This window comes from Microbacterium sp. CFBP 8801 (assembly GCF_014839455.1).
Taxonomy (GTDB): Bacteria; Actinomycetota; Actinomycetes; order Actinomycetales; family Microbacteriaceae; genus Microbacterium.
The window spans coordinates 1-57,068 of record NZ_JACYNU010000009.1; the positions used below are offsets into that span (position 1 = coordinate 1).

50 protein-coding genes and 1 pseudogene (1 of these 51 running past the window's edge) are annotated in these 57,068 nt (G+C 71.6%); 31 read left to right on the top strand and 20 right to left on the bottom strand.

The annotated features are described in order from the left end of the window. Nucleotides 1–60 precede the first annotated feature (60 nt). A complete protein-coding gene (locus IFR11_RS11405; protein ID WP_191916239.1) occupies nucleotides 61–1,359 on the bottom strand; it encodes an ABC transporter permease in 1,299 nt (432 codons plus the stop codon). Continuing rightward, nucleotides 1,356–2,063 carry an ABC transporter ATP-binding protein gene (locus IFR11_RS11410; protein ID WP_055835356.1) on the bottom strand — a complete coding sequence of 236 codons (708 nt, stop codon included), beginning with the start codon at nucleotides 2,061–2,063 and terminating at the stop codon, nucleotides 1,356–1,358. Before IFR11_RS11410 ends, IFR11_RS11405 begins: the two co-directional genes overlap by 4 nt. A gap of 131 nt (nucleotides 2,064–2,194) precedes the next feature. On the opposite strand from IFR11_RS11410, the gene IFR11_RS11415 reads away from it, so the two are divergent. Continuing rightward, nucleotides 2,195–3,403 (top strand): histidine kinase, encoded by a 1,209-nt coding sequence (locus IFR11_RS11415; protein ID WP_191916240.1) that lies wholly within the window; start codon nucleotides 2,195–2,197, stop codon nucleotides 3,401–3,403. Beyond that, nucleotides 3,400–4,065, top strand: a complete 666-nt coding sequence (locus tag IFR11_RS11420) for a response regulator (RefSeq protein ID WP_191916241.1) — start codon at nucleotides 3,400–3,402, stop codon at nucleotides 4,063–4,065. The genes IFR11_RS11415 and IFR11_RS11420 overlap by 4 nt, the downstream gene beginning before the upstream one ends. Before the next feature lie 17 nt (nucleotides 4,066–4,082). On the opposite strand, the gene IFR11_RS11425 is transcribed toward IFR11_RS11420, so the two are convergent. Continuing rightward, nucleotides 4,083–4,295: a hypothetical protein gene (locus tag IFR11_RS11425; RefSeq protein ID WP_083285677.1), complete on the bottom strand. Its 213-nt coding sequence runs from the start codon at nucleotides 4,293–4,295 to the stop codon at nucleotides 4,083–4,085. Between the two features lie 142 nt (nucleotides 4,296–4,437). On the opposite strand from IFR11_RS11425, the gene IFR11_RS11430 reads away from it, so the two are divergent. Both IFR11_RS11430 and IFR11_RS11435 read left to right on the top strand, forming a co-directional pair. Next, nucleotides 4,438–4,782 (top strand): YnfA family protein, encoded by a 345-nt coding sequence (locus IFR11_RS11430; RefSeq protein ID WP_055937258.1) that lies wholly within the window; start codon nucleotides 4,438–4,440, stop codon nucleotides 4,780–4,782. 298 nt (nucleotides 4,783–5,080) lie between these two features. Further along, a complete protein-coding gene (locus tag IFR11_RS11435; RefSeq protein ID WP_191916242.1) occupies nucleotides 5,081–5,476 on the top strand; it encodes a ribonuclease inhibitor in 396 nt (131 codons plus the stop codon). A gap of 128 nt (nucleotides 5,477–5,604) precedes the next feature. On the opposite strand, the gene IFR11_RS11440 is transcribed toward IFR11_RS11435, so the two are convergent. The 4 genes from IFR11_RS11440 to IFR11_RS11455 all read right to left on the bottom strand — a co-directional run bounded on the left by IFR11_RS11440 (nucleotide 5,605) and on the right by IFR11_RS11455 (nucleotide 10,952). After that, nucleotides 5,605–7,440, bottom strand: a complete 1,836-nt coding sequence (locus IFR11_RS11440) for a Na+/H+ antiporter (RefSeq protein ID WP_191916243.1) — start codon at nucleotides 7,438–7,440, stop codon at nucleotides 5,605–5,607. Between the two features lie 63 nt (nucleotides 7,441–7,503). Further along, nucleotides 7,504–8,766, bottom strand: a complete 1,263-nt coding sequence (locus IFR11_RS11445; protein ID WP_191916244.1) for an MFS transporter — start codon at nucleotides 8,764–8,766, stop codon at nucleotides 7,504–7,506. Further along, on the bottom strand, nucleotides 8,763–9,485 hold the full coding sequence (locus IFR11_RS11450; RefSeq protein ID WP_191916245.1) for a helix-turn-helix domain-containing protein: 723 nt from the start codon (nucleotides 9,483–9,485) through the stop codon (nucleotides 8,763–8,765). Before IFR11_RS11450 ends, IFR11_RS11445 begins: the two co-directional genes overlap by 4 nt. A gap of 93 nt (nucleotides 9,486–9,578) precedes the next feature. Continuing rightward, nucleotides 9,579–10,952, bottom strand: a complete 1,374-nt coding sequence (locus IFR11_RS11455; RefSeq protein WP_443987643.1) for an aminotransferase-like domain-containing protein — start codon at nucleotides 10,950–10,952, stop codon at nucleotides 9,579–9,581. Between the two features lie 94 nt (nucleotides 10,953–11,046). Between IFR11_RS11455 and IFR11_RS11460 the strand changes: the two genes are divergently transcribed. The 3 genes from IFR11_RS11460 (at nucleotide 11,047) to IFR11_RS11470 (ending at nucleotide 14,015) form a co-directional block, all read left to right on the top strand. Then, nucleotides 11,047–11,397: a hypothetical protein gene (locus tag IFR11_RS11460; RefSeq protein WP_191916247.1), complete on the top strand. Its 351-nt coding sequence runs from the start codon at nucleotides 11,047–11,049 to the stop codon at nucleotides 11,395–11,397. Nucleotides 11,398–11,607: 210 nt separating this feature from the next. Continuing rightward, on the top strand, nucleotides 11,608–13,458 hold the full coding sequence (locus IFR11_RS11465; RefSeq protein ID WP_342030293.1) for an HNH endonuclease signature motif containing protein: 1,851 nt from the start codon (nucleotides 11,608–11,610) through the stop codon (nucleotides 13,456–13,458). Between the two features lie 116 nt (nucleotides 13,459–13,574). Beyond that, entirely contained in the window at nucleotides 13,575–14,015 is a 441-nt protein-coding gene (locus IFR11_RS11470) for an SMI1/KNR4 family protein (RefSeq protein WP_244630746.1), read from the top strand. Between the two features lie 266 nt (nucleotides 14,016–14,281). Here the strand turns inward: IFR11_RS11470 and IFR11_RS11475 are convergent, their stop codons facing one another. From IFR11_RS11475 to IFR11_RS11485, 3 genes are read right to left on the bottom strand one after another with little or no spacing between them, the layout of a single operon-like run. Then, complete coding sequence (locus IFR11_RS11475) at nucleotides 14,282–17,635, bottom strand: ATP-binding protein (RefSeq protein ID WP_191916250.1); 3,354 nt, start codon at nucleotides 17,633–17,635, stop codon at nucleotides 14,282–14,284. Further along, nucleotides 17,632–18,480, bottom strand: a complete 849-nt coding sequence (locus IFR11_RS11480) for a DUF4194 domain-containing protein (RefSeq protein WP_441005412.1) — start codon at nucleotides 18,478–18,480, stop codon at nucleotides 17,632–17,634. The genes IFR11_RS11475 and IFR11_RS11480 overlap by 4 nt, the downstream gene beginning before the upstream one ends. After that, nucleotides 18,473–19,948 (bottom strand): DUF3375 family protein, encoded by a 1,476-nt coding sequence (locus IFR11_RS11485; protein ID WP_191916251.1) that lies wholly within the window; start codon nucleotides 19,946–19,948, stop codon nucleotides 18,473–18,475. The genes IFR11_RS11480 and IFR11_RS11485 overlap by 8 nt, the downstream gene beginning before the upstream one ends. 267 nt (nucleotides 19,949–20,215) lie before the next feature. Between IFR11_RS11485 and IFR11_RS11490 the strand changes: the two genes are divergently transcribed. After that, nucleotides 20,216–21,580, top strand: coding sequence for a hypothetical protein (locus tag IFR11_RS11490; RefSeq protein ID WP_191916252.1), 1,365 nt, complete (start codon nucleotides 20,216–20,218; stop codon nucleotides 21,578–21,580). Between the two features lie 23 nt (nucleotides 21,581–21,603). Further along, complete coding sequence (locus IFR11_RS11495; protein ID WP_191916253.1) at nucleotides 21,604–23,166, top strand: S8 family serine peptidase; 1,563 nt, start codon at nucleotides 21,604–21,606, stop codon at nucleotides 23,164–23,166. A gap of 7 nt (nucleotides 23,167–23,173) precedes the next feature. On the opposite strand, the gene IFR11_RS11500 is transcribed toward IFR11_RS11495, so the two are convergent. Beyond that, the gene (locus tag IFR11_RS11500; RefSeq protein ID WP_191916254.1) at nucleotides 23,174–23,803 is read right to left on the bottom strand and encodes a DUF1028 domain-containing protein; all 630 of its coding nucleotides are present in this window, start codon (nucleotides 23,801–23,803) and stop codon (nucleotides 23,174–23,176) included. A gap of 160 nt (nucleotides 23,804–23,963) precedes the next feature. On the opposite strand from IFR11_RS11500, the gene IFR11_RS11505 reads away from it, so the two are divergent. From IFR11_RS11505 to IFR11_RS11525, 5 genes are read left to right on the top strand one after another with little or no spacing between them, the layout of a single operon-like run. Beyond that, nucleotides 23,964–25,493 carry an ABC transporter substrate-binding protein gene (locus IFR11_RS11505; RefSeq protein ID WP_191916255.1) on the top strand — a complete coding sequence of 510 codons (1,530 nt, stop codon included), beginning with the start codon at nucleotides 23,964–23,966 and terminating at the stop codon, nucleotides 25,491–25,493. A 57-nt stretch (nucleotides 25,494–25,550) separates the two neighbouring features. Next, entirely contained in the window at nucleotides 25,551–26,516 is a 966-nt protein-coding gene (locus tag IFR11_RS11510) for an ABC transporter permease (RefSeq protein ID WP_191916256.1), read from the top strand. Continuing rightward, nucleotides 26,513–27,499: an ABC transporter permease gene (locus IFR11_RS11515; protein WP_082509347.1), complete on the top strand. Its 987-nt coding sequence runs from the start codon at nucleotides 26,513–26,515 to the stop codon at nucleotides 27,497–27,499. Before IFR11_RS11510 ends, IFR11_RS11515 begins: the two co-directional genes overlap by 4 nt. Then, entirely contained in the window at nucleotides 27,496–29,121 is a 1,626-nt protein-coding gene (locus tag IFR11_RS11520) for a dipeptide ABC transporter ATP-binding protein (RefSeq protein WP_191916257.1), read from the top strand. The genes IFR11_RS11515 and IFR11_RS11520 overlap by 4 nt, the downstream gene beginning before the upstream one ends. A gap of 21 nt (nucleotides 29,122–29,142) precedes the next feature. Then, nucleotides 29,143–29,736 carry a helix-turn-helix domain-containing protein gene (locus tag IFR11_RS11525; RefSeq protein WP_055835421.1) on the top strand — a complete coding sequence of 198 codons (594 nt, stop codon included), beginning with the start codon at nucleotides 29,143–29,145 and terminating at the stop codon, nucleotides 29,734–29,736. Between the two features lie 178 nt (nucleotides 29,737–29,914). Here the strand turns inward: IFR11_RS11525 and IFR11_RS11530 are convergent, their stop codons facing one another. From IFR11_RS11530 to IFR11_RS11540, 3 genes are all read right to left on the bottom strand, one after another. After that, a complete protein-coding gene (locus IFR11_RS11530; protein WP_274604469.1) occupies nucleotides 29,915–31,408 on the bottom strand; it encodes an APC family permease in 1,494 nt (497 codons plus the stop codon). Nucleotides 31,409–31,476: 68 nt separating this feature from the next. Then, nucleotides 31,477–32,871, bottom strand: a complete 1,395-nt coding sequence (locus IFR11_RS11535) for an aspartate aminotransferase family protein (protein ID WP_055835424.1) — start codon at nucleotides 32,869–32,871, stop codon at nucleotides 31,477–31,479. Further along, a complete protein-coding gene (locus IFR11_RS11540) occupies nucleotides 32,868–33,338 on the bottom strand; it encodes an Lrp/AsnC family transcriptional regulator (protein ID WP_055835427.1) in 471 nt (156 codons plus the stop codon). Before IFR11_RS11540 ends, IFR11_RS11535 begins: the two co-directional genes overlap by 4 nt. Nucleotides 33,339–33,518: 180 nt before the next feature. Between IFR11_RS11540 and IFR11_RS11545 the strand changes: the two genes are divergently transcribed. After that, entirely contained in the window at nucleotides 33,519–35,162 is a 1,644-nt protein-coding gene (locus IFR11_RS11545) for a cellulase family glycosylhydrolase (RefSeq protein ID WP_191916322.1), read from the top strand. Nucleotides 35,163–35,217: 55 nt separating this feature from the next. On the opposite strand, the gene IFR11_RS11550 is transcribed toward IFR11_RS11545, so the two are convergent. Beyond that, on the bottom strand, nucleotides 35,218–36,015 hold the full coding sequence (locus IFR11_RS11550) for an alpha/beta fold hydrolase (protein WP_191916258.1): 798 nt from the start codon (nucleotides 36,013–36,015) through the stop codon (nucleotides 35,218–35,220). Nucleotides 36,016–36,071: 56 nt separating this feature from the next. Here IFR11_RS11550 and IFR11_RS11555 point away from each other — a divergent pair, with 56 nt between their 5' ends. The 6 genes from IFR11_RS11555 to IFR11_RS11580 all read left to right on the top strand — a co-directional run bounded on the left by IFR11_RS11555 (nucleotide 36,072) and on the right by IFR11_RS11580 (nucleotide 39,800). Next, entirely contained in the window at nucleotides 36,072–36,638 is a 567-nt protein-coding gene (locus IFR11_RS11555; RefSeq protein WP_191916259.1) for a mismatch-specific DNA-glycosylase, read from the top strand. After that, a complete protein-coding gene (locus IFR11_RS11560; RefSeq protein ID WP_191916260.1) occupies nucleotides 36,635–37,057 on the top strand; it encodes a DUF2809 domain-containing protein in 423 nt (140 codons plus the stop codon). Before IFR11_RS11555 ends, IFR11_RS11560 begins: the two co-directional genes overlap by 4 nt. A gap of 25 nt (nucleotides 37,058–37,082) precedes the next feature. After that, a complete protein-coding gene (locus tag IFR11_RS11565; protein ID WP_055835442.1) occupies nucleotides 37,083–37,379 on the top strand; it encodes a DUF1905 domain-containing protein in 297 nt (98 codons plus the stop codon). Between the two features lie 8 nt (nucleotides 37,380–37,387). Next, a complete protein-coding gene (locus tag IFR11_RS11570) occupies nucleotides 37,388–37,849 on the top strand; it encodes a prepilin peptidase (protein ID WP_191916261.1) in 462 nt (153 codons plus the stop codon). 138 nt (nucleotides 37,850–37,987) lie between these two features. Beyond that, the gene (locus tag IFR11_RS11575) at nucleotides 37,988–39,073 is read left to right on the top strand and encodes a YhjD/YihY/BrkB family envelope integrity protein (protein ID WP_191916262.1); all 1,086 of its coding nucleotides are present in this window, start codon (nucleotides 37,988–37,990) and stop codon (nucleotides 39,071–39,073) included. Then, complete coding sequence (locus IFR11_RS11580) at nucleotides 39,066–39,800, top strand: NAD(P)H-hydrate epimerase (protein WP_191916263.1); 735 nt, start codon at nucleotides 39,066–39,068, stop codon at nucleotides 39,798–39,800. Before IFR11_RS11575 ends, IFR11_RS11580 begins: the two co-directional genes overlap by 8 nt. Before the next feature lie 144 nt (nucleotides 39,801–39,944). On the opposite strand, the gene IFR11_RS11585 is transcribed toward IFR11_RS11580, so the two are convergent. Further along, nucleotides 39,945–40,700 (bottom strand): glutamine amidotransferase, encoded by a 756-nt coding sequence (locus tag IFR11_RS11585; RefSeq protein ID WP_191916264.1) that lies wholly within the window; start codon nucleotides 40,698–40,700, stop codon nucleotides 39,945–39,947. 68 nt (nucleotides 40,701–40,768) lie between these two features. On the opposite strand from IFR11_RS11585, the gene IFR11_RS11590 reads away from it, so the two are divergent. Both IFR11_RS11590 and IFR11_RS11595 read left to right on the top strand, forming a co-directional pair. Continuing rightward, on the top strand, nucleotides 40,769–40,996 hold the full coding sequence (locus IFR11_RS11590; RefSeq protein WP_055835457.1) for a hypothetical protein: 228 nt from the start codon (nucleotides 40,769–40,771) through the stop codon (nucleotides 40,994–40,996). Further along, nucleotides 40,993–41,643 (top strand): CYTH domain-containing protein, encoded by a 651-nt coding sequence (locus IFR11_RS11595; protein ID WP_191916323.1) that lies wholly within the window; start codon nucleotides 40,993–40,995, stop codon nucleotides 41,641–41,643. The genes IFR11_RS11590 and IFR11_RS11595 overlap by 4 nt, the downstream gene beginning before the upstream one ends. Before the next feature lie 8 nt (nucleotides 41,644–41,651). On the opposite strand, the pseudogene lpdA reads toward IFR11_RS11595, so the two are convergent. Together lpdA and IFR11_RS11605 are read right to left on the bottom strand one after the other, a co-directional pair. Beyond that, a pseudogene (gene lpdA, locus IFR11_RS11600) lies at nucleotides 41,652–43,035 on the bottom strand (dihydrolipoyl dehydrogenase); the annotation flags it as partial. A 9-nt stretch (nucleotides 43,036–43,044) separates the two neighbouring features. Beyond that, nucleotides 43,045–43,707, bottom strand: coding sequence for a copper resistance protein CopC (locus tag IFR11_RS11605; RefSeq protein ID WP_191916265.1), 663 nt, complete (start codon nucleotides 43,705–43,707; stop codon nucleotides 43,045–43,047). Nucleotides 43,708–44,059: 352 nt separating this feature from the next. On the opposite strand from IFR11_RS11605, the gene IFR11_RS11610 reads away from it, so the two are divergent. The 3 genes from IFR11_RS11610 (at nucleotide 44,060) to IFR11_RS11620 (ending at nucleotide 45,882) form a co-directional block, all read left to right on the top strand. Next, complete coding sequence (locus IFR11_RS11610) at nucleotides 44,060–44,554, top strand: FHA domain-containing protein (RefSeq protein ID WP_055835469.1); 495 nt, start codon at nucleotides 44,060–44,062, stop codon at nucleotides 44,552–44,554. Next, entirely contained in the window at nucleotides 44,554–45,240 is a 687-nt protein-coding gene (ftsR, locus tag IFR11_RS11615) for a transcriptional regulator FtsR (RefSeq protein WP_055835472.1), read from the top strand. Before IFR11_RS11610 ends, ftsR begins: the two co-directional genes overlap by 1 nt. Nucleotides 45,241–45,336: 96 nt before the next feature. Then, nucleotides 45,337–45,882 (top strand): MerR family transcriptional regulator, encoded by a 546-nt coding sequence (locus tag IFR11_RS11620; protein ID WP_055835475.1) that lies wholly within the window; start codon nucleotides 45,337–45,339, stop codon nucleotides 45,880–45,882. Nucleotides 45,883–46,091: 209 nt separating this feature from the next. Here IFR11_RS11620 and IFR11_RS11625 read toward each other — a convergent pair whose 3' ends face one another. Then, entirely contained in the window at nucleotides 46,092–46,904 is an 813-nt protein-coding gene (locus tag IFR11_RS11625; protein WP_055835478.1) for a ParA family protein, read from the bottom strand. Nucleotides 46,905–46,972: 68 nt separating this feature from the next. On the opposite strand from IFR11_RS11625, the gene IFR11_RS11630 reads away from it, so the two are divergent. From IFR11_RS11630 to def, 3 genes are read left to right on the top strand one after another with little or no spacing between them, the layout of a single operon-like run. After that, the gene (locus tag IFR11_RS11630) at nucleotides 46,973–50,380 is read left to right on the top strand and encodes a pyruvate carboxylase (RefSeq protein WP_191916266.1); all 3,408 of its coding nucleotides are present in this window, start codon (nucleotides 46,973–46,975) and stop codon (nucleotides 50,378–50,380) included. A gap of 46 nt (nucleotides 50,381–50,426) precedes the next feature. Beyond that, nucleotides 50,427–53,201 carry a MinD/ParA family protein gene (locus IFR11_RS16800; protein ID WP_342030294.1) on the top strand — a complete coding sequence of 925 codons (2,775 nt, stop codon included), beginning with the start codon at nucleotides 50,427–50,429 and terminating at the stop codon, nucleotides 53,199–53,201. Then, on the top strand, nucleotides 53,198–53,689 hold the full coding sequence (gene def / locus IFR11_RS11640; RefSeq protein WP_055835481.1) for a peptide deformylase: 492 nt from the start codon (nucleotides 53,198–53,200) through the stop codon (nucleotides 53,687–53,689). The genes IFR11_RS16800 and def overlap by 4 nt, the downstream gene beginning before the upstream one ends. A 166-nt stretch (nucleotides 53,690–53,855) precedes the next feature. Here def and IFR11_RS11645 read toward each other — a convergent pair whose 3' ends face one another. Then, nucleotides 53,856–55,682, bottom strand: coding sequence for an AMP-binding protein (locus tag IFR11_RS11645; RefSeq protein WP_191916267.1), 1,827 nt, complete (start codon nucleotides 55,680–55,682; stop codon nucleotides 53,856–53,858). Between the two features lie 154 nt (nucleotides 55,683–55,836). Between IFR11_RS11645 and IFR11_RS11650 the strand changes: the two genes are divergently transcribed. Both IFR11_RS11650 and IFR11_RS11655 read left to right on the top strand, forming a co-directional pair. Next, nucleotides 55,837–56,772, top strand: coding sequence for an ROK family glucokinase (locus IFR11_RS11650; protein ID WP_055835486.1), 936 nt, complete (start codon nucleotides 55,837–55,839; stop codon nucleotides 56,770–56,772). 2 nt (nucleotides 56,773–56,774) lie between these two features. Then, nucleotides 56,775–57,068: the beginning of a lysophospholipid acyltransferase family protein gene (locus IFR11_RS11655; protein ID WP_070408134.1), read on the top strand. 420 nt of this gene lie beyond the right edge of the window; 294 of the gene's 714 nt are visible here — the first part of the coding sequence; it begins with the start codon at nucleotides 56,775–56,777; its stop codon lies off the right edge, out of view.

Below are 57,068 nucleotides of genomic sequence, written 5' to 3' on the forward strand. Positions count from 1 at the left end.
GCGGGCCGGGGCATCGGCATGATCCGCCGCCGCCCCGGCCCGCCGCTCGGCGCACCGCCGTCACTCGTATCGCAGCGACTCCACGGGGTCGGCCCGCGCGGCGCGCGCGGCCGGGAGCGTCCCCGCGAGGAACGCGATCCCCATCACCGCGAGCACGGTCAGCAGAATCGACACCGGGTCGAAGGCGATCAGCTGCAGCCCGGGCAGATCGCTGAACAGGCTCGCCGCGAGCTGCGCGCTGACGGCGGTGCCGACACCGATGGCGATGACGGCGCCGAGAGCGCTGCCCAGCAGACCGATGAAGATCGCCTCGAGGCTGAACAGGGTGAAGACGCGCCCGCTGCCCATTCCCATGGCCTTCATCAGACCGATCTCGCGGGTGCGCTCCTGCACTGACATGAGCAGGGTGTTGACGATTCCGAAGCTCGCCGCCAGGAGGGCGATGACCGCGAACGCGTTGAGCACCAGCACGATGCCGTCGATCACCGACTCGAACGTGCCGAGCTGATCGGCGACGGTGGTTCCGGTGTACCCCGCGTCGGTCAGCGCGGCCTTGACCTCGTCGATCTGCGCCGTCGTCGCCGACGATGACACGGTCGCGCTCGCCGAGGCGTAGCGGTCGAGCTGGTCGGCGGGCACGCCGGTGTTCTGCAGGCTGAACAAGGTCTTCTCGAGCGCGGAGTTGGTCGTCAGCGAGGTCGTCCCGCCGAAGGCCGCTTCCGTCACTCCGCTCACGGTCGCCTCGACGAGGTGCTGCGTGCGCACCGGGTCGGTGACGGCGATCGTCACGGTCGAGCCCACCGCGTCGTTCGCGTCGGCGAACCCCAGGGGTGCGACCAGCGCGTCGGGGAGCGCGACCTGCAGCGCGTCGGAGGCATCGTCGGGCGCCGCCCCGTCGGCGATCTGCGGCGTCTGCCCGGCGACGAGACTGCCCACCTGCGCCGTGTAGGGATCCCCGCCCGGGGCCTCGACGTAGTCGATCGACACCGAGGTCACCGGAACGACCTTCTCCACGCCGGGGAGCTGCGAGACGGTCGCGATGTCCTGATCGGTGAGCGCCGTCACTTCACCCGTGGCGCCGGGGCGGCCCCCCGCCTGCTGCGCCGAGGCGACGGCATCCGGATCGTACTTCTGCGGCCCGGTCGAGGTCGCCGACGTCGTCTTGGTCACCGTGAGCACGTCGGAGGTCCCCATCGAGGCGACCGTCTTGTCGATGAACGCATTGATGCCCGTACCGAGGCCGTTCGTGATGGTCAGGGTGAAGGCACCCACGAAGATCGCCAGCACGGTGAGGATCGTGCGCGTCTTGGAGCGGAAGGTGTTCGCGACGGCGGTCGAGACGAGATCGACGGTTCTCATGCGGCGTTCCGTTCGTCGGCGACGATGAGACCGTCGCGGATCTGCACGCGCCGGTCGCAGCGCGCGGCGAGGTCTTCGTCGTGGGTGACGACGATCAGGGTGATCCCGTGCTCACGATTGAGCCGGAACAGGATGTCTTCGACGACGGCCCCGGTGGCCGTGTCGAGGTTGCCGGTGGGCTCGTCGGCGAAGATCACCTGCGGGTCGTTCACCAGGGCCCGCGCGATCACCGCGCGCTGCTTCTGTCCCCCCGAGAGCGCGGTGGCCTTGTTGCGCGCCTTGTCGTCCATGTCGAGCTCCGCGAGCGCCGCCCGCCCCCGTCGGCTCCGCTCGGCGCGGCCGACGCCCGCGATCTTCAGCGGCAGCACGACGTTGTCGAACACCGAGGCGCTGGGCGTAAGGAAGAACTGCTGGAACACGAAGCCGAACGTCTGATTGCGGGTGCGGTTGAGCTGACGTCCGCGGAGGGTCGTGGCATCCACCCCGTCGAGGCGCACCGTGCCCCGGGTCGGGGCGTCCATCAGGGCGAGCAGGTGCATGAGCGTCGACTTGCCCGAGCCGCTCTTGCCGATGATCGCGATGCTCTCACCGCGATGGATGTCGAGGTTCACCCCGCGCAGGGCGTCGAAGCGGGCGGAACCGCGACCGTACGACTTGTGCAGATCGGTGATCGAGAAGAGCGGGGGAGGAGGGTCGGATGCCATGACCTCAGCCTCGTTCGCAGCGGAGCCACGCGCGTCCCACCGCCGGGTCGGTCGTCTACCCCCGGTGGGGGATTCGCGAATGCCCCCGCCAGGCGATGGCCGGGGGCCGCAGGACGCGGGAGACTGGAGCCGTGAGGCCCGACGAGACGAACGAGCCGGCGCCGCGCTCGCCGTGGGCCGGTCGGCCCTGGATGATCGACGTCGTGCTGATCGTGCTCGTCGCGGTCCCGGCCCTCGCGCCCGTGCCCTTCGCCGAGATGCGGCCGTCGCACCCGTTCGTGCTCGTGCTCGTGCTGCTGCCCGCCCTGGCGCTGCCGTTCCGTCGCCGGGCGCCGCGGGTCGTGCTGGCCGTGAGCGTCGCCGTCTGGATCGCCGCCCTCGCCCTCGGCACGCTCTCGCCGGGCGGGGCGATCGCGATGGTCGTCGCCACCTACGGCGTCGCGCACCGCACGCAGAGGCGCACGTCGGTACCGGCGACCCTGGCCGCCGTGGGGGCCGTGGTGACGTCGGGGGTCATCGTCGCTCTCGTCACCGGCATGGACACCCGTGTGCTGCAGGTGGCCCTCTCGCTCGCGCTCGCGGGAGCCGTCGGCGACGCCGCCCGCTCGCGTCGCGCCTACCTCGAGGCGGTGGTCGAGCGCGCCCGTCGCGCCGAGCAGACGCGCGAGGCCGAGGCGAGCCGCCGCGTCACCGAGGAACGCCTGCGCATCGCGCGCGACCTGCACGATGCCGTCGCCCACCGCATCTCGGTCATCAGCCTGAACGCCGGGGTCGCCTCGTCGACGCTCGAGAACCGCCCCGACCGCGCGCGCGAGGCCCTCGCCACCATCCGCACCGCCTCGCGCGACGTGCTCGGCGAGATCGGCACCATGATGAGCCTGCTCCGCGCGCCCGACGACGCCGCCGTGCGCGTGCAGCCCGGACTCGCGCGCGTGCCCGAGGTGGTCGAGTCGGTGCGGGTCGCCGGGTGGGACGTCGTGGTGCGCGACGAGATCGGAACGGATGCCGAGGCCGCCGGCATCCCGTGGGGGATCGACATCGTGGCCTACCGCGTCGTGCAGGAGGGGCTGACGAACGCCCTCAAGCACGGCAGCACCCGCCGCGCCCACGTGCTGCTGCGCCGCGACGGCGATGACCTGGAGGTGGTCGTGACCAATCCGATCGAGCGCGTGCCCGAGGCCGCCGAGGCGGCATTGCCGTCGTCGGGCTTCGGTCTGGTGGGGCTGCGGGAGCGCGTCGACGCGGTGCGCGGCGACCTCGCGGCGGGTCTCGCCCCCGGCGGTTACCGCCTGGCCGCTCGCCTGCCCCTGCCCGCGCGTGCGGGGGAGTCGGGCTCGTGACCACCGCGATCGTCGTCGACGACCAGTCGCTGATCCGCTCGGCCGTACGCGACCTCCTCGACGCCGCCGACGGGATCTCGGTGGTGGGCGAGGCCGCCGACGGTGAGGCGGGTGTCGCGCTCGCGCGCAGACTCCGCCCCGACGTCGTGGTGTCGGACATCCGCATGCCGCGCATGGACGGCATCGAGGCGACCGCGGCGATCTGCGCCGACCCCGCGTTGGCCGACACGCGCGTGCTGATCCTGACGACCTTCGAGGAAGACGACTACGTCGTCGCGGCCCTGCGCGCCGGGGCGAGCGGCTTCATCGGAAAGGGCGCCGAACCCGACGACATCGTGCGGGCCGTGCTGTCGGTGCACGAGGGCGGCGCGCTGCTCTCTCCCGCCGCGACCCGCGCGCTCATCGAGCGGTACGTGCGGGCCACGGGCGCCGCCGACGTGCCGGCGCCCGCCGCGCTCGACGCGCTCACCGATCGCGAGCGCGAGGTGCTGCTGCACGTGGCCCGTGGTCGCTCGAACGACGAGATCGCGGTGCTGTTGTACATCTCGCCGCACACGGCCAAGACGCACGTGAAGAACACGATGATCAAGCTCGGCGCGCACGATCGGGCGCAGCTGGTGATCGCGGCGTACGAGAGCGGCTTGCTGGCACCCGGGCGGTGAGGCGCGCCGTCGTCCGGTCAGGCCGGCGTGGGCGGCCGGGTCGATGCGCGGGGCGGATACTCGCGGAGCGAGAGCTCGCGGCTGTCGAACATCCCGCGTCGCGCTCGCACCATCGTCACCCCCTGGTGGCGCAGGTCGTCGGCGTGGTCGACGGTCAGCGGTTCGTGGTGGGCTCTGCGCCATCCGCCGTCGAGCGTGTAGGTGTGGGTCACGGTGCGTGGTCGAGTCATGCTCACCCCCTTGCGGGGAACGGTAGTCCTCTTTCTCCGGTACTACCGAGATGTTCCCTCTCCGTAACCTAAGGGTTCGCAATGAGGTCTTTTCGGGCGCTGTTCGTTCGGAAAACGAGCCTCGGAGGAGAAACTGGGACGCATGACCACCGCGCGTATCGTCGTTCTCTTCGCCCTCGCCGCGGTCGCCGAGATCGGCGGGGCCTGGCTCATCTGGCAGGCGGTGCGCGAGAATCGCGGGTGGTGGCTCGCGCTTCTCGGCATCCTGGCCCTCGGCGCCTACGGCTTCGTCGCGGCTCTGCAGCCCGACGCGCACTTCGGACGGGTGCTGGCCGCCTATGGCGGGGTGTTCGTGGCCGGCTCGCTCGCGTGGGGGATCGTCGTCGACGGGTTCCGCCCCACCTCGTGGGACTACATCGGTTCGGCGGTGGCGCTCGTGGGGGCGGGCATCATCATGCTCGGGCCGACGGCGACGGCGGCGGACTGAGGCTGAATACTTGGTAGGCGAGTAGTTAGCTAGATGAAGTAAAGCCGAATGTCAACCGACGTCGATCTCGGGGTCCGGTCGGTCACACTCGGGGAATGCATAACGAGAACACGCCCCACGAGGGCCTTGCCGACGACTTCGCCACCACCGACGCCTCGCGCCCCTTCGGCGCCTACCTGTCGGTCATCAACGGCGGCAACTGAGGTCGTCCACGTGCGGGCCTCGGGCTCGTCGCGAGAGGGTCGGATGCCGTCAGGCTCCGGCCCTTCGTCGTGAGAGTCGAGAAGAGGAAGACGCCATGAGCCCGCTCACCTTGCGCCTCGAGGGATCGCGCGTCGACGGCATCGCCTCGCTCTACCGCGAACTGGGTCGCGTGCTCATGCCCGACGAGCCGTGGACGCTGGGGGAGAGCCTCGACGCGCTCGACGACCTGCTGTACGGCGGGTTCGGTGTGCTCGACGGGGCGGCCCCGGCCCGCGTGACCTGGGTCGACCACGCCGCGTCACGCACGGCGCTGGGGGTCGAGGCGACTCGGGCGTACTACCGCGCGAAGCTCGAGAGGCCCGAGGTGTACGCCGCGGGACCGGCGCAGAGAGCGCTCGACGCCCTCGAAGCGGGAGCGGGCGAGACGTACTTCGACCTCGTGCTGCGCGTGTTCGCCGACCACGAGAACATCGAGCTCGTGCTGGCCTGACGCGGAGTCGTCCGCCTGGCGCCGGAGGCGTCATCGCGCCGGCGCACGCGTGAGAATCCGTGCCCGACCACAGCCTTCCGCGTCACCGCGTGGCGATGAGCCCGGTCGAGCCGTCGGGTGCCGCCCGCTCAGTCGTTCGACTTGTCGATTCCGCGCGCGCGGATCTCGTCGAGATCGAGCCCGGCGAGGATCTTGCGCGCGACGAGGTCGTCGATCGTCCCCTCGCGGCGCAGCCGCAGCAGCACCTCGCGCTTGCGGTCGAGCACCGCCAGGCGCAGCCGCACGGCCTCTCTGTGGCGCAGCAGCGGGGAACGTTGCGTCACGTCGATGTCGTCGCTGACGGCGATCATCTCGAGCGGGCCGGCGGCGAGCCGTGCGGCGGCGTCGCCGGTGTCCATTCCGGTCGCGTCGGCGCCGCCCAGGCCGCCGTGGGTGCCGTCGGGGGGCGCGGGAAGCCGGCGTCGCGGGCGGCCCTCGTCCTTCGCCTCGGGCGGGACGGGGCCCATCGTCGAGGACTCGCCGGCGTTGTCGTCGAGCGAGGCGTCGAGCTCGGCCAGGTCGCGTTCCTCGATCGCGCGTTGGCGGGCGACGGCGCGTGCGTTGGCGAGTTCGAGGCGCTCGTAGCCCTCGCGTCGGGCACGGTCGCGCACCCGGTCGCTGATGCCGTGTTCGACGGCGAGGTCGTCGAGTGCCGCCAGCGCGGCGCCCGAGATCGCGCGTTCGGCGAGTTCGTACTCCTCGATCGCGGCGTCGTCGTTGGGGAGCTTCGCCCAGCGGATGACGGCCGGCAGCAGCGGCCCCTGCACGAGCAGCGTGAGCACGATGACGCCCGCGGTGACGAAGACCACGGCGTCGCGGCCGGCGACGGGCTCGCCGCTCGCGGTCGTGATCGGCACCGACAGGGCGATGGCGAGCGAGACGGCGCCGCGGAATCCGGCGACCGTGCTCACCACCCGGGAGCGGTGCCGGAGCGACCGCGACGACCCCGCGGGTGGCCGCGAGAACGGCGAGAAGAGCCACTGGAACAGGTAGCGCACGACGAACAGCACCACCCACGCGGCCACCGTGATCAGCAGCAGCATCCCGATCTCGGACGGCGAGATCTCGTGCAGCACGAGCTGCACCTCGAGGCCGATGAGCACGAACAACGCCCCGTTGAGCAGGTACACGCCGAAGGGCCAGGTGGCGTCGGCTGCTCTTCTCGACATCGCCGTGGTGATGCGCGGCGAGACCCAGGCCACGATCAACCCCGCGAACACGACGGCGAGCACGCCCGACGCCTCGATCAGTTCGGCGATGAGGAAGGCGAGGAACGGCACGATCAGCAGGGTGAGGTTGATCGTGAGCGTCGACTGCATGCGACGCAGGGCGACGTACGCCAGCGCGGCCACCGCGATGCCCGCGGCCGCACCTCCTACGTACGACAGCAGCACCATGCCCGTGATCGACCACGGCGTGACCTGCCCGCCGAGCAGCAGCGACACCGCGATGGCGTAGAGCACGAGGGCCGTGCCGTCGTTGGTGAGACTCTCGGCCTTGAGCTTCATGAAGGTCTTGGCGGGCAGCAGTCGACCGAGGGCGGCGACCGCGGTGGCGTCGGGCGGGGCGACGGCGGCTCCGATGACGAGGGCGGCCTCCCACGGCACGCCCATCCAGGTCGCGACGCCGGCGACGGCGAAGGCCGAGGCGACGACGAGAAGCGTGCTCATGGGGATGATGTAGCGCAGCGACCGGCGGACCGAGCGCAGCGACGTGGTCCACGCCTCGCGGAAGAGCATGACCGGAAGGAACAGCAGCAGCACCGTCTCGGGCGGCAGCTCGATCGCGCGGAGCTCGGGGATGAAGCCCAGCGCCAGGCCGATCACCAGCAGCACGAGCGGCGTCGCCACCCGTAGCCGCGGCGCGAGCACCGTGCCCACCAGCATCGCGAGTCCGAGCAGAACCGTGACTTCGAGTCCCTGCATGCCAACCGCCTTCCCTGCGCCCTCACCACACAGCGTAGAGAGGGGCCCGGACATTCCCGAGGGTCACGCGGATCCGCGTCGCCCCAACGTCAGCGCGACGAGACCGGCCACGAGATACAGCGCCCCCTGCACCTGCAGCGAGACGGTGAACGCCGGTCCCGTGCCGATGAACCCGCCGACCAGGGTGCCCACCGCCTGCAGCGCCGTCAGTGCGGCGAACAGCAGGCTGGTGACCCGCCCGCGGTGACCGGCGGGCGTCTCGCGGTCGACGATCGTCAGCATCGCGGTCATGGCGAGCAGGCCCGGAGCCCCGACCAGCGCGAACAGGGCGACGTACAGCGGGAACCACGTCGTCAGCGCCGGCAGGTTCCAGATCAGGAGCGACAGCACGCCGAATCCGAGGATCGAGGCGGCGGCCAGGCGCGCGGGTGCGACGCGTCCGACGACGCCGAGCAGTCCGACGCCCGCCACGAGAGCCCCGATCGCCTGGATGCCGCGCAGCACGCCGATCTCGACGTCACCGCCGCCCAGTACCTGGGGTACGAAGAGCACGAAGAGGATCGAGAACAGGCCCTGCGCGAGCGACATGAGCACCGCCACGAGCATGAGACGTCGGAGCACGCGGTCGCCGGCCACGATCGCGAGTCCCGACCCGAGCTCGCCGAAGAACGTGGCGCGCGCGGGGGCACCGGCGGCATCGACCTCGAGGGTGCGCAGCGCCGCGGTGTCGTCGTTCGCCGGGGTGGCGGCATCCGGTCGCCGTTTCGCCCGCGGGAAGAGCACGACGGATGCCACGGCATAGGCACCCGCGGTGGCGACGACGAGGGCGTCGACTCCGCCGAGCCCCAGCGCCAGACCGCCGAGCGGTGCCCCGACCAGGCGCGCGAGACCCGAGCCGATGCCGAGCAGCTGGTTCACGGGTGCGACGTGGTCCGAGGGCACGAGAGCGGCGGCCACGCTCGGCCGCGCGGGTTCGATGATCGCCCCCAGTACCGATTGCACGACCGCGACGAGGGACACGATCCACAGGTCGGCGGCCGAGTCGACGAACAGCAGGGGGAGCACGGCGATCACCTGCAGCGCCGCGGTGCCGCCCATCAGGTGCCAGGGGTCGGCCCGGTCGATGAGCAGGCCCGCGAGCGGGGCGGCCGCCACCGTGAGCACGGCCTGCAGGACGAAGACGATCGAGGTGATCAGCGGCGACCCGGTGACCCCGAGCACGAAGAGGGGCAGGGCGACCAGCAGCATCCAGTCGGCGGTCTCGGCGATCGCGCCCCCCGACATCAGGCGTACGACGCCGGGGAACCGCCAGGTGCCGCCGCTCACGTCGCGCTGTCGGGGGAGGGGAGGTCGGGTGTGCGCGGGGGTCCTGTCTGTGGGTCGGTGTTGGTGTCCCGGGCGCGCGGGCCCATCGCGTCCGCGTTCCGGGCGCGCCGGCCGCTCGAGCCCGCGTCGACCGAGCCCGGGTCGACGAAGCGCGGGTCGACGACACCGCGCACCGAGATCGAGGCGACGGCGCTGCCCGCGGGGGCGTCGGCCCGGGTCGCACGCACGTAGGGGCGCACGATCGCGTCGATGCGCGCACCGAGGTCGGCGAGTTCGTCGGCGGTGAGCAGCACGGCGTAGTCGCTGATCACCGCCGCTTCGCGCCAGGGTTCGGGGAGGTCGCTCTCGTGCCGCAGGTAGTCGTCGAAGCGCGCGTCGGTGTCGGCGAACCAGGCCGAGCGCACCGCGGCGCGCGTGAGTTCGTCGGCGGGTCCGCCGCCGGCATCCAGGTCGATGCCCGTGATCGTCGCGCGCCAGGGTCGCTTGCGCGCGTCGCCGGAGTCGTCGTCGGATCGCTCGACGAGGCCGAGCCGGGCGAGCTCGCGCAGGTGCCACGAGCAGTTGGATGCCGTCGCCCCCACCACCTCGGCGCACTCGGTCGCCGTCCGGGGCCCGACCGACAGCAGCAGCGACAGGATCGCGAGGCGCGACGGCACCGCGAGGGCGGCGAGCATGGCCGAGGTGGGGACGACCCGGCGCTCCTGGAGATGTGAAGGCACGACTTCATACTATGGGCCGCTACGCCAGCACGGTGCCACCGCGCAGGACCGCGCCGCGTCGCGCCGCGCGGAGCGGACCCGATCGGTGCCCGTTCAGCCCCTCCCGGCGTATCCCCGCCACGCCTCGCCGAGACGCTGAATTCCGGCCTCGAGCACCGCGGGCGTCGAGGTGACGGGGATGCGGATGTGGTCGTCGGCATCCACGTCCGACATGAACTGCGCCGACCCGGCCACCGACACGCCCAGCCCCGCGGCGTAGCGCGCGAAGCCGGCCGCCGAGCCCGACGGCAGCTGCGCCCAGAGCCACAGCCCCCCGCGCGGCGGCCGGAACCGCCAGTCGGGCAGGTGGACGGCGAGCAGCTTCGCCGCGGCGACGGCCGCTTCGCGGTGCACGGTGGCCACGGTGCGGCGCAGGACCGGAGCCTGCGCGATCAGGTCGATCGCCAGCAGCTGCGAGGGGACGCTGGTCGACAGGTCGGTGGTCTGACGCAGTCCGCGCAGTCGCCGCACGAGCACCGGGTCCGCCCGCAACCACCCGACCCGCAGGCCTTCCCATGCCCATTTCGACAGCGACTCGACCACGACGATGGGCGCGTCGGGGCGCAGGCTCGCCAGTGAGGGAGGGGTCACGCCGTCGAACGACACGTGCGCGAGCACGCGATCCTCGATCACCGTCACGCCGTGCTCGGCGGCGAGATCCGCGATGCGCCGGCGCACGGCGAGACTCGTCTGGACGCCGGTGGGGTTGTGATTGTGCGGGTTCAGCGCGATCAGAACGGGTCGGCGCACCACGATCGCCATCTCGAGCGCGTCGATGTCGACGCCGTCGGGCGTGAGCCGGATGCCGTGCACCTGGCCTCCGCGACGACGCACGGCATCGGTGAAGCCGGGCCAGGCCACCTCTTCGGTGAGCACGGTGTCGCCGGGGGAGACCAGTTCGTCGACGAGCAGGCTGAGCGCCTGCTGCGCCCCGTGCGTGACCAGGATCTGCGCCGACGTCGTGGCGGTGCCGTCGTCGGTCATCAGCTGCGCGATGAGGGAGCGCAGGGCGGGGAGGCCCGCGGGGTCGCCCTCGACGGTGCTCGCGTCGAGCACGGGCCGGTGGCGCTGCACGATGTCGACGGCGAGCGGCAAGATCGGGGGGACCGCGCGCAGCAGATCGATGCTCGAGGGCAGGGTGGCGTACAGCGCCTCCGCGCGACCGGCGCTCTGACGCGCGGCCGTCGGGGGCGTCCCCGCGACGCGCGTGCCGCTGCCCTGGCGGCGATCGAGGATGCCGTCGTCGTACAGCCGCGCGTAGGCGCTGACGACCGTGCCCCGCGACACCGAGACGGTCGCGGCGAGCGTGCGTTCCGAGGGCAGCCGGTCGCCGCCGCGCAGTTCCCCCTCGCGCACGAGCCGGGCGATGCCGTCGGCGAGGCTCGCCGAGAGGGTGGCGTCGGTCGTCGCCCAACGGCCGAGGCGCAACGCCAGCTGTTCCGCCGAGACGACAGCCGTGCGCTGGTCCACCAGGGCGGAAGTGGCTCTGTCGAGAAGGGTCATACCGGACGATTCTGGTCCAATGACCCTCTCGACCGCCTCCTCAGATCGCATCCCCAGTCCATTCACGCCCCAGTGGACCATTGCCGCGGTGCTCGAGTGGATCGGTGCCGATGACGAGCGCTGCCACGACGAACGGCTGTTCGAGATCCTGGATGCCGTAGACCAGGCGCTCGCGCGCGGTTCGGTCGCCGGAGCCCGCACCGCGCCCGGGAGCCACGCGGTCGTCCCCTCGGCGCGGGTCGTCATGCTCGTGCGCTCGGTCGCGTCGCGGGTCGTCGCCGACCCGGCGCAGGGTGTTCGGCGCCTGGGCGAGGTGTTGGGTGTGGTGGAGCACACAGAGGTGCCGCGGGGGGTGCTCGTGACGGTGTGACGGGTTCGTGGGGAGTGGCGCGGCGGGGAGGTGTGGGCGACTGGCGACTGGTGACTGGCGACTGGCGACTGGCGGCTGGCGGGTGTGGGTCGGTTCGCGGGCTCCCTAGGCGCCGCTCGCGGCGATGTCGTACCCCCTCGCTAGATTGGGGGTATGGACACCATGGCACCTTCGAAAGGCCGGTCACAGCCGGTTTCTTCGGGGTGGGGCGTGCCGTGGCCCAGCGATGAAGACCTGTCCGCCGACGCCGCCACGGCGTGGGCGATCGACGTGGGTTTGGTCGACCCCCACCCGTTCGGTGACGGTGCCACCGGCGCCGCCGACGAGGATGGCGCGTGGCTCCTCACCTCCACTCCCGCGCACCTTCTCGGCGAGCTCGAGCACCACGTGCGCGAACGCCACCGGGCCACGGCCGCGGAGTACCGCCTCCTGAGACTGCTGCTCGACGAGGCGGTGGCCGATCCCGAGCCGTGGGTGGGTCCCGACCCGACCCTCGACATCGCGTGGACCGACCCGCGGCGGCGCACCGTGGCGGCGGTGCGCCGCGATAGGCGTGACATGGCCGCACGGGCGGTGATCGCCGAGATCGCGACGCGCCTGCGGCTGTCGGAGCAGACGGTGCGCACGCGAGCCGCCCATGCCGAGACCTTGCAGAGCCGTTGTCCCGAGATCTGGAACGCCTTCGTCGAGGGCACGATCTCGGAGCGTCACGCCGTCGAGTCGGCGCGGCTGGCGACGTCTCTTCCCGACGAGCCCGAGTCGTCGCCGGCCGACGAGCCCGAGTCGCCGCCGACCGGACCGACCGGGGCAGATGGCCCGGCGCCTGGTCCCGACGGCTCGACGCTGCTCCCCGACGTGCTTCTGGACGACACGGCAACGCTCGCCGACGAACCGGCTCTGGCTTCGGGCGAGCAGGCACCGGCCTCTGGCGGGCCGGCTCCGGCCTCCGGCGAGCATGAATCCTGGCGGGCGTTCGACGAGGGTGCCCTCGACCGCGCTCTCCGGCTTCCGCCCGCGCGGTTCTCCGTCTCGGCGCGCGCTCTCCGCGAGCGCGTGCACCGCGAGTCCCTTCAGACGCGGCACCGTCGGGCGGCTCGCGACCGAGGCGTGTGGCTCGCGGCCGAACTCGATGGCATGGCCACACTGACCGCTCTGCTTCCCGCGGATCGTGCGCACGATGCCCTCGCGCATGTCGATCGCGCAGCCCGTCACCTGCGGGTGGCCCCCGATGAGGAACGAACGCTCGCGCAGCTGCGGGCCGATGCTTTCGCGGATTTGCTCACGCGGTCCACGGGCGGGGCCGGGTCCCGCGCGGCGACCGGTTCGATCCATCGCGCCGAGGAACGCCCGGCGAGTGCGGGTGGTCGTACCGGCGACGGCGCTTCCTTCGCTGTGCCGAATACCGCCGTGCCGGCTGCCGCCGTGCCGGCTGCCGCCGTGCCGGCTGCCGTGGTACCGGCTGCCGTGGTACCGGCCGCCGCCCCGCCAGCCGCTGCCCCGCCGACTGCCGCCGTGTCTACTGCAGCCGCGCCGACTGCCGCCCCGCCGCCCGACGCCTCACCGCCGACGCCCTCCGCGCCCCCGGATCGTCGCGCGTCGGTCGTCATCACGGTCCCCGCACTCACGCTTCTCGGAGCAGGCGACGAGCCCGCTCGTCTTGACGGGTACGGCCCGATCGACCTCGACACGGCTCGGCGTCTCGCCGGCGAGGCCACCTCGTGGGTGCGGATTCTCACGCATCCGCTGACGGGCGTGCCCCTCGCCCTCGATCGGTCGACCTACCGCGTGCCGACCGCGTTGCGTCGATGGTTGGGCGTGACCTCGCCGACCTGTGTCTTTCCGGGATGCGGACGACCCGCACGCGAGTGCGACCTCGATCACCTGGCCGCGTGGAGCGCCGGCGGTGTCACCGATGACGACAACCTCGCACCCGAGTGCCGACATCATCACCGCATCCGTCACGAGACTCGGTGGAATCCCTCGCGCGACCCCGACACCGGCGACCTGCGCTGGACGTCGCCGCTCGGCGCCCAGATCGCCGAGGATCCACCGCCGTTCTAGCCGAGTCGAAGCGGGCACGCCGTCGCCGAGGTCGACGAGGCAACGCCGGGGCAGGATCGAAGCCGCCGGCCCTCCCGTCGTGGTTGGCCTGTGACATGATTCTCCGCGTGAGCGGCATGGACGATCTGCCCACCTGGGCCGACCTCCCGTGGTTCTCGGAAGACTGGGAGGGCTCCGCCTTGCCGGTGGGGGCGGAGGATCTCGACGAGCTGGAGCAACTCGTCGGATGCGCGTTGCCACGGGCATTCCGCGCGTTCTATCTGCGGCACAACGGCGGGTGGCCCCTCGCTGAGTCCGGTATGTTGCACGGCTTCACGGCGGTCAAGCACGGAGCGCTTCCGATCGAACGGCTGTGGGCGGACCTTCGCCAAGGCGGCGGCGACGCGTTCGACGAGTGGATGCCGTTCGCACACGATCCCGGGGGCAACCTGTTCTTGCTTCACGTCGGCCGCGAATCCACGGGAGCCGTGCGGGTCTACCTCGGCGGCGAAGACCGGTGGATGCCAGCTGCGGACTCTTTCGAACAGCTGCTGCGTGTGGTGCCTCGGGACGGCTGACGAACACCCGAGAACGCCCTTGCCCACGCGCCCGGGCCGTTCACGACCCGGTGTCTCGGCCCCGCAGTCTCGCTCCTGAGTCTCGGCCCCGCAGTCTCGGCCCCGGAATCTCGGCCCCGGAATCTCGGCCCCCGCGTCTCCGCAGCGACGGCTCACCCCGCCCGCCGAGCCCGCAGCGTGGAAGCACCCCTCCGCAGCGACGGCTCACCTCGCCCGCCGAGCCCGCCGCGCCGGCCCACCCGGCCCACCCGGCCCGCAGCGCCGCCTCACCCCTCCGCCGCGACCCCCACCTTCGCCTTCGCCCACGACCGTCCGCGCGTGTCCTTCAAGATGTCGTACTCGACGTCGACGTGCGGTTCGATCGCGCTGTACTTGTCGTTCGGGGCGCCGATGACGAGCTGGAATCCGAGGCCGCGCCACGCGCCGATCGCGCGCTTGGTGAAGTGCGCGTCGGCCTTGATCAGCGCCTCGTCGAGGAACACCGGGGCGTAGCGGGGGCGCTCGGCTCCGGCATCCCCGAGCTGGTACCGCAGCGCCGCTCCGACGATGAACGCGATGAGTTCCTGCGACTCCCCGCCGGATTTCTCACCGATGTGGTCGTAGAGGGCGACGTGCTCGCCGGTGTCGGCGCGGAAGCGCTCGGCGCTCACCCGCACGTGGTTGCGCACGTCGACGAGGTCGGCGAAGTCGGGCGCTGTCGAGCGGATGCGGTTGATGAGGCGCGCCATGCGGGTGTACACCGCTTCGCGTTCCTCGTCGGACGAGGCCGCGTCGATGGCCGCACGCACGTCGCGCAGCTCCCGACGGAAACGGCGACGCACCTCGGACTGCCCCTCGCGCGGCACGATCTGCAGGCGGTGCTCGTCGTCGTAGAACGGCAGGTCCTGCATGATGTCGTTGATCGGCGCGATCCGCTCCCGGATCTCACGCAGCGCCCGCGTCAGCGCCGAGTCGAGGCTCGTCAGGTCGTTGCCCGACAGGCGCAGCAGACTGTCGCGCCACTCCGCTTCGAGCTCGTGCAGGCCGCTCGCTTCGAGGTCGGCGAGGATCCGCTCGAAGTCGCCGAGCGACTCGTCGGGGTCGGCGAGCAGGTTCGGACTCGGCCACCGGTCGGTGAACGCGATGAGCGTGCGCCGCAGGCTCTCCCGCTGGTCGCCCCACGTCTCCTGCGCCGACCGCTGTTCCTCGAGCAACCGTCGGGAGGCGGATTCGAGGGCGGCGTCGAAGCTCGCCAGGAGCTGCGACGGCGTCGCGTCCGACGCTCCCGGTGCCACGAAGAGAGCGTCGAGGTAGTCGATCTCGTCGGGCGAGAGGGCGGTCTCGGAATCCTCCGCGCGTTCGATGAGCATCTGCGCCGCGTCGACGTCGTCGGTGATCTCGGCCCAGCGCGCGGCCATCGCCTGCTGTTCGGTCTTGGCCCCGCCGATCTCCTCGCGCAGGCGGCCGGCCCGGGCACGGGTGCCCGAGATCTGCTCCTGCAGCTCGGCGATACGGGGATTGCCGGCGGTGATCTCGGCGATCGTCTCGTTCCAGCGGTCCAGATCGCGCTGAACGGATGCCACGTCCACCTGGTCCCATGACAGGTCGGCGATCTTCTCGAGGGCGCTGCGCCGCTCGTCGAACGCGTCGAGGGCGGTGGAGGCCTCGTCGACCGTGGCTTTGGCGGCCGTGAGGGCGCGGCGCGCGGCGACGATCTGCTCGCCGAGCTCGGTCAACCGCACGCGCGACGAGAACCCGAGCACGCTCTGACGGATCGACCCCCCGTGCGCGCCGCGTGCACCCTGGCTCGTCTGCCCCGAGATGGTGAGCGCCAGGCGGTGCCGCGACAACTCCGACGCGGCATCCACGCAGACGAACGCGAACTGCTGCTCGAGCCGGTCCTGCAGCCACCCGGTGAAGGGCGAGGTGCGGAATTCCAGACGCCCGGGAAGGGTCGCCGGATCCAGCCCGCCGCGTTCGGGGAGCCCGGTCGACACGCCCTCGAACCGCAGGCGCTCCGACAGCCGGACGCCGTCGATCGCCGCGCGGAACGATGTCAGGTGCGCGGCATCCACGAGAAGGGTCGTCGCGAACCCCCCGAGCGCGAGGGTGAAGGCCCCGCGCCACGGCTCGTACTCGGTGCGCACGTCCACGAGCTCGGCGACGAAGGGCAGCTCGGCGGCGGTCAGACCGGCGGCCTCGGCCAGGGCCTCGCGTGCCTCGTGCAGACGGGGCGGGATGTTGTCGTCTCGCGTCTGCGTGCGGCGGTGCTCGGCCTCGAGGGCGGCGAGCTGCTGGCGCAGGTCGGTGTGGGTGCTGCTGGCGGCGACGAACGCGTCGCGGACGGCTGTCTTGGCATCCGCGTCACCGAGGGTGCGGCGCGCGTCGTCCACGAGGGCGGCGAACTGCTTCTCGGTCGACACCTCGGTCTGCAGCACCGCGAGCGCCGTCTCGAAGCGCTCCCGGTCGCGCTGCATGCCGGCCAGGCGCCGCTCGAGCGTGCGGAGCTCGCGCTGGGCGGCGTCGAGGCGGTCGCCGCCGGCCGCGCGCAGCACGTCGCCGAGGCCTTCGCGCTCGGCTTCGGCGGCGTCGGCGAGGGCCTGGCGTTCGCGCACGAGCGCGTCGGTGGCGTGCGTGCGGTCGCGCAGCTCCGCCTCGACCGCGCCGAGCAGATCGACTCGGCGCTGCGCCCGCCAGAGCGAGGCGCGCGAGTCGGGGTCGGTGAAGCGTCCGAGCGCGTCGATCAGCCGCAGACGTTCGGCGGCCTCGTCGATGCGCGTTTTCATCGCACGGATGGGCTGGAGCGCCCGCACCTGCTGGCGCGCCTCGAGCATGCGCGTGCGCGTGGACTCGAGCCCGTCGAAGTGCGACACGACGGCGTCGGCGACGGTGAGGGTCTCGGGCTCCTCGAGCACCATGCGCTTGTAGAGGTCGTCGACGGTGGTGATCTGCTGCCCGGCCTGGATGCGCGCGAGCAGGCTCATCGCCTTCGTGCCCGCCCCCGCCGCACCGATGCCGAGCACGCCGTGCAGTCGGGCCGAGAACTCGCGGTCGGTGGCGAGGGTGTCGAGTCCCGTCGCCCGCACCGCCGCGTCGGACAGGTGCTGCTGCGCCGCCCGCTCCAGATCGCGCAGGTCGAACGCGCCGTGCACAGTGGCGCGCACCTTGACGGCGTCGTCGAGCGTGCGGGCGGCGGCGGGGATGTACCAGGCGCGTACCGCGGTGAAGCGGGCGCCGTCGTGGTCGGCCCACGTCATCGCGATCGCGGTCCACGTGTCGACGCCGTCGCCGCGCAGCACCCGGATCTTCGTGCCCTCATCGGTGCGCGACTCATCGAGCTTGCCGCGGCCGTACGAGAGGATGTTGCGCTGCTCCTGCCCGCGCGGGCGCCCCACCACCGCACCGTTGGAGGCGCCGTTGAACGGGGTGGTGTGCGGCATCATGAGCGCGACGTAGGCGTCCATCAGCGTCGACTTGCCCGAGCCCGAACCACCGCAGAGCAGCGTCGCGGTGGGGGCGAAGCGCACGCGATGCGTTCCGTCGTAGCCGCCCCAGTTGACGAGCTGCAGGTCTTCGGCCACCCACTGCTGTCCGCGCGAGGCGGCAGGAATGAGGCCGAACAGGGTCTCGAGCATGGTCATCGGGGGTCTCCCTCGAACGTTCCGGATGCCGCGACCTCGCGGTCACCGGCAGCCTCGGCATCCTGTGTGTGCTCGTCGAGGGCGGATGCCATGACGCCGCCCTCGCGTGGGCTCCCGGCATCCTGTGTCTGCTCGTCCAACCAGAGCTGCAGCTCGCGGAGCGTCTCGGCGCTGAGCACGACCTCGATGAGCGGCCCGATACGGTACCGCCCCTCGGACTCCTCCTCGATGATGCCCTCGCGGTCCAGCCGCGCGATCGCTGTGCGGACGGCCCGCTGCTGGCTCGCGCGCGTGCCGTCGCTCTCGGCGAAGTACGTCAGCACGGTCTGCTCGACCTCTTCGACGTCGACGCGCGCCGACGCGGTGCCGGCGGTGGTCTCGCGCTGGAACACCGTGCGCAGATATACGAGCACGAGCGTCTCGGCCCGTGAGTACGCCTCGTCCTTCAGCAGGATGGGCACGTCGATCTCGTCGCTGCGCACCTGCTCCTTGTACGCGACGCCCCGCGCGTGGTCGACGACGAGCCGCACGAACAGATCGTTCAGACGCGACTCGATCATCTGCTGGTGCTCGAGCAGCAGCTTCCACTCGGCGGGGGAGTTCTCGGCGCTCAGGAACCGGCGCTGCAGGATGCGCACGAGCACGCGCCGCACCTCGGAGTCCAGGATGCCGCGATCGCCCGGGAACAGCGCGTCGGGGTCGTTCTCCATCGCGACCGGGGCGATGAAGGCGGAGGACTCCGTGCCGCCGGGGGAGACCTCGGCATCCGGCGACGACGGCGTCGTCGAGGAAGCGGGGGCCTCGGCGCCCTCGCCCGAGGGCACGAACGTGTCCGCGTCAGTCATCGGCATCCTTTTCTCGCAGGCTGTTCGCTCTGACCGCTCCGAAGGCGAAGCGTCGCGTGGTGCCGTCGGGGCGTACGGCCTCGACGATCGAGACGTCGTCGGTCTCGGTGAGCCCCCCGCGATGCACGATCTCGAGCAGGCCGACCAGATCGACCGGGCGGCGGGTGTCGGCGGAGCCGCCCGAGAAGGCGGTCGCCAGGTCGAAGCCGTCGCCGAGCGTGGCGACGTACGCCTCGAGCTCGGCGTAGTGCGGGCCGCCCCAGGCGCGGGTGTCGGCGTCGACGAACTCGGCCTCGACGTCTGCGGATGCCAACGGCGCCGGCGCCCCGGCCGGACGCACGTCGCTGAGCGACTGGCGCAAGTGTCCGATGTCGGCGAGCGGGAGCGTGCGCACGGGCTCGACACGACCGGGGGTCTTGGTCTGGCTCCAGCGGTGGAGCCCCGCCATCACGCCGCGCAGCAGGTCGTCGACCTGGCGATCGCGGATGGGATCGTGCGTGCGCACCTGCGCGGTGATGACGTGCGAGGCCCGCCGCTGGGAGGTAAGCACCTCCTGCACGCCGGCTTCGACGCGCCGGGCGATGGCGTCGAGCTCGGCCCGCTGGTCGGGGGTCATCAGCCGCGAGAAGGGCTGGGTGAGCACGGCGTGCAGCTGGTCGGTGAGGTCGTCGATGTTCTCGGGGTCGCCGATCAGACGCAGCGCGCCCTGGAAGGCTCGACCCTCGGGGGTGGCCTGCATCACCTGGCGCCCGCGCTCGAGATACTCGCGCAGCACCTCGCCGGTGGGGCGCACGTCGCGGCGGAGCTCGGCGACGACGTCGCGCTGCATCGCGGCGATCGACTCCGCCACGCGCGAGAAGTCCGCGGGCAACTCGCGAGCGAGGTGGATGACGTTCTCGGCCTCTTCGAGCAGGTGGTCGTCGTCGAGGGGCTCGACGATGCCCTCCTCCAGCGCGGCGATCTCGGCGTCGAGGGCCGCGCGCTCCTCGAGCAGTGCCTCGCGGCGTCGGGCGGGGTCGCTCTCGGCGTCGCGGGCGAGGCGCTCGACCGCGTCGAGAAGCGTGCGCACGCGCGAGCGGGAGACACGGGCGCGGCCGCCGCCGGCGCGACCGGCGATCTCGAGGGCGCCCACGGCGTGCGCCGAGAGGCGGTACACCTCGACGTCGTCCTCGATCTGCAGGCCGAGCCAGCCCACGCGCACCCACCCGCGGCAGATCTCGCGCGCCGACCCCGCGGGGATGCGGCGGTCGTCGTCGGTGTCGTAGCCCGCTGCGCGCAGCTCGTCGACGGCCTCGGCGACCTCGACGTGCGCATCGGCCACCGACACGGCGGGGCGATCGGGGGTGAACACCACCGAGAGCACGGCCACGACGAAGGGGGCGAAGCGCCCGTGCAGCAGGTCGAGCGTGGGATTCTTGAACGCCGTCACCGAGCGCAGGTACGCCGCGGTGGTTCGGGTGCTGCTCACTGGCTCGAGTCTACCGGCGCCCCGCCCGCGCCGCCGGATCGGCGAGATCGCGCGGCACGACGGGTGACGTTCCGGGTGAGACCCACCGCGTCCGCGCCCGGGCCGCGCGTCGAAAGTGGCAGCCGGATGCCGCGTCCTCGGGGCCGCTCACCCGCTCCGGCCCTCACGGCCGCTCGCGGGACCCGCCCGTCATCCCGGGCATCGTCGCGAGAACGCCGTGTGCCACGGCGCCGGTCGCGCAGCGTCCGACGACGGGAAGGATGACCGGTGCGTCACAACCTCCACGGCCCCCGGGCTCGGATCGATCTGTCCGCTGCCGCCCCGAGTCGGCGCGCCGTGGTCACGGCGGGCACGTGGGCGGTTCCCGCCATCGCGCTCGTGGTCACGAGCCCCGCCCTCGCGGTGTCGGGGGTGACGTTGTCGTTCTCGTCCGGCTCGTACGCGGGAGTGCCCTGCGAAGACATCACCGACGCCGTCGTCCGCGCGGCCGTGGGCGGCGTCGGTGAAGCGGGCGTGAGCGTCGTGCTCCAACTCTCCGACGGCTACACCTTCGATGCGGCCGCCGTCACCGCCACCGTCGTCACGGATGCCGACGGCACGGCCCCGTGCGGCACCATCCACGTTCCGGGCAGCGGCGCGACCGGCACCCTCGCCGCCTCCGCGAGTGGCGCGACGAGCGCCTCGGCCACCCTCACCGCGTTCAGCGGACGGCTGCTGACGACGCCGGGGACGCTGTCGGCGGTCTCGCTCGTGCCCGCGGGGGCGGTGCCGCTCGCCCACGACCTCTTCCTGCACGACGCCACGCTCTACCGTGCCGGCGTCGGGGCCGTGCACACCGGGGTGGAAGCCGCGGGCGCTCTCGCCGAGGCGCCGTCGAAGAACGGGTCCTTCCTGCTGCCCCTGCGTCTGCGGGGCGGCTCCGCCGCCGTCTACGACACGCAGGCCGGCACGGTCGTCCCCGTCATCGGCATCCCCCTCGGGGCAACGCCCGTGGCGGCCGACCTCTTCCTGGTGGGCAGCACCGTCTACCGCGCCGGCGTCGCGATCGCCACCGATGTCGCCGCCTACGGCCAGCTGCTCGAGCATGAGCAGGGAGGGGGCGGCACCGGACAGTTCGAGCTGCCCTACCGTGCTCTGGACGGGACGCCGCGGTTGCTGCGCGTCCCGCTCGACGAGACGCGCGCCGCCTTCGAGTTCGACGGCCCGTCGGGACCACCGCGGGGTGCGACGCCGGTCGCCGGCGACCTCTTCATCGCCGACGGCGTGCTGTATCGCGTCAGCTGGGACGGCGACTGCCCCTACGGTGCCGGTGCCGTGGCCACGGGGATCGCGTCGTGGGGAACCCTCACCCCGAACCCCTCCTACGTCGGCGAGCGTCTGATGCCCGTGACCACGTCGTCGGGGGCGGCCGCGCTGTTCATGGTGTCGGGCAACACCGCGCGCGACGCCACGGCCGTCCCGGCCGGTGCGACCCCGATCGGTGCCGACCTGTTCCTGCTCGGCGAGAGCATCCATCGCGACGCCGACGGCGTGGTCGCCACGGGCGTCGCGGCGCTCGGGTATCCCGCGCCCGCAGCGTCGGGGTCGTCGCAGATCGTCCTCCCCCTGGCATCCGTGGCGCCCTCATGCTGAGTCGCCCGCACGAAGGAGACCCCGTGACCCCCATTCCTCACCGGCCCGGTCGTCGCCCGTCCGGGGCTCGTCGCTGGTGGGCGATCGGCATCGTCGGTGCTCTGCTGGCCACGGTCGGCGTCGTCGGTGTGTGGCGCCCCGCCCCCGCGACATCGGAGGCCGCGGCCTCCCCGCCGCCGGCGCCCGCGGCCGCGGCGGCGACCCCGTCGTGGTCGGAGGCGATCGGCATCCCCGCGGACGCCACCGAAGAGGAGCGGCTGCGGATCGAGCTGTCGTACGACCTCGTCGCCGTGCCGACGGCACGCTACGACCAGCTGCGCGCCTTGCCGGACGTCGCCGAGGTGAGCCCCGTCACGCGCGGCGACACGGTCTACGTCGCCGTGCCCGCCACCGACGTGCCGGCGGTCCTCGCGGTGATCCCCGAGGCCCGCTTCCTGCCCAACGAGATCGTCACGGCCTCCGCGGATCAGACGCCCGTCCCCTCGTGGGGTCTGGATGCCGTCGACAACACCGCCGCCCTCACCGACGACCACTACCTGTACGACTCCACGGGAGACGGCGTCACGGCGTACATCGTCGACAGCGGGGTGCAGTCCTCGCATCCCGATTTCGGGGGGCGCGTCGACGCCGCCAGCGGCCATACCGAGGTCGATGACGGTCGGGGCACCGAAGACTGCAATGGCCACGGAACCCACGTGGCGGGCACGGTCGGCAGCACCACGTACGGCGTCGCCAAAGACGTGCGGATCGTGCCCGTGCGAGTGCTGGGGTGCGGGCGCGAGGGCTCCGGTCTCGCGATGCTGTACGCCATGTTGTGGATCTACAACAATCACGACGGGGCGAACGCGGTCATCAACATGAGCCTCGGTCTGCCGCGGAACGCCTTCGTCAACGACATCGTCTATGACGGGATCGAGCTCGGCTTCGTGGTCGTCGTCGCCGCCGGCAACGAGACGCAGGATGCGTGCAACGTCTCGCCCGCCAGCGCCCCCGACCTGCTCACCGTGGGAGCGATCGACTCGGGCCGTTCCCTCGCGTGGTACAGCAACTTCGGTTCGTGCGTCGACATCCTCGCCCCGGGTTCTGAGATCACCTCGACCTACCTCGACTCCTCGACCGCGGTGTTCGACGGCACGTCGATGGCCTCCCCGCACGTCGCCGGCCTCGCCGCCCGGGTGCGCGAGCTGCACCCCGCGTGGGGGCCGGCCGAGGTGCAGGCAGCCCTGACGACGGCGGCGGCGACCGGCCACGTGGCCGATCTCCCGGCTGGGACGCCGAACCTGCTGGCCGCCCTGCCCGCGGTTCCCCGCATCACCGCGCTGACGGCCACCGCCGACCCCGCAGGAGTCAAGCTCGCCTGGACCACCAACGACATCGGCACACCCACCGCCTTCTCGGTGACCGTGACCGACACCTCGACCGGTCGCGCCTATCCCGTGGTCGTCGCGCGTCTTCGCGGATCGACCGTCTTCACCGAGGTGGCATCCGGTCGCACCTACAGCGTGAGCGTCACGGGCACGGTGCGGATGCCGGCGGGAACGGCGTCGACGACCGAGACGGTCACCACCGAGTACACCGCGCCGTAGCGCCCCCTCACCACCGGGCGCGGGCGGGTGCCTCGGCATCCTGCCCCGCGAGGCGGCGGAGGCGCGCCAGCTCCGGAACAGGGTCGGTGTGGTCGTCGACGCGCAGATCGAGCAGGGTGTCTGTGCGGGAGGCCACCAGCAGTGCGGCGCTCTGGCGGCCCCGCGCATCGCCCCCGGCCCCGTCGCCCGCGGCGAGCGTCTCCAGCAGCCGGTCCGCCAGATCGATTCCGGCCGTCGCCGTCCAGGTCTCGGCCATCGCCTCGAGCACCTCGCCGCCGACGAGCAGGTTGCCGACGAAGACGGCATCCGGTTCCACCCGGTGGCCTGCCCAGGCGGTGATGTCGGCGCCGGAGCGCGCGGCGCCGGTGCCGGCCCAGCCGAGCACGGCGACCTGCCGGAGGCGCGATTCGTCGTCCCAGTCGGGGACGCGCGCGACCGCCGCGGCCGTGTCGGATCCCGTCCGCACCTCGTCGAGCAGCAGCGCGCGCAACGAGCGGTTGGTCCACGCCTGGCTCGCCACGACGCCCACCTCCGGGGCCACCGCGAGCACCGAGGCGCCGACGGCGAGCGACCTGCTCGCGGTGGCGGCGCCGATCCGCCCGCGCAGAGGGTCGCGGCCGAGGACGGTGAAGGTCATGGATGCTCCCGAGGGGTCGGCGAGGGGCGCCCGGGGGGATGACGGCGGTTTGTGAAGATCGTGTTTCGGTGCCGGCCGGGGCTTGTGTCCGTCCCCATGCTTGCACATACTGATCGAAACATCATCTAAATGATGATTCGCTCACCCGATTGGCATCCACATGAACACGCGCATCACACTCGGCATCGCCGGCGCGCTCGCCGCGACCCTCGCCCTCGCCGGCTGCTCGGCCGGTCAGGGCGTGGACCTCGGCGACTCCGGCACCGCCTCCGGCCAGACCCTCGTCGCCGCGATCGGCGGAGAGCCCGACCAGCTCGACCCGCAGAAGACGACGTCGTACTTCGCGTTCGAGGTGCTCGAGAACGTCTACGACACCCTCGTCGCGCCCGACGCGGCGCTCGAGATGCAGCCCGCGCTCGCCGAGAGCTGGGAGACCAGCGACGACCAGCTCACGTGGACCTTCCACCTGCGAGACGGCGTCACGTTCCACGACGGTTCCGCCTTCACCAGCGAAGACGTCGTCTACTCCTACCGCCGCATCATCGACGAAGAGCTCTCCAACGCGTGGAAGTTCGCCACCGTCGCCGACGTCGCCGCCCCCGACGACGCCACCGTCGTCATCACCGTCACCCAGCCCACCCCGAACCTGCTGTCGAACCTCGGCGGCTTCAAGGGCATGGCGATCGTCGAGAAGGCCAACGTCGAATCGGGCGACATCACCACCGCGCCCGTCGGCACCGGCCCCTTCTCGCTCAGCGACTACACCGCCGGCGATCACATCACCCTCACCGCCAACCCCGACTACTGGGGTGGCGCACCGTCGCTGGGCGGCGTGGAGTACCGCTTCATCTCGGAACCGGCGACCGCCCTCGCCTCGCTCAAGGCCGGCGACATCGACTGGACCGACGTGGTGCCCGCCCAGCAGGTCGAGCAGCTCGGGAGCGACAGTGCGGTGACCCTCGGCCTCACCCCCTCCAGCGACTACTGGTACCTCGCGCTCAACGAGGCCAAGCAGCCGTGGAGCGACGTGCGCGTCCGCCAGGCGATCGCGTACGCCATCGATCGGGATGCCATCGTGCAGGCCGTCAGCTACGGCACCGCCGAGAAGAACCAGCTCGCCATCCCGACGCAGAGCGTCTGGTACACGGAGTACGACCAGTACTCCCCCGATGTCGATAAGGCGAAGCAGCTGCTCGCCGAGGCCGGGTACACCGGCGGGACGCTCGACCTGCTCGCCACGAGCGACTACCCCGAGACCGTGACCGCGGCCCAGATCATCGCCGCCAACCTCGAACCCCTCGGCATCCAGGTGCAGATCCGTCAGCCCGACTTCTCCACCTGGCTCGACGAGCAGAACTCCGGCAACTTCGACATGTTGATGATGGGGTGGCTCGGCAACATCGACCCCGACGACTTCTACTACTCGCAGCACCACACCGACGGTGCGAGCAACGCGCAGAAGTTCTCGGACCCCGACGTCGACCGCCTGCTCGACGCCGGTCGGGTCGAGACCGACGCCGACGCCCGCAAGAAGCTGTACGCGGACGCCGCGACGATCATCGCCGACAAGGCCAGCTACATCTACCTCTACAACCCCTCGGTGACCCAGGTGTGGTCGCCGGCCGTGACGGGGTACGAGACCCGGGCCGACCGCGCGATCCGCTTCGCCGGCACCAGCCTCGACAAGTGATCCCCGCCGTGGGGGCGCCGGGTCGGCGCCCCCACGGCTCGAACAGAGGAGGGACCCATGAGGATCGCCCCCGCACAGGTGCTCCGATTCATCGGCACGCGCGTGCTGTCGTCGGCCGTGGTGCTGCTCGGTGTGCTGATCGTCGTGTTCGCCCTGGTGCACCTCGTCCCCGGTGACCCGGTGCGGCTGGCCCTCGGCACCCGGTACACCCCCGAGGCGTACGAGGCGCTGCGTACGGCGTCCGGTCTCGACCGCCCCCTGCCCGAGCAGTTCGTCTCGTACGTCCTGCACGCCGTCACCGGCGACTTCGGCGTCAGCTTCCGAAACGGTCAGCCGATCACCACGACCCTCCTCCAGCGACTGCCCGCCACGGTGTCCCTCGCCGTCGTCGGGCTCGTCGTCGCCCTGCTCATCTCGCTCCCCGCCGGGGTGTACTCCGCCCTCCGCGAGGGACGCGTGAGCGACGTCATCGTGCGGGTGAGCAGCCAGTTCGGCGTCTCGATCCCCGACTTCTGGCTCGGGATGCTGCTGATCTCCCTCTTCTCCGTGACCCTCGGCTGGCTCCCCGCCAGCGGCTACGTCGCCCTGACCGACGACCCGGCGGGGTGGCTGCGACAGGTCGCGCTGCCCGGACTCACCGTGGGTCTCGTCGCGGGCGCCATCATGACGCGCTACATCCGCGCGGCGGTCATCGACGTGGCGTCGGCCGGATACGTGCGCACCGCGGTGTCGAAGGGGCTGCCGCGGCGCGTCGTCGTGTCGCGGCACATCGTGCGCGGAGCACTGGTGCCGGTGCTGACGATCGCCGGCATCCAGCTCGCGACCATCCTCGGCGGGGTGATCGTCGTCGAGGTCGTCTTCGCCTGGCCGGGACTCGGCCGCCTGGTCTACGACGCGGTCGCTGCGCGCGACTACCCCCTCATCCAGGGGGCCGTGCTGCTGGTGGCCGTCATGTTCATCGTCGTCAACCTGATCGTCGACGTGCTCTACGCCGTCGTCGACCCGAGGATCCGAGCCGCATGAGCGCCACCGACCCCGCCCTCGTCCCCGCCGCGGCCGCGCCCGCGACTCCCGCCCGCGTGGCATCGTGGCGCCTGCTCGCCGCGAACCCCCTCACCGTGGCCGCCGCCGTCGTGCTCGCGATCATCGTGGTCGCCGCGCTCCTCGCCCCCTGGATCGCCCCCTACGGCGTGAACGAGATCGACGTCTCCCGAGCGCTCACCGCGCCGAGCCCGGCCCACTGGTTCGGCACCGACGAGCTCGGCCGCGACGTGTTCTCGCGCGTGCTGCGGGCGGCATCCACCTCGCTCACGATCGCCGTGATCGCCGTCGCCCTCGCCCTGGTGCTGGGCCTGCTGCTGGGCGTGGTCGCCGGCTACGCGGGCGGCGCGGTCGATGCGACCCTCATGCGCGTGGTCGACGTGATGTTCGCCTTCCCCGTCCTGCTGCTGGCGCTCGCCATCATCGCGATCTTCGAGCCGGGCATGCTCACCACGACCATCGCCATCGGCGTCGTCTACACGCCGATCTTCGCCCGCGTCGCCCGGGCCAGCACGCTGTCGCTGCGGACCTCGCCGTTCGTGCAGGTCTCGCGCAGCATGGGCACGCCCGCCCCGATGATCCTCGTGCGCCACGTGCTGCCGAACATCGGCGGTCCCGTGGTGGTGCAGACCTCGCTCTCGCTCGCGTTCGCGATCCTCTCCGAGGCGGCGCTGTCGTTCCTCGGCCTCGGGATCCAGCCGCCCGCGCCGTCGTGGGGCGGGATGCTGTTCACCGCGCAGGGCTTCCTCGCCCAGGCGTGGTGGATGAGCGTGTTCCCGGGAGCGGCGATCTTCGTCACCGCCCTCGCGTTCAACCTGCTGGGCGACGGTCTGCGCGACGGACTCGACCCCCGCCAGCGCACCATCATCGAAGCGCGCCAGGGTCAGCGCCGGCGAGAGCGCGTCGCCGCCGCCCTCTCGCGCAGGTCGACTCCGACGCACCGTGACGGAAAGAGCACACGATGAACGTTCTCGAAGTGCGCGATCTGCGCGTCGCGATCGGCGAGACCGCGATCGTGCGGGGCCTGGACTTCTCGGTGGAGCGGGGTCAGACCCTCGGCATCGTGGGGGAGTCGGGTTCCGGCAAGTCGCTCACGGTGCTCGCCGCCACCGGGCTCATCGACGCCCCGGGGCGACGGGTGAGCGGCTCCAGCGTGCTGCGGACGAACCCGGATGCCGCGGGCCTAGAGCTCGTCGGAGCGTCGGAGGCCGCGCTCCGCTCGGTGCACGGCGGCTCGGTGGGCTTCGTCTTCCAGGACCCCTCGACCTCTCTCAACCCGTTCCTCACCGTGGGGCGGCAGATCGCGGAGTCCCTCGAGGTGCACCGGGGACTCTCCCGCCGGGCAGCGCACACCCGAGCCGTCGAGCTGCTCGAGGCCGTCGGCATCCCGGACCCCCAGGAGCGCGTCGAGGCCTACCCGCACCAGTTCTCGGGCGGGCAGAAGCAGCGCGTGGTGATCGCGATCGCCCTGGCGTGCGATCCGGCCCTGCTCGTGGCCGACGAGCCGACCACCGCCCTCGACGTGACGACCCAGGCGCAGATCCTCGACCTTGTGCGCGAGCTGCAGCGCGACCGCGGGACCGCGGTGGTGTGGATCAGCCATGACCTCGGCGTCATCGGGCAGGTCGCCGACGACGTGCTCGTGCTCCGCGGCGGCGAGGCCGTCGAGCAGCGCGCGCTCGCCGAGGTGTACGCCGACCCGCACCACGCCTACACGAAGGAGCTGCTCGCGGCGCGTCCCCGGGTCGTGGCCGGAGCCGGTCCCGCCCCCGCGACCGCGGCGGCCCCGCTGCTGCGCGTGGCGGGGCTGGACGTGCGCTTCGCCGTGCAGACGCCCGCGGGGCGCCGCACGGTGCACGCCGTCGACGACGTCTCGTTCACGGTGCGCCGCGGAACGACCCTGGCCCTGGTGGGGGAGTCGGGGTCGGGCAAGTCGACCATCGCGAACGCCCTCACGGGTCTGATCGCCCCGCACGCGGGCACCGCGACCCTCGCCGATGCGCAGGGACCGGAGGTGCGCGACGTGCTGCGCGCGCGGCGGCGCGAGCGTCGACGCGTGGCGATGGTCTTTCAGGACCCCTTCGCCTCGATCGACCCCCGCCGCACCGTCGCGGATGCGATCGCCGAACCGCTCCGCGTGCACCGGCTGGGCGGGGCGACGGACACCGCGCGCTCGGCCCGCGTCGAGGAGCTGCTCACCCTCGTCGACCTCGACCCGGCGTTCGCGCGCCGCTACCCGCACGAGCTGTCGGGTGGCCAGCGTCAGCGGGTCTCGATCGCCCGCGCCCTGGCCCTCGAGCCCGAACTGATGATCCTCGACGAGGCCACGGCCTCGCTCGACGTCTCGGTGCAGGCGCGGGTCCTGCAGTTGCTCCGGCGCCTGCAGCGCGAGCAGGGGCTGACGTACCTGTTCATCGCCCACGACCTCGCGATCGTGCAGCAGATGAGCCATGACGTCGTCGTGCTCCGGGACGGCAGGGTGGTCGAGGCTGCGCCCGCGGCCGAGCTGTTCGCCCATCCCCGCGAGGACTACACGCGCGCCCTGCTGGCCGCGGTGCCGCCCGACGGTCCGCGCGTACGGGCATGACGACGATACGCTGACACGGTCATGACTCGAGCCACGGATGCCGACGAGCAGCGCGCCGTCGAGACCCTCGGGGCCGCGGTGCGCGATGCCCGCAAGCGCCTCGGCCTCAGCGTGCACGCCCTGTCCGAGAAGGCCGGGGTGAGCTTCGGGCTGGTCAGCCAGCTCGAGCGCGGCCTCGGCAACCCCTCGCTGCAGTCCCTGCAGCGTCTGGCCGGGGCGCTCGGCATCCCGGTCGGACAGCTCTTGGACGAACCCGCCGTGCCGCTGGCCGTGGTGACCCGCGCCAAGCGTCACGTCATGCCCACCGCCGCCGACGCCCCGGCCCACCAGCGCGCCGTCCGCGAGCTGCTCACGCCGCGGGGCGAATCGATGCTGCAGCTCATCCGCTCGACCCTGCCGGCGGGGTTCACGAACGAGGCCAGCCCGTTCCGCCACATCGGCACCGAGACGGTGACGGTCGAGGCGGGCGTCCTCGTCGTCTGCCAGGCCGACCGGCGCGTCGAGCTGCACGCCGGCGACACCGTGACCTACGGCTGCTCGGCCCCGCACTGGTGGGCGAACGGCCACGACGGCGAGACCGTCGTGCTCGGAGCGGTCACCCCGTTCGAGCGCTGACGCCGTCGGCGAAGCGTGCCGGACTCCGGATGAACCGGCCGTTCGAGCCGCTTTCCCGCTCATGGCCCGCGTGTGGCCGCGATAACTCAGGAGTTCGGCACGCTCCCCGGTCGGCGGCGGCACCGTCACGGCCGCGGCATCCCGGAACGAAGGGAGGCCGCGGCCGTGATGCCGGGACTCAGATCTCGGAGCGCGGGCCGGAGACGGTCTTGTTCACGCCCGTCACCGGCTGGTTCTCGTCGAACGAGGCGATGGGCCGCCGGAAGCCGCGGGTCAGGATCACGAGGTAGACCACCCCGAGCGCCGTCCAGATGAGACCGCCGATCAGGGCGTGCCCGTCGAGATTGACCCACAGCAGAGCGGTCAGCAGCAGGCCGATGGTGGGCATGACGATGTAGCGCACGATGTCGCCGGGGGTCTTGCGCAGTCCCCGGCGGATCGCGAACCAGGCGATGACCGAGATGTTGACGAACGAGAACGCCACGAGTGCGCCGTAGTTGATGTACGCGGCGATCTGCTCGAGGGTGAACTGGATCGCGAGCAGGCTCACGACGCCGACGATCACGATCGAGAACGTCGGGGTGTGCGTCTTCGGGTTGATGAAACCGAAGATGCGGCGCGGCAGCACGTTGTTGCGTCCCATCACCATGAGCATGCGCGACACCGAGGCGTGCGAGGCGAGCCACGACGCGAGGGTCGCGGCGAAGCCCGCCGCCGTCAGCACGGCCTGCAGCACCGGGCCGCCGACCTGCACACCGATCTCGGGAAGCGTGCTGTCCTCGATGGCCTCGGGAGGGAACGCGGTCGAGTCGGGGAAGCGCAGCTGCGTCACGTACGAGGCGACGAGGAAGATCAGACCTCCGACGACGAGGGTCAGCAGGATCGCCCGCGGCATGATCTTGGGGGTCTTCGCCTCTTCGGAGTACATCGACACCGCGTCGAAGCCGATGAACGAGAAGCACACGACGGTGGCTCCGGCCAGCACGGCGCCGAACTGCACCTCGCTGTGTGCGAAGGGGGCGAGCGACACGGCGGTTCCCGCGCCCGCACCGCCCACGAGCTGCACGACGACCATCACGACGAAGACGGTCATGACGAGGATCGAGAACACCAGCAGGATCATGTTGACGTTCGAGGTGCCCCGCATGGTCAGGTAGATCACGAGGGTCACGCCCGCGGTGAAGACGACGACCCAGATCCAGCCGGGGATGTCGGGGAAGTGCGCCTCCATGTAGCTGCGCAGGATGAGGGCATTCACCATCGGCAGCAGCATGTAGTCGATCAGCGCGGTCCAGCCGACGACGAAGCCGACGCCCGGGTGGATGGCCTCGCGGGCGTACGTGTACGCGGAGCCCGCGCTCGGGATGACGCGGACCATCTTGCCGTAGCTGATGGCGGTGAACACGAGCACGACGAGGGCGACCGCGTAGGCGGCGGGCACGACGTTGTCGGTCTTCTCGGCGACGAGGCCGAAGGTGTCGAAGACGACGGTGGGGGTCATGTACCCCAGGCCCAGGCCGACGATCGACCAGAGTCCCAGGGTGCGGGCCAGTTTCGCGCCCGAGTTCGTGTGCGCGGCCGTGGCGGCGCGGGTGTTGTCGTTCGTGGCTCCTCCAAGAGGGTGCGGCCGCGCGCGCTCGGCGCGAAGCGGGGATGGTGTCGGGTACAGCATCAGGAGCACCGCTCAGGGGTGGGAGCGGGAGAGGGATGCCGGCATCGGTCGGGCCGGCATCCCGGGGGTCAGAGGCGGGTCCAGGCCTCGGTGAGGACGGAACGCAGGATCTGCTCGATCTCGTCGAACTCGGCGGGACCGATGGTGAGGGGCGGCGCGAGTTGGATCACGGGGTCGCCCCGGTCGTCGGCACGGCAGTACAGGCCGGCGTCGAAGAGGGCCTTCGACAGGAAGCCGCGCAGCAGGCGCTCGGACTCGTCGTCGTCGAAGGTCTCTTTGGTCGCCTTGTCCTTGACGAGCTCGATGCCGAAGAAGTACCCGTCGCCGCGCACGTCGCCGACGATCGGCAGGTCGTTCAGCCGCTCGAGGGTCGAGCGGAAGATCGGGGAGTTCGTGCGCACGTTCTCGAGCAGGCCCTCCTCTTCGAACACGTCGAGGTTCTCGAGTGCGACCGCCGCCGAGACGGGGTGTCCGCCGAAGGTGTAGCCGTGCGGGAAGGTCGCGTCGCCGTGGGCGAACGGCTCGTAGATGCGGTCGCTGATGATCGTGCCGCCGAGGGGGGAGTATCCGCTCGTGACCGCCTTGGCGAACGTGATCATGTCGGGCTGGTAGTCGTAGGCGGTCGCGCCGAAGTAGTGGCCGAGTCGGCCGAAGGCGCAGATCACCTCGTCGGAGACGAGGAGCACGTCGTACTTGTCGCAGATCTCCCGCACGCGCTGGAAGTACCCGGCCGGGGCGGGGAAGCAGCCACCCGCGTTCTGGACCGGCTCGAGGAACACCGCGGCCACCGTCTCGGGACCCTCGAACTGGATCATCTGCTCGATGCGGTCGGCGGCCCACAGGCCGAACTCCTCGGGCGTCCCGCCCCCGAAGCCCGACTCCTCGGCGCGGTAGTAATTCGTGTTCGGCACCCGGAAGCCGCCGGGGGTGACGGGTTCGAACATGTGCTTCATGACCGGCAGGCCGGTGATCGCCAGGGCGCCCTGCGTCGTGCCGTGGTAGGCGATCGCGCGCGAGATGACCTTGTGCTTGGTGGGCTTGCCCTGCGTCTTCCAGTACTGCTTGGCGAGCTTGAAGGCGGTCTCGACCGCCTCACCGCCGCCGGTGGAGAAGAAGACGTGGTTCAGGTCGCCGGGGGCGAGGTGCGCGAGGCGTTCGGCGAGCTGGATCGCGGCGGGGTGGGCGTAGGACCACAGGGGGAAGAACGCCAGTTCCTCGGCCTGCTTCGCCGCGGCCTGGGCGATGCGCCGACGGCCGTGACCGGCGTTGACGACGAAGAGACCGGCGAGGCCGTCGATGTACTTCTTGCCGGTGGCGTCGAAGATGTGGTGGCCTTCGCCCTTGACGATGATGGGAACACCCGGGCCGTCGGTCATCGTCGACTGGCGGGAGAAGTGCATCCACAGGTGGTCGCGGGCCTTGGCCTGGAGGTCGGTGTGCAGATCGGTGTCGAGAAGGGTCATCGCGTTCCCCAGTTGTAGAGCTGTCGGTGGAGCTTCAGATAGACGAACGTCTCGGTCGAGACGATGTCGGGCAGCGACCGGATGCGGTCGTTGAGCAGGTCGATCAGGTCGTCGTCGCTCTCGCAGACGACCTCGACGAGCAGGTCGAACGACCCGGCCGTGGAGACCACGTAGGTCACGCCGGGCAGCTCGGTCATCGCGGCGGCGGCGACCCGGGTGTCGCCCGAGACGCGCACGCCGATCATGGCCTGGCGTGCGAAGCCGAGCTGCAGCGGGTCGGTGACCGCGACGATCTGCAGGATGCCGGCATCCTGGAGCTTCTGCACGCGCTGGCGGGTGGCGGTCTCACTGAGACCGACGGCTTTGCCGATCTCGGAGTAGGAGCGCCGCCCGTCCTCCTGCAGCTGCTCGACGATCGCCTTCGACACTCGGTCGAGGACGGCGGTGCGATCAGTGAGGGGAGCCATGATCGGCGACGGTATCAGCGCTGAGCGACCTTTATCAATGATGTTTTCGGCATTTATCGGGGCGTAACAACGCGGAAACCGTCGAACGTGCAGTGCGGAACCTCGCGGTGGGCGTCTTCGGGACGAGCCCGCGTATCCCGGGCGCGTCGCGCCCCCGTTACGATGACCGCGGGGGTGCGCATGTCCGGGTGGCGGGAACGATGGCGGTCGACGCGTCGAGCGGTCGTGCGCGGGGCCGCGATCGCCGCGGCGGCGACGCTTCTGGCATCCGGTGCCGTGGCCGCCCCGGCGGCGTCTGCGGCGCCCTCGCTGCCGGGCTGGCTGTCGACCCGCGGCTCGACGATCGTCACGGCGTCGGGGACTCCCTTCACCATCAAGGCGGTCGCCTGGTTCGGCATGGAGACCTCGAACTGCGCCCCGCACGGCCTGTGGTCGATCTCGCTCGACGCGGGACTCGACGCCATCGCCGGCATGGGGTTCAACGCCATCCGCCTCCCGTTCTCGAACGAGTGCCTCGCGGCCAAGACCTCCAACTCGATCAACGGTTCGGTCAACGCCGACCTCGTCGCCCTCACACCGCTGAGGCTGATGGACACCGTCATCGCCCGCGCGAAGGCCCGCGGCATCTCGGTGATCCTCGACCGGCACCGGCCCGACTCGGGCGCGCAGAGCGAACTGTGGTACACCGCGCAGTACAGCGAGAAGCGCTGGATCGACGACTGGAAGATGCTCGCCGCCCGGTACAAGAACGAGCCGGCGGTCATCGGCGTCGACCTGCACAACGAGCCCCACGGCCCCGCCTGCTGGAACTGCGGCGACCCCGCGCGCGACTGGCGCGCGGCGGCCACCCGCGCGGGCAACGCCGTGCTGTCGGTCAACCCGAAGCTGCTGATCGTGGTCGAGGGCGTCGAGCGCCAGAACGACGGGAGCAACACGTGGTGGGGCGGCGGCTTGAAAGACGTGCGGTCGGCGCCCGTCACCCTCTCGGTGAAGAACCGCGTCGTCTACTCCCCGCACGAGTACCCCGCGACCGTGCACGCCCAGGAGTGGTTCTCGGCGCCGAACTATCCGGCGAACCTCGAGGGGATCTGGGATGCCAACTGGGGCTACCTGGTGCGCCAGAACATCGCCCCCGTGCTGCTCGGCGAGTTCGGCACCAAGCTCGAGACCGACAGCGACCGGGCCTGGCTGAAGACGCTCGTCGCCTATCTCGCCAAGACGAAGACGAGCTACGCCTACTGGTCGTTCAACCCCAACAGCGGTGACACCGGCGGCCTCGTCGCCGACGACTGGAAGACCCTGCAGAAGGCGAAGCTCGCGGCCCTCGCGCCCATCCTCACGCCGGCGGCGACGCCCAAGCCCACGACGAGCCCGAAGCCGTCCTCGTCGCCGAAGCCTTCGGTGAGCGTCAAGCCGACGACGGTTCCGCTGCCGTCGTCGAGCCCCAAGCCCACGTCGAGCCCGAAACCCACGTCGAGTCCGAAGCCCACGTCGAGCCCGTCGTCGTCGCCGAAGCCCTCCTCATCGGCGGCGCTCCGCGCGGAGTGGATTCCGCAGAGCGCGTGGGGCGAGGGCTACGTCGCCGAGCTGGCGCTGACCGCCACCGGGTCGGTGAAAGCCTGGACCGTGACGTTCGACGCCCCCGGAACCACCGCCATCACCAGCGCCTGGGGCATGACGTGCAGCGTCACGGGCTCGAGAGTCACGTGTACCGGCGACGGGTACGGCGCGGTTCTCGGCGCCGGCCAGACCGTACGCGTGGGGCTGCAAGCGGCGGCCACGCGCGCGCCGACGTCTCCGAAACTCACCGTCGCGGCATCCTGAGCCGACTGCGGCTCGACTGCGGCTCGACCGCGGCCCGACGGTGACTGCGGGGGCGTCAGACGTCGCGCGAGAGGAACTCCAGGCCCGCCTCGCGGAACGTCCGCGCGCCGGGGGCGTTCACGTGGTGGCGCCCGGGGATGTCGGCGAACTCGCCGCGGGGGAGGAGCCCCGCCAGGTGCTGCGACTGGTCGTGGATCGGATCCTCGGTGCCCGTCGCGATGAGCACGGGTTGCTGCGGCGGCGACGCCGGGTCGGGGTCGGTCTCGCCCAGGCGCATCCCCTCGGCGATCGCGACCAGGGCCCGCAGGTCGTTGCCGGGTACGCGCTCGGCGAGCGAGACGTAGCGCTGGGTGGTGGCGTCTTCGACCGGGGTGCCGTGGTCGAGGAACGCCCGCGCCTGGTCCACCTGCAGCCGCGCGAGGGGGCGCCCGTCGGGGATGCCGCCGAGCACGGCGCGCTCGACGTGCTCGGGGGCGTCGACGGCGAGCTGCCATCCCACGCGTCCGCCGAGGGAGTACCCGAGGTAGCGCACCTGGTCGAGCAGGTAGGTGTCGAGCACGGCGACGAGGTCGCCCACGAGCGTCGGCATCGTGTACGCCGAGGCCTCGTGCGGCTTGTCGCTCGCCCCGTGGCCGCGCTGGTCGACGGCCACGACGCGGAAGCCCGCCCGCAGCAGGTCGCGCACCCACCCGGTGTTCACCCAGTTGTCGCGCGTGCTCGATCCGAACCCGTGCACGCACAGCACCGGATCGGCGTCGGGGTCGCCCCACGTGTACGTCGCCAGGCGCACGTTGTCGGCGACGATGACGAACTGCGGCGTGGGTATCTCGGTGAGCGCGGGTACGGCATCCATTCCTCCGATCCTGGCAGACGCGCGGGGTGCGTCCGGGTAGTGGTCATAGTGGTCTCATGGGATACACGCGCGCCGAGCTCGAGTCGTACCGGGATGCCACGCGGCCCGACCTCGTCGAGACCGGTGTGCGATTGCTCTTCGTCGGCATCAACCCGGGGCTGTGGACGGCGGCGACCGGCACTCCCTTCGCCCGCCCCGGCAACCGCTTCTGGCCCGCGCTCGTGCAGGCGGGGATCCTCCCGCGGCTGCCCGCCCATGCGGCGCCCCTCGGCGACGCGGATCGCCGCATGATCTTCGACGCGGGGATCGGGGTCACCAACCTCGTCGCGCGGGCGACGGCGCGGGCCGATGAACTCTCGCGCGACGAGCTGCGCGCCGGTGCGGCGGCGCTCGTCGAGCGCGTCGACGCGCTGCGGCCCCGCGCGGTCGCGGTGGTGGGGCTCACCGCCTACCGCCAGGGCTTCGCGCGTCCGAGAGCCGCCGCGGGGCGGCAGGACGAGGCGATCGCCGGTGTTCCCACGTGGGTGCTCCCCAACCCCAGCGGTCTGAACGCCCACGACACCGTCGCGACTCTCGCCCGCGCCTACGCGGAACCCGCGCGGGCGGCGGGAGTGCTCGCGTGACCGCCGGTCGTCGTCGCGTGGCCGCACTGGGGGCGCTGATCGTCGTCGTGGGGGCCGGTCTCGTCGTCGCCCGCGGGCTGCCCGGCTCGGAGGCCACCGACGTCGCGGGCGACGCGCTGTACGCCGTCGCCGCGTACACCGGTCTCGTGATGCTCTTCCCGCGCGCGTCGCGCGCGCTGCTCGCGCTCGGCGCCGCGCTGTGGTGCGTGGGCGTCGAGCTGCTGCAGCTGACGGGGATCCCGCTGGTGCTGGCCGAGGGGTACCCCCCGCTCGCGCTCGTGCTCGGCACCGGCTTCGACGCCCGTGACCTCGTCGTGTACGCGTCGGCGGTGGCGGTCGCCCTCGGCGTCGACGCCTTCGTGTCGGCACGGTTCCTCCCCAGGCGACGGGCGCGCACCGACGTCGGAGCCTCCGAGTAGGGTGACCGCGACGAGAGGAGGACCGATGTTCGTACGGTTCGAGGGCGAGGTCTTCCGATGGGAGGCCCGCAGCGACAGCGACTGGTACTTCGTGGCGGTCCCGGTCGAGCTCAGCACCGAGATCCGCGAGGTGCAGACGTATCGTCGCGGGTTCGGCGGCGTGCGCGTCGAGGCGACCATCGGCGGGTCGACCTGGCGCACGTCGATCTTCCCGCAGACCGGTGGCGTGTACGTGCTGCCGCTGAAGCGCGCGGTGCGCGACGCCGAGGGCATCGCCCCCGATGCGGTGGTGCTGGTCGACCTCGTCGTTCTCGACGCCTGAGGTTGCGGATGCCGTGGGCTCTCGCCCCCGCTCTGGCGGTGTTCGCGGTGCTCGGCCTCGTGCTGGTGGTCATCGACGTGCGAACGCACCGCCTCCCCGATGCGCTCGTGCTGCCGGGCGGGGCGACGATCCTGGTGCTGCTGGTCGGCTCGGCGCTGACCATCGGTGAACCCGAACGCGTGGGTGGCGTCGTCGGGGGAGCGGCGCTGGCGTTCGTCGGCTGCCTCGCGGTGCATCTCGCCCGCCCGGCGGCGTTCGGCGGGGGCGACGTCAAGCTCGCCGCGGTCTGCGGCGCGGTCCTCGGATGGTGCGGCGTCGAGGCCGTGGCGTCGGGTCTGGCGGCCGGTTTCGTCGCCGGCGGGGTCGCGGCGGCGGGAACGGTCGCGGCGGGGGAACGCGGCGCCGCGCTCGCCTTCGGCCCCTTCCTCCTTGCCGGAACGTGGTGGCGGGTGCTCTCCGGCCCGGGGTGAGTTCAGCGGCCGGCGCCCCCGGAACGTCACGCGTCGGGTTCGAGAGCGTCGAGAGGCGCGCGGCCCGTTCGGCTGTCGCGCGCGGTCCGATCGGTCAACCCCGCTGGCCGGTCGTCTCGGCGTGGATACGCTGACCCCATGCCCGCCCTCATTCGTCGTGTCACCGCGTGGGCCCTGTCGCTCCGTGTCGTGCGCGCCTTCCTCGTCTACTCGGGGGCGCGTGGCCCCATGCTGGCCGACAGCGTGACCTACCGCACCCTGTTCAGCCTGTTCGCCGCGGTGCTGCTGGGCTTCTCGTTCGCCGCGCTCTGGCTCGCGGGGAACCCCGCCGGGTTGAGCGCCCTCACGAGCTCGGTGAACAGCGTGGTCCCCGGTCTCGTCGGCCCCAAGGGGCTGCTCGACGTGAGCAGCATCGATGCCCCGGCGGGCTTCACGCTGGGCGGCATCCTCGGAACCCTCGGTCTTCTGGGTGCCGCGATCGGCGCCATCGGCTCGCTGCGCTCCGCGCTGCGTCAGATCGCCGGGGTGACCACCGACGACACGCTGATCGTGTGGGTGCTGCTGCGCAACCTCGGCGTGGCCCTCGGCATCGGCGTCGCGCTCGTCGCCGCCGCGCTCGTGACGTTCGTCGCCACGGCCGGACTGACCTTCGTGCGCGAGCTCATCGGCGTGTCCGCCGACTCGTGGGTGACCGCGTTCTTCACGTGGCTCGTGTCGACCATCATTGTTCTGGCGCTCGACTCGGCCGCCATCGCGGTGGCGTTCGCGGCGTTGTCAGGGGTGCGCACCCGCCGCAGCACTCTCCTGCGCGGGGCCCTCCTCGGCGGCTTCGGCCTGGTGGTGCTCCAGCAGCTGTCGGGACTGTTCATCGGCGGCGCGAGCAACAACCCGCTGCTGGCGACGTTCGCCTCGCTGATCGCCCTTCTGCTCTGGCTCAACCTGTCGAGCCAGGTGATCCTGATCGCCGGGGCCTACATCACCGTGGCGACGGAAGAAGATCACGACCGCGTCCGCGCCAAGTTCGGCGCGTCGACGATGATCCAGTTCCGCGTCCGCCGCGCCGAGAAGGCCGTCCAGGCGGCGACCGGCGAGTTGACGGCCGCGCGCGAGGCCGAGACGAAGGAACGCGAGACGCTCGCCACCGCCGATCCCACCGCCGCCGCGCGCGAGAGCGAGGCCGAATCGAACGCCGGGGCGAAGGCCGGCGCTCAGACCGATGTCTGACCCGCGATCGGCCGTGCTGGCCACCGGTGAACGCGTCGCCGCCTACACGGCCGACGCGGTGCGGGCCGCCGAAGCCCCGCGGCTGGCCGAGGGGCACCCGCTCATGCGCTGGGCGGCGTCGGCCCTCGCCGAGATCGCCGCGGCCGAGTCGGCGCGGGCACCCGGCCCCGTGCTCGTGCTCGTCGGCGCCGGCGACAACGGCGGCGATGCGCTCTACGCCGCGGCCGAGCTCGCCCGGGGGCCCGAGCGCGTCGACGTCGTGCTGGTGCGCGACCGCGTGCACCGCGCCGCCTTCGACGCGGCCGTCGCCGCGGGCGCGCGCGTGCTGCCGGCGTCGGAGGTCTGCGCGCGGGTCGGCGACTACGCGCTGGTGCTCGACGGCATCCTGGGGATCGGGCGCCTGACCGACCGGCGGTTGCGCGGGGGTTCCCGGGCGATCGTCGAGTGCATCCTCGCGCTCCCCTCGGGTCGACCGCGGGTGATCGCCGTCGATGTGCCGAGCGGGCTCGACCCCGACGAGGGCACCGCGGATGCCGCCGTCCTCCCCGCCGACCTCACGGTCACGTTCGGTGCGCTCAAGGCGGGACTCGTCCGTGGGCGCGGACCCGAGCTCGCCGGACGCGTGCACCTCGTCGACCTCGGCCTCGACCCGTTCCTGCGCCGCGCGCACCCGGCCGTCACCGCGGCGCTCGACGTCGTGCGGGTCACGCCGCCGCAGCGCGCCTGAGCGGTCGCGGCGTCGCGGTCTCGCTCCGGAGCGACAGTCGCGTCCCCGGGCACGCCGAGCCCCTCGCGATTCGCACGAGGGCTCCGCAGCGACGCCGCGGGGGAGCGCTCGCGACGCGCACGGCCCCGAAAGGCGCGTGCGGCGTCAGCGCGCGTAGCGCTCGACGAACGTCCGCAGCAGGAGCGAGGGTGCCTCGACGGGCGCGCGTCGCACCGCGGCGAGCGTGAGGTCGAGCTCGTCGGCGGCGAAGTAGCCGAAGGCCGCATAGGCGTGGATCCGCGTGACGATCCCGTCGAGGTCGAGCTCCGGGTGGAACTGCGTCGCGTAGACGTTCTGCCCGAGCCGGAACATCTGCACCGGGCACGTGGAAGACGAGGCCAGCAGCACGGCGCTCGAGGGCAGCTCGCTGATCGCTTCTTTGTGGCCGACGAAGGCGGGGAAGGTTTCGGGAAGCCCCGCGGCGAGCGGGTCGTCGCGTCCCTCGGCGGTGAGGGTCACGTCGACGACGCTGATCGGCTCGGCGTACGTGCCGTCGATGGGTGCCCCCAGGTGCGTCCCCAGGGTGCCCACGCCGTAACAGGCGCCGAGGAACGGGGTGTCGCGCGCGACGACCGCCTCGACGAGTGCGGCGATCTCGGCCTCGACCCGCTGCTGCACCGCGGACTTGCGCTCGATCGGGTCCGAGGCGTTGAACGGACTTCCCCCGACCAGGATGCCGGAGATCTCGTCGAGGTCGAGATCGGGCATCGACTCGCGTTCCAGGCGCACACGCCGCAGGCGCTCGGGAGGCAGACCCGTGAACCGGAGGAAGAGTGCGTACTCCTCGTCTGCCGGGCCGTCCTGCGCGCGCGTGGCGAGAAGGACGAACGGGCGATCACCGGGCAGGTCCGTCCATGTCACCCGAGCGATTCTAAGCCCGCCCTGTCAAGGCGCGGGGCGCGGTCGGCCCCGCGGTCTACGCTGGCGGCATGGCTATTGCACGACTGACCGGAGGCCCGCTCGACGGGCAGGTGCTCCCCCTCGAGAACGAGACCGACGACACGCTGATCATGCCCTACAGCGAGGGACAGCTCGTCTACCGTCGCGACGGCGGTCTCGAGAACACCGGAGACGCCGACGGCCCCACGCAGGCGGTCTTCGTCTTCTCGGAGGAGACCGAGGACATCAACCCGAACGCCGACGGACGCGACGATTGAGCGCAGACTCGCACGGCGCCTCCAGCGTCGAGATCGAGTCGAAGTACGACGTCGACGACACCACACCCCTGCCCGACTGGTCGGCGCTGCCGGGTGTGGTGTCGGTCGGCGCGGCCGAACCGCGTGACCTCGACGCACGCTACGTCGACACGCCCGCGGCCGACCTGGCCCGCGCCGGCATCGCCGTGCGTCGACGCACCGGCGGCCCCGACGCCGGGTGGCATGTGAAGGGCCCGCTCGACGGCGCGGGTCGCACCGAGACGCACTGGCCGTTGGACGACGACACGTCCACCGCCCCCGGTGCAGACCCGGTGGTGCCTCCGGCGGTTCAGGATGCCGTCGCCGCTCACGCGGCGCCACCGTTCATCCCGCTCGCGCGGCTGCGGAACGACCGCACCGCGTACGCCCTGCTCGACGCCGACGGTGAGCAGGTCGCCGAGTTCGTCGACGATCACGTGCGCGCGCGCGATGAGCGCCGCGGCGTGGAATCGGCGTGGCGCGAGTGGGAGGTCGAGCTGGGCCCCGCCGGTCCCGCCGACGAGCAGGGGCGCGGGGCCTTCTTCGCCGCCGTCGACGCGGCGGTGTTCGCCGCGGGCGGTCGCCCCGCGGCATCCGGATCGAAGCTCGCTCGGGCGCCCGGCCGCTGACGCGCCTNTGTGCCCCGCGAGGCCGTGGAAGGCCTCTTGCAGGCCCTCCGACAGCGTCGGGTGGGTGTGCACGTTGCGGGCTGCTTCGAGAGCGGTGAGGTCCCACTTCTGCGCCAGCGTGAGCTCGGGCAGCAGCTCCGAGACGTCGGGGCCGATGAGGTGGCCGCCGATGAGCTCGAGGGTCTCGGCGTCGGCGACGAGCTTGACGAAACCGACGGGCTCGCCGAGGCCGTTCGCCTTGCCGTTGGCCGAGAACGGGAACTTCGACACCTTGATGTCGTGGCCCGCGTCGCGTGCCTGCTGCTCGGTCAGGCCGAACGAGGCGACCTGCGGGTTGCAGAACGTCGCACGCGGCATGTTGCGGTAGTCGCCGAGGGTCTGCGTCTCGGCATTGCCGATGGTCTCGGCCGCGACGACGCCCTGGGCCTCGGCCACGTGCGCGAGCTGCAGCTTCGCGGTGACGTCGCCGATGGAGTAGATGTGCGGCACGTTGGTGCGCATGTGGTCGTCGATCTCGATGGCGCCGCGCTCGGTGAGCTTCACGCCCGTGTTCTCGAGACCGAAGCCGTCGACCTTCGGCGCGAAGCCGATCGACATGAGCACGCGGCCGGCGTCGATCGACCCCTGCGAGCCGTCCTTCGCCGTGTAGGCGACGGTGACCTTGTCGCCGTGGTCGGTGACCGAGTCGACCTTGGTCGAGGTGAGGATGTCGACGCCGTAGCCCTTGTACTGCTTCTGGATCTCTTTCGAGACCTCGGCGTCTTCGTTGGGCAGGGCGCGATCGAGGAACTCGATGATGGTGACCTTCACGCCGTAGTTCGTCATGACGTAGGCGAACTCCATGCCGATGGCACCGGCGCCGACGATGACGATCGACTCGGGGAGCTCGCGGGTGAGGATCTGCTCCTCATAGGTCACGACGTTCTCGCTCAGCGTGACGCCCGGGAGCAGACGCACGGTGGAGCCCGTGGCGATGATGACGTTGTCGAAGGTGACCTGCTCCTTCGAGCCGTCGGTCTTGGTCACGTCGAGCGTGTGGTCGTCGGCGAAGTACCCGCGACCCTCGTACTCGGTGACCTTGTTCTTCTTCATCAGGTAGTGGATGCCCTTGACGTGACCGGCGGCCACCGACCGCGAACGGTCGAACGCCTTGCCGAAGTCGAAGTGCACGTCACCCGAGATGCCGAACATGTCGGCCTTCGCGTGGAAGGTGTGAGCGAGGTCGGCGTTGCGCAGAAGGGCCTTGGAGGGGATGCACCCGACGTTGAGGCACACACCGCCCCAGTACTTCTCTTCGACGATCGCGACCGAGAGTCCGAGCTGTGCGCCGCGGACGGCGGCCACATACCCGCCGGGACCCGCACCGAGAATGACCAGATCGTAATGAGGCATGCGCAAATCCTATCGCGCGGGGGTGCCGGTCGACCCGCCACCGGACGCACGACGACGGCCGCGCGACACGACGACGACGACGATCACCGCGGCGACCAGCACGAGCGCGACCACCAGCAGGATCCACGGCAGGGGAGAGGCCTCCGACGCGCTGTCCGCCGGGACGGCGGTGGCATCCGGAGTCGACGTGGGAGCGGCGCTCTCGGCCGGGGTCTGGCTCGCCGAGGGCGCGGGAGAGGAAGTGGGCGTGGCCGTCGCGGTCGGGGTGGGGGCGGCCGCGGGCACGGTGAACGAGAACGACCCGTCGATGGGGTGACCGTCGCTCGACACCACGCGCCAGAGCACCGAGACGGCGCCCGATGCGGGTCCGGCCAGCGGCTGCACGACGGTGCTGCCGTCGACGACCGGCGCGCCGGAGGTCAGCGACGCACCTGACGCGTCGGTGACCTGCACGACGGTGGCTCCGGGGTCGGTCAGCACATCGGCGCTGTAGGTGAAGGTGATCTCGGCGGGCAACGTCTCGAGCACGGCATCGACCGACGGGTCGGTCGAGACCAGCTCGTCGTGCGCTGCGGCGGGGAGCGCCGGCACGAGCAGAGCGGCGGCGGCCAGCAGGGCGGTCGCGAGGAGGGCGGGGAGGGTGCGCCGACGCGGCGCCACGGGGGAAGTCACTCTCCGACCCTAACGAGGCCTCCCGACACGGGCCTGGGAGCGTCCGTGACGCGCCCGCGTCGGGTGAGAGAAGGAGTGCGCGCGGGTGACCCGGAGCGGGGCGGTGTCCGTCCCGCGGGCCCGCCGCACCCGGGGCGCGGCATGACAACGATGACGCCGCGCGGGCGCGGACTCGACAGGGCCGTCTCCGGGTCGGTAGGTTCGAGTGTCCCCGCCTGGCCTTCCGCGACCCGAAACGCGTTGCCCGGCGTCGACGAACGAAGACACATCACGCATCATCACGGCCCGCGCGAGGCCGGTTCCCCCTCCCCAGGCGAACCGGTCGGGTTATGGTGAACGAGAAGGAGAAGCCGTGGACGAGACCCGCCGATTCGATCGCGACGACATTCGGCGCGCGGCTGACGCCGTCGCGTCCGAGCGTTCGCACGACACGACCGAGACCTTCGGCCACGACGCCGACCTGTCCTTCGTCCCCTTCGGCGCCGACCTCACCGAGGCCGAGCTCGAAGCCATCGACGCGCTTCCCGGAGGAGCCGCCCTTCTGATCGTGCGCTCCGGCCCGACCACCGGCGCCCGGTATCTGCTCGACACCGACGTCACCACGGTCGGACGCCACCCCGAGGCCGACCTCTTCTTCGACGACGTGACCGTCTCGCGTCGCCACGCCGAGATCATCCGCACGGGCACGGCGTTCGAGATCGTCGACCAGCGCTCGCTCAACGGGAGCTACGTCAACGGCGAACGCGTCGACCGCTCCGCCCTCGTCAACGGCGCCGAGGTGCGCATCGGCAAGTTCCGGCTGAACTTCTTCGGTTCGCCGGTCGACCTGCCCGCGGCAGAGCACTGATGGCGGCAGCCCCCTCCCGTGGTCGTCAGACGGCTGCGGGGCTGCTCAGCATCGGTCAGGTGCTCGCGCGTCTGACCCCCGATTTCCCGGCCCTCACCTCCAGCAAGCTGCGCTTCCTCGAGGTGCAGGGAATCGTCTCGCCCACGCGCACCGAGTCGGGCTACCGAAAGTTCTCGCCGGCCGACCTCGAGCGTCTGCGCATGGCGCTCACGCTGCAGCGCGACCACTACCTGCCGCTCGTCGTCATCCGCGACTACCTGGCCGAGCTCGACGCGGGCCGTAACCCCGCCCCGCCGACGTCGATCCCGTCGATGACCGCCGCCCCGCGCCGCTACCGGCGCGACGAGCTGCTGAGCACCGCGGGTGCCGGCCCCCAGCTGCTGAACGACGCCGTGAGCACCGGCGTGATCACGGCGGCCGAGACCTACCCGGAGCAGACCGTCGCGCTTCTGCGCGCCCTGGTCGCCCTCGACCGTCACGGGATCGAGCCCCGCCACGTGCGGGCGCTGCGACAGAGCGCGGAGCGCGAGGTTGCACTCGTCGAGTCGGCGATGTCGGCCCTGCTGCGGCGTCCCGACGCGGCATCCCGAGCCCGTGCGAGCGAGCTCGCGCCCGAGCTCGCCACCCGTCTCGACGAGGTGCGGGGGATGTTCGTGCGCGAAGCGCTCGAGCGGATCCTGTCCTGATTGCGACACGCCGCAGCCCCCGACGCGGATGTCATTGCCGGGGGACCCTCGCTGATCTAGCGTGGAAGGAACGAACCGATGAGGAGGAACGCGAGCATGAACGCTGGCGACGCACTCGGTGAACCCCGGTTCGCTTCAGATCTCCTCTTCACCGACGGTCTGCCCGAGATGGACGACGACACCGGTTATCGCGGCGCCGTCGCCGCCCGTGCCGCCGGCATCACGTACCGTCAGCTCGACTACTGGGCCCGCACCGAACTCGTCGTTCCGACCGTCCGCGGGGCGAGCGGCTCGGGTTCGCAGCGTCTGTACGGCTTCCGCGACATCCTCGTGCTCAAGCTCGTCAAGCGTCTGCTCGACACCGGCATCTCGCTGCAGCAGATCCGCACCGCCGTCGATCAGCTCCGCGCCGCGGGGATCCGCGACCTCGCCGGCACCACGCTGATGAGCGACGGGGCCTCGGTCTACCTGTGCACCTCGAACGACGAGGTCATCGACCTGGTCAGCCGGGGTCAGGGCGTCTTCGGCATCGCGGTCGGCAAGGTGCTGCGCGAGGTCGAGTCGACGCTGGTCGACTTCGAGTCGGCCACGTCCGACTCCGTCGACGAGCTGGCGGCCCGTCGTGCCGCCCGCACCGCCTGACCGCACCCCGCACCTCTCCGCCCCCCCGGATGCCACGGCATCCCGGTTTCGCTTGTCCCGCGCCCGAGGGGCCACGTTCTGTCGCTTCGCCCCGACCCGAGGCGACAATGCTCGGCGACTCACGCGGGGGTGACCAGGGGGAGCGAGACGAGAGACGCCGCCCGGCTGCGGAGCAGCGGGACGGCGTCTCGTCGGAAAAGCGGCGTCGGTCAGGCCTGCGGGGCCTCGTTCTCGACGGGGATGCGGCCGGTGCGCACGATCCGGTCGAGCAGGGCATCGAAGTCGGCGGCGAGTTCCTGCGCGCTGTCGCCGGGCCAGACGTGCAGCGGCTTGGCCGCACCCTGCGCCTGCTGCAGCGACGTGCGCTCGGGCAGCTGCGGGTTGAGCACGAGGGGGCCGAACATGTCGCGGAGCTCCTTGATGCGGAACTGGTGCTCGATCGACTGCGGGCGCACGCGGTTCACCACGACGCCGAGGGGCTGCAGTCGCGGCGAGAGACCGCGGCGGATCTCCTCGATCGCGCGGAGCGCGCGGTCGGCGGCGGCCACCGAGAACAGGCCCGGCTCGGTCACCACGACGACGCGGTCGCTCGCCGCCCACGCGGTGCGCGTGAGGGCGTTCAGCGACGGGGCGCAGTCGATGAGCACGAGGTCGTAGTCGGCCTCGATCGTCGCGAGCGCCTCTTCGAGCTTCCACACATCGCGGACGCTCGGGTGCGGACCGTCGAAGTTGATGGCCGAGGGGCTGCCGATGAGCACATCGATCGTGCCGGGGTGGACCTTCGCCCAGCCGCTCGAGGTGATCGCCTGACGGACGACCTTCTCTTTCGGGTTCGCGAGGACATCGGCGATGTTGAGACGGCCGGCGACCTGGATGTCCATACCGGTCGACACATCGGACTGGGGGTCGAGGTCGACGACGAGAGTGCGAACGCCACGTGCGAAGGCAGCGGATGCCAGCCCGAGCGTCACGGTCGTCTTGCCGACCCCGCCTTTCAAAGAGCTGACGGAGAGTACGTGCACGAGAGTCCACGTTACCGTCCCCTAGGCTGTGAGCACATTCAGCTCCGCCAGCTTGACGTGAGGTGCGCATGTTCTCGAAGATTCTGGTCGCCAATCGGGGAGAGATCGCCATCCGCGCGTTCCGAGCCGCCTACGAGGTCGGCGCGCGCACGGTCGCGGTCTACCCCTACGAGGACCGTGCGTCGCTGCACCGCCTGAAGGCCGACGAGGCCTACCAGATCGGCGAGCGCGGCCACCCGGTGCGCGCGTACCTCGACGTCGACGAGATCATCCGCGTCGCACGCGAATGCGGGGCGGATGCCATCTACCCGGGCTACGGGTTCCTCTCCGAGAACCCCGAGCTCGCCGAGAAGGCCGCCGCCCACGGCATCACCTTCATCGGCCCGCCCGCCGAGGTGCTGTCGATGGCGGGCAACAAGGTCACCGCCAAAGAGCACGCGGTCGCCGCCGGCGTTCCGGTGCTGCGCTCCACCGCGGCCTCCGACGACATCGACGCCCTGGTCGCGCAGGCCGACGACATCGGCTTCCCGCTCTTCGCCAAGGCCGTGGCCGGCGGCGGCGGGCGCGGCATGCGTCGCGTCGAGGCACTCGGCGAACTCGCCCCGGCTCTGGCCGAGGCGATGCGCGAAGCGCAGAGCGCCTTCGGCGACGCGCGCATGTTCCTCGAACAGGCCGTGCAGCGTCCCCGCCATATCGAGGTGCAGATCCTCGCGGATGCCACGGGCGAGACCATCCACCTGTTCGAGCGCGACTGCTCGGTGCAGCGCCGGCACCAGAAGGTCATCGAGATCGCCCCCGCGCCCAACCTCGACGAGACGGTGCGACAGGACCTGCACCGCTACGGGGTCGCGTTCGCCCGGTCGATCGGCTACCAGAACGCCGGAACCGTCGAGTTCCTGCTCGAGACCGCGGGGCCGCGCACCGGCGAGGTCGTCTTCATCGAGATGAACCCCCGCATCCAGGTCGAGCACACCGTGACCGAGGAGGTCACCGACGTCGACCTCGTGCAGTCGCAGATGCGCATCGCTGCCGGCGAGACTCTCGCCGACCTGCACCTCACGCAGGACGAGGTGCACCTGCGCGGTGCCGCCCTGCAGTGCCGCATCACCACCGAGGACCCCACGCAGGGCTTCCGCCCCGACACCGGCAAGATCACCACGTACCGTTCGCCGGGCGGCGCCGGCATCCGTCTCGACGGCGGCACGACCGCCGCGGGCTCGCAGGTGAGCCCGCACTTCGACTCGATGCTGTCGAAGCTCAGCTGCCGCGGCCGCGACTTCCCGGCAGCCGTCGCCCGCGCCCGCCGTGCCCTGGCGGAGTTCCGCATCCGCGGGGTGTCGACGAACATCTCGTTCCTGCGGGCGGTGCTCGACGATCCCGCCTTCGTGGCGGGCGACCTCAGCACCTCGTTCATCGATGAGCGCCCCGAGCTGCTGGCGGGCCGCGAGTCGAAGGACCGCGGTACCAAGGTGCTGTCGTGGCTCGTCGACACCACGGTGAACCGACCGAACGGCGAGAACCCGCTGTCGATCGACCCGGGTGCCAAGCTCCCCGCGCTCGACCTCGTGGAGCCCGCGCCCGCGGGCTCGCGCCAGCGCCTGCAGGAGCTCGGGCCCGTCGGCTTTGCCCGAGCGCTGCGGGAGCAGACGGCTCTCGCGGTCACCGAGACGACGTTCCGCGACGCCCACCAGTCTCTGCTCGCCACCCGCGTGCGCACCCGTGACCTCGCCCGCGTCGCGCCGTACGTCGCGCGCATGACGCCCGGCCTGCTGTCGGTCGAGGCCTGGGGCGGCGCGACGTACGACGTCGCCCTGCGCTTCCTCGGCGAAGACCCGTGGGAGCGCCTCGACGCCCTCCGCGCCGCGCTCCCGAACGTCGCGATCCAGATGCTCCTGCGCGGGCGGAACACCGTCGGGTACACCCCGTACCCCACCGAGGTCACCCACGCATTCGTCGCCGAGGCAGCGGCATCCGGTGTCGACATCTTCCGCATCTTCGACGCCCTCAACGACGTCTCGCAGATGCGCCCGGCGATCGACGCGGTGCTCGCGACCGGAACCGCGGTGGCCGAGGTGGCCATCTGCTACACCGGCGACCTTCTCGACCCGGCCGAGACCCTGTACACGCTCGACTACTACCTGGCGCTCGCCGAACAGATCGTCGACGCGGGCGCGCACATCCTCGCCATCAAAGACATGGCGGGTCTGCTGCGCCCGGCCGCGGCGTCGCGCCTGGTCACGGCGCTGCGCGAGAGGTTCGACCTGCCCGTGCACGTGCACACCCACGACACCGCCGGGGGACAGCTCGCCACCCTGCTGGCCGCCTCGGCGGCGGGGGCGGATGCCGTGGACGCGGCCGCCGCTCCCATGGCGGGCACCACGAGCCAGCCGTCGTTGTCGGCCCTGGTCGCCGCCCTCGCGCACACCGAGCGCGACACCGGGCTGGATCTCGAGGCCGTGAGCGACCTGGAGCCGTACTGGGAGGCCGTGCGCCACCTGTACCGTCCGTTCGAGTCGGGCCTCTCGGGCCCCACCGGCCGCGTGTACCGTCACGAGATCCCGGGTGGCCAGCTGTCGAACCTGCGTCAGCAGGCCATCGCGCTGGGCCTGTCCGACGACTTCGAGCTCATCGAGGACATGTACGCCGCCGCCGATCGCATCCTGGGGCGCGTTCCCAAGGTCACCCCGTCGTCGAAGGTGGTGGGCGATCTCGCCCTGCACCTCGCCGCGGTCAAGGCGGACCCCGCCGACTTCGAGCAGAACCCCGACAAGTACGACGTCCCCGATTCGGTCGTGTCGTTCATGGCGGGCGAGCTCGGCGACCTGCCCGGTGGGTGGCCGGAGCCGTTCCGATCGAAGGTGCTCGCCGGTCGCGACGTGAAGATCGGCGTCACGCCCCTCTCCGACGACGACACGGCCGCCCTCGCGGGAGCCCCGGCCGAGCGCCGCGCGCGCCTCAACCATCTGCTGTTCCCCGGGCCCACGCGCATCTTCGAGGAGATGCGCGCGTCGTACGGCGATCTCAGCGTGCTCGACACGGCCGACTACCTGTACGGACTCCGCGCGGGCGGGGAGCACACCGTCGAGATCGAGCGCGGCGTGCAGCTGTTCGTGGGCCTCGAGGCCGTGGGCGACGCCGACGACAAGGGCATGCGCACCGTCATGACCACGCTCAACGGGCAGCTGCGCCCCGTGTTCGTGCGTGATCGCTCCGTCAACGTCGAGGCGCGTCAGGCCGAGAAGGCCGACACGTCCACGCCGGGGCAGGTCGCGGCTCCCTTCTCGGGCGTGGTCACCATCAAGGCCGCGGTCGGCGACCAGGTCACCGCGGGTCAGGCCGTCGCATCGATCGAGGCGATGAAGATGGAGGCCGCGATCGCGGCGTCCGTCGACGGTGTCGTCGAACGTGTCGCCATCGCTACCACACAGCAGGTGGAAGCGGGAGACCTTTTGCTGGTAATCCGCCACGCGCAGTAACCTGGGAGGGGGCGCTTTCGCGCCCTCTTCCCGTTTGGAGACTGCAGTGACCCCCGACCGCACCGACGCGAACCCCGACGAGAACGCAGAACACGGCGTCCTCGACGAGAGCGGGAACCTCGACACCGCCAGCATCACGATCCTCGGAGGACACATCGCCCAGGTCAACGTCGACCTGCCGACCGTGTCCGACGACGACGACCTCGACGACGACGTCATCGAGGACGAGGTCGTGATCGACGACGCCGACCTGCGCCCCCTCGAGGCGCCCGAGTTCCGCGATTCTCCCCTCGAGCGTTCCACCGAGATCGTCCACGAGCCGCACGTCGAGCAGCTGCCGACCGGCGACATCATCCTCGAACCGCACCATGACGAGGCCTCTGTCGGCGACGCCGAAGACGGCGATCACGACATCCACGACGCCGAGATCGTGCACGACGACGACCAGACCGGTCATGCGTCGGTGGGCGATACGTGGGTCGACGTGGCCGTCGCTCACGCGACGGCGGACGACGAGGGGGATGCCGGCGCCACCGACGCGCGGGAGGATTCCGCGCCGTCGCACGCGCACGAGTCTCATGCCGCCGAGTCGGAGGTCGACGAGACCTCGGAGCCCGAGAGCACGGACGTAGACCGCGGCGAGGCGGAGCACGGCCACGACGTCGGCGGTCAGGACTCGGAGGACGACGTCGTCGAGAGCGACGTCGTCGAGACCGACCGCGGCGATACGCACCGCGGCGATGCGCACGGCGGCGATGCGCCCGCCGTCGACCCGCAGGACGACGCTGCGGACCACGACGACGACGCTCACGCCCCGGACACGCACGGCGCGGAAGCTCACGCGTTCGACGGAGTGACGTCGTCGGCCGACGACGAGGAGAGCGGCGTGAACGAGAGCTCCGCCGCCCTCGACGACCTCCACGACGTCGAGATCGTCGACGACGCCGAACTGTTCGCCGCGGATGCCGCGGACGGAGACGTCGAGCAGACCGAGCTGACCGCCGATCCGGCGCTGGCCGCGCCCGCCGATCCCGAGGGCGATGCGCAGCGGGAGGCCGAGTCGACCGACGTCGCGCGCACCGAGATCGATGACGACGTCACCGAGTCCGCAGGTTCCGACACCGCGGCCGAGGCCGTCGGGCTGCGCGCCGACGACGAGAGCGCGCGTGAGGCCGCCGTCGTTTCCGACGTCGACGCCTCGACGTCGCTCACGCGTGCTCCGTGGGTTCCCGCCCCCGCGGCGGGCGGACCCCGTGCCGAGGCCGAGGCGCCCGGCGAAGACGACGCGCACACCGACACCGACACCGGCACCGACGCGCACGCGGACATCGCCGCGGCCGTCGACACCGACCTTCCCGTCGAGGCAGGTGACACCGCCGCAGAGGCTTCCGCCAGCACGTCCGCGGAACAGGCCGATGTGCCCGACGCCGAGCAGCTCGACGCGCGCCCGGTCGTCCGCGAGTTCGAAACGTCTTCGACGTCGATCGTGATGGAGACCCCCACCGATGACGTCGCGGCGGCCGCGGCATCCACCGGTGCCCCGTCCGCCACCGGCGCCACCCCGATCGAGCCGAAGGCGTCGACCACCGCGTCGACCACAGTGACCCCCGAGCCCGCGTCCCACGCGGACGAGGTCGCACAGGCCGAGGTCGCACCGCGGAAGGCCACCGCCCCGGCCACCGGGACGGTCCCGACCACCCGCGCCGAGCGCGCGGCGACCGGCGTGATCGGAACGGTGCCGCTCACCCGCCGCAGCGCCCAGCAGGCCGACGAGGCCGCGCGCGTCGGGCGCGCCCACGCGCTCGAACGCGTCAAGACGCCCGAGCCCGAGGTGTCGCTCACGAGCAAGCGTCTCGGCCAGGTGGGGGACACGCGTGAGAGCGCCGACCTGCTCACCGCCGACCGGCTGCTCGATCCGCGGCAGATCGCCCGCCCCGAGCCCGAGGGCCTGTGGCGTCAGCTGGTGTACTCGGTGTCGGGTCACCGCATCAACCTCGGCGACGGCCGTCGTGCGCGCCAGCGCAAAGAGCTCGACCGCCGCATCTCGGCCCCGCTCGTCGGCGGTGCGCGATTCGTGCCGGTGCTCTCGCGCAAGGGCGGCGTCGGCAAGACGACCGTGACGTCGCTGCTGGGTATGGCCCTGGCCGACGCCCGCGAGGACCGCATCATCGCGGTCGACGCCAACCCCGACCGCGGAACCCTCGCCGATCGTGTCGGGAGCGCCAACGGCCGCACCGTGCGCGACCTCGTCCGCGCGCACGACGAGATGTCGGGATACAACGACGTCTCCTCGATCGTGGCCCGGGATGCCACGCGCCTGGACGTGCTGGCATCCGATACCGACCCGCGGGTGTCGGAGGCCTTCAGCGACGACGACTACCGTCAGGTCGCCGACGTCGCCGCGCACTACTATTCGATCGTGCTGACCGACACCGGCACGGGCATCGTCCACTCGGTGATGGGGGCCACCCTCGAGCTCGCGGACACGCTCGTCATCGTCGCCGGCCTCTCGGTCGACGAGGCCCGCCTGGCGTCGGAGACGCTGACGTGGCTCGAGACGAACGGGTACACGACGCAGGTGCGCGATGCCGTCGTCGTGCTCAACAACTCGCGGCCCGGTGCACCGCTCGTGCGCGAGAGCGAGCTCGAGGCGCACTTCCGCTCGCGCGTGCGCACCGTCATCCGCATGCCGTACGACGCGCGCATCGCCGCGGGCAGCGCGATCACGTTCCGCGAGCTGCAGCCGGCTACCCGCCAGGCGGCCCGCGAGCTCGCGGCGGCCGTGGTCGAAGGGCTTCGCGCTCCGGTGGCCGCGGCATGACCGTCCGTGCGATCCGGCTGTTCGGCGACCCCGTGCTCCGCGCCGTCAGCGCGCCCATCGAGACGATCGACGACGGCATCCGCTCGCTCGTGCGGGATCTGCTCGACACGGTCGCGCTCCCCGGCCGGGCCGGAGTCGCGGCCCCCCAGATCGGGGTGAACCTGCGCGCCTTCAGCTACAACATCGACGGTGACATCGGCTACGTGCTGAACCCCGTGCTGGTCGAGACCCGTGGCGAGCCGCAGCCGGTGGGAGAGGGCTGCCTCTCGGTTCCGGGCCTCTGGCACGACGCGCAGCGATTCCCCTGGGCGCGGGTCGAGGGCATCGACCTCGACGGCGAACCGGTCGTGCTCGAGGGTGAGGGCTTGCTCGCCCAGGCGCTGCAGCACGAGACCGACCACCTCGACGGCATGCTGTACCTGTCGCGTCTTCCCGCCGACACGCGCCGCGAGGCCATGCGCCAGGTGCGCGAGAGCGACTGGTTCTGACCCGCACGCCGTCGCATCCGGTCGGGCGCATCGTCTGCGCTGCGCGCGGGGTGAATCCGATCCGCTGCGGAGGGACTGAGGTCGCGCGCGTCGCGGAGGTCATGCGCCGTCGACGGAGAACGGCCCGGCCCCCACGCGGGGGACCGGGCCGTTCGCGTCGCGCCCGTCAGGGCAGCGAGACGTTCGTGGTGTTGACCGGCACCGCGTAGATGTCCTCGATGTCGTCGGCGAAGTCGGCCACGATGACGTTGCGCTTGATGCTCATCTTCGGCGTGAGGTGGCCGCTGGCCTCGGTCCACTCCGTGGGCAGGATGGTGAACTTGCGGATCGACTCCGCGCGGGACACCCGCGCGTTGGCCCGGTCGATGGCGCCCTGCACCTCGGCGCGCACCTTCTCGTTCGCCGCGGCGGCGGTGAGCGTCATGTCGGAGGGCAGGCCGTTGTTGGCGAGCCACGTGGGGAGCATCTCGGAGTCCAGGGTCACGAGGGCCGAGATGAACGGCTTGTGGTCTCCGACGACGACGACCTGGCCGACGATCGGGTTCGCGCGGATGGGGTCTTCGAGAGCCGCGGGGGCGACGTTCTTGCCGCCGGCGGTGACGATGATCTCTTTCTTGCGACCGGTGATCGAAAGGAAGCCGTCGCTGTCGAAGGCGCCGATGTCACCCGTCTTGAACCACTCGCCGTCGAACGCCTCGGCGGTGGCCTCGGGGTTCTGCCAGTACTCGCGGAAGACGTTGATGCCCCGCACCTGGATCTCGCCGTCGTCGGCCAGACGCACGCCCACGCCGGGCAGCACCGGACCGACCGAGCCGATCTTCGACTTCGTGGCGAGGTTGACCGTCGCCGGCGCCGTGGTCTCGGTGAGGCCGTAGCCCTCGAGGATGACCACGCCGAGGCTGCGGAAGAAGTGACCGAGCCGGGGGCCGAGCGGAGCCGACCCCGACACCGCGTACACGATCCGCCCGCCCATGGCATCCCGCAGCTTCGCGTACACGAGCTTGTCGAACAGTGCGAACTTGATTCTGAGGCCCAGCGGGATGGACCGGCCGTCCTGCAGACGCTCGGAGTGCTCGATGGCCGCGGCGGCGGCCGCGCGGAAGATCTTGCCCTTGCCGCCGGCCTCGGCCTTCTGCTCGGCCGAGTTGTAGACCTTCTCGAACACGCGCGGCACGGCCAGCAGGAACGAGGGCCGGAACGAGCCGAGCGCGGGAAGCAGCTGCTTCGTGTCGGGCTGGTGGCCGGTCTTGACACCGGCGTGCACGTTCAGCAGCGAGATGAAGCGGGCGAAGACGTGCGCCGTCGTGATGAACAGCAGCGTCGAGGCGCCGGGCGTCTCGACGACCTCGTGCAGCGCCTTGGCGGAGTTGCGGGCGAGTTCGACGAAGTTGCTGTGCACCAGCACGCAGCCCTTCGGGCGTCCCGTCGACCCCGAGGTGTAGATGAGGGTCGCGACATCCGACGCCTTGGCCAGGTGGCGGCGGCGCTCGATCTCTTCGTCGGTGATGTGCCCGCCCCCGGCCACGAGCGTGTCGAGCGCGCCCGTGTGCATCTGCCACACGTCGCGGATGAGCGGCACGTCGCTGCGCACCTCGTCGAGGCGTTCGGCGTGCTCCGCCGACTCCAGGACGACGGCGATGGCGCCCGAATCCGAGAGGATCCACGAGATCTGCGCGGGGGAGCTCGTCTCGTACACCGGCACCATCACGGCGCCGGCGTAGAACAGCGCGAAATCGACGAGCGTCCAGTCGTAGGTCGTGCGCGCGATGAACGCCACCTTCTCGCCGGGCTGGATGCCCGCGGCGACGAATCCCTTCGCGAGCGCGATCACCTGCCGTTCGAACTCCGAGGCGGTGACGTCGCGCCATCCGTCGGCATCGGGCACCGCGAACAACGCGCGGTCGGGGGTCGCCCGCACGCGGTCGGCCAGCAGGTCGGACGTGTTGGCGTCCGGGTCGGCGGCGACGAGGGGGGAGAGGTCGAACTGGATCACGGTAACTCCTTTGGCACCGGAAGAACGTCGAGCGGTTCGTCGAGTCTATCCGCACGTCTTTCCCTGCCCCGGGTGAAGTGCGTTCCTCGCACGGGTGTCCCGGGTGGCTAGACTGCTCCGGGCCGGCCGAGCGGTGGGCCCGGAAGGGAACGCGGTGCAGAACGTCGGCATCGACATCGGGGGCACGAAGATCGCGGGCGGCGTCGTCGACGCCGACGGGACGATCATCGAGAAGCTCCGCGTCGACACCCCCATCGACCCGTCGGCCCTCGTGGATGCCGTGGTCGACATGGCCGACCACCTGCGTCGTGCCCACGAGGTGCACGCCATCGGCGTCGCGGCGGCGGGCTTCATCAGCCGCGACCGCAGCACCGTGATCTACGCGCCCAACATCGACTGGCGCGACGAGCCGCTGCGCGCGCGCCTCGAGCAGCGCCTCGACGCCCCCGTCACCATCGAGAACGACGCCAACGCCGCGGGCTGGGGCGAGTACCGCTTCGGCGCGGGCCAGGGCGTGCGCGACATGGTCATGCTGACGATGGGCACGGGAGTGGGCGGCGCCGTCGTCACCGACGGCGAGCTCTTCCGCGGCGGACACGGCATCGGAGCCGAGCTCGGACACCTGCGCTTCGTGCGCGGGGGACACCCCTGCGGCTGCGGGCAGAACGGATGCCTCGAGCAGTACGCCTCGGGCCGCGCGCTGCAGCGCGAGGCGAACGCCATCGCCGACGAGGGCGGGATCGGCGCGGCTCTCGCGGCGGTCCGCGACGAGAAGGGGGCCATCCCCGGTCCCGCCGTCTCGCGACTCGTGCTCGCGGGCGACCCGGGTGCCGTCGAGGCGCTGCGCCGGGTGGCCACGGCCCTCGGCGAGGCCTGCGGAGGCTTCCAGGCGGTGCTCGACCCCGAGGTGTTCGTCATCGGCGGGGGAGTCGCGCAGCTCGGCGCCGACCTGCTGGAACCGGTGAAACTCGCGTACGAGACGTCGCTGCCGGGATACGGTGAACGTCCGGTCGCCGAGTTCGCGATCGCACGCTTGGGCAACGACGCCGGTCTCATCGGGGTCGCCGACCTCGCCGGGAAGGAACGCTGACGATGTTCTACTGGCTCATGAAGTACGTGGTGATCGGACCGATCATCAAGGCGATCTTCCGCCCGTGGATGGTGGGCCGGCGAAACATCCCCGTCGAGGGCGCGGCGATCCTCGCCAGCAACCACCTGTCGTTCTCGGACTCGATCTTCCTGCCCCTGATGATCGACCGGCGCATGGCCTTCCTCGCCAAGAGCGACTACTTCACCGGGCGCGGTCTGAAGGGCTGGGCCACCCGCCTGTTCTTCACCGCCACGGGCCAGTTGCCCATCGACCGCTCCGGCGGCAAGGCGTCGGAG

Bases quoted from the DNA above. Each gene is read 5' to 3' on its own strand.
- IFR11_RS11540 (WP_055835427.1), bottom strand. From the start codon at position 33,338: ATGGCTCCCCTCACTGATCGCACCGCCGTCCTCGACCGAGTGTCGAAG.
- IFR11_RS11590 (WP_055835457.1), top strand. From the start codon at position 40,769: ATGGCTATTGCACGACTGACCGGAGGCCCGCTCGACGGGCAGGTGCTC.
- IFR11_RS11500 (WP_191916254.1), bottom strand. From the start codon at position 23,803: ATGACCTTCACCGTCCTCGGCCGCGACCCTCTGCGCGGGCGGATCGGC.
- IFR11_RS11580 (WP_191916263.1), top strand. From the start codon at position 39,066: ATGTCTGACCCGCGATCGGCCGTGCTGGCCACCGGTGAACGCGTCGCC.
- IFR11_RS11470 (WP_244630746.1), top strand. From the start codon at position 13,575: ATGGACGATCTGCCCACCTGGGCCGACCTCCCGTGGTTCTCGGAAGAC.
- IFR11_RS11525 (WP_055835421.1), top strand. From the start codon at position 29,143: ATGACTCGAGCCACGGATGCCGACGAGCAGCGCGCCGTCGAGACCCTC.
- IFR11_RS11565 (WP_055835442.1), top strand. From the start codon at position 37,083: ATGTTCGTACGGTTCGAGGGCGAGGTCTTCCGATGGGAGGCCCGCAGC.
- IFR11_RS11555 (WP_191916259.1), top strand. From the start codon at position 36,072: ATGGGATACACGCGCGCCGAGCTCGAGTCGTACCGGGATGCCACGCGG.
- ftsR (WP_055835472.1), top strand. From the start codon at position 44,554: ATGGCGGCAGCCCCCTCCCGTGGTCGTCAGACGGCTGCGGGGCTGCTC.
- IFR11_RS11460 (WP_191916247.1), top strand. From the start codon at position 11,047: ATGACCCTCTCGACCGCCTCCTCAGATCGCATCCCCAGTCCATTCACG.
- IFR11_RS11630 (WP_191916266.1), top strand. From the start codon at position 46,973: ATGTTCTCGAAGATTCTGGTCGCCAATCGGGGAGAGATCGCCATCCGC.
- IFR11_RS11475 (WP_191916250.1), bottom strand. From the start codon at position 17,635: ATGACCATGCTCGAGACCCTGTTCGGCCTCATTCCTGCCGCCTCGCGC.
- IFR11_RS11570 (WP_191916261.1), top strand. From the start codon at position 37,388: ATGCCGTGGGCTCTCGCCCCCGCTCTGGCGGTGTTCGCGGTGCTCGGC.
- IFR11_RS11545 (WP_191916322.1), top strand. From the start codon at position 33,519: ATGTCCGGGTGGCGGGAACGATGGCGGTCGACGCGTCGAGCGGTCGTG.
- IFR11_RS11620 (WP_055835475.1), top strand. From the start codon at position 45,337: ATGAACGCTGGCGACGCACTCGGTGAACCCCGGTTCGCTTCAGATCTC.
- IFR11_RS11510 (WP_191916256.1), top strand. From the start codon at position 25,551: ATGAGGATCGCCCCCGCACAGGTGCTCCGATTCATCGGCACGCGCGTG.
- IFR11_RS11575 (WP_191916262.1), top strand. From the start codon at position 37,988: ATGCCCGCCCTCATTCGTCGTGTCACCGCGTGGGCCCTGTCGCTCCGT.
- IFR11_RS11480 (WP_441005412.1), bottom strand. From the start codon at position 18,480: ATGACTGACGCGGACACGTTCGTGCCCTCGGGCGAGGGCGCCGAGGCC.
- def (WP_055835481.1), top strand. From the start codon at position 53,198: ATGACCGTCCGTGCGATCCGGCTGTTCGGCGACCCCGTGCTCCGCGCC.
- IFR11_RS11410 (WP_055835356.1), bottom strand. From the start codon at position 2,063: ATGGCATCCGACCCTCCTCCCCCGCTCTTCTCGATCACCGATCTGCAC.
- IFR11_RS11425 (WP_083285677.1), bottom strand. From the start codon at position 4,295: ATGACTCGACCACGCACCGTGACCCACACCTACACGCTCGACGGCGGA.
- IFR11_RS11530 (WP_274604469.1), bottom strand. From the start codon at position 31,408: ATGCTGTACCCGACACCATCCCCGCTTCGCGCCGAGCGCGCGCGGCCG.
- IFR11_RS11440 (WP_191916243.1), bottom strand. From the start codon at position 7,440: ATGCAGGGACTCGAAGTCACGGTTCTGCTCGGACTCGCGATGCTGGTG.
- IFR11_RS11505 (WP_191916255.1), top strand. From the start codon at position 23,964: ATGAACACGCGCATCACACTCGGCATCGCCGGCGCGCTCGCCGCGACC.
- IFR11_RS11535 (WP_055835424.1), bottom strand. From the start codon at position 32,871: ATGACCCTTCTCGACACCGATCTGCACACCGACCTCCAGGCCAAGGCC.
- IFR11_RS11520 (WP_191916257.1), top strand. From the start codon at position 27,496: ATGAACGTTCTCGAAGTGCGCGATCTGCGCGTCGCGATCGGCGAGACC.
- IFR11_RS11550 (WP_191916258.1), bottom strand. From the start codon at position 36,015: ATGGATGCCGTACCCGCGCTCACCGAGATACCCACGCCGCAGTTCGTC.
- IFR11_RS11435 (WP_191916242.1), top strand. From the start codon at position 5,081: ATGAGCCCGCTCACCTTGCGCCTCGAGGGATCGCGCGTCGACGGCATC.
- IFR11_RS11430 (WP_055937258.1), top strand. From the start codon at position 4,438: ATGACCACCGCGCGTATCGTCGTTCTCTTCGCCCTCGCCGCGGTCGCC.
- IFR11_RS11515 (WP_082509347.1), top strand. From the start codon at position 26,513: ATGAGCGCCACCGACCCCGCCCTCGTCCCCGCCGCGGCCGCGCCCGCG.
- IFR11_RS11405 (WP_191916239.1), bottom strand. From the start codon at position 1,359: ATGAGAACCGTCGATCTCGTCTCGACCGCCGTCGCGAACACCTTCCGC.